49 protein-coding genes and 2 riboswitches (1 of these 51 running past the window's edge) are annotated in these 51,955 nt (G+C 59.2%); of the genes, 6 read left to right on the forward strand and 43 right to left on the reverse strand.

Going from position 1 to position 51,955, the window contains the following annotated elements; genetic code table 11:
• The 10 genes from DWX75_RS01780 to DWX75_RS01825 form a co-directional block, all read right to left on the reverse strand.
• A protein-coding gene (locus DWX75_RS01780) for a bifunctional (p)ppGpp synthetase/guanosine-3',5'-bis(diphosphate) 3'-pyrophosphohydrolase (protein WP_118014341.1) crosses the window boundary here: on the reverse strand, positions 1 to 1,739 show its 5' portion. The gene continues 484 nt to the left of window position 1, outside the view; 1,739 of the gene's 2,223 nt are visible here — the first part of the coding sequence; the start codon lies at positions 1,737 to 1,739; its stop codon lies beyond the left edge, outside the window.
• Between the two features lie 36 nt (positions 1,740 to 1,775).
• Positions 1,776 to 3,767, reverse strand: coding sequence for a single-stranded-DNA-specific exonuclease RecJ (gene recJ, locus DWX75_RS01785; RefSeq protein ID WP_118014343.1), 1,992 nt, complete (start codon positions 3,765 to 3,767; stop codon positions 1,776 to 1,778).
• A 160-nt stretch (positions 3,768 to 3,927) separates the two neighbouring features.
• Entirely contained in the window at positions 3,928 to 4,845 is a 918-nt protein-coding gene (secF, locus tag DWX75_RS01790) for a protein translocase subunit SecF (protein WP_118014345.1), read from the reverse strand.
• Positions 4,838 to 6,094 carry a protein translocase subunit SecD gene (gene secD, locus DWX75_RS01795; RefSeq protein ID WP_369974324.1) on the reverse strand — a complete coding sequence of 419 codons (1,257 nt, stop codon included), beginning with the start codon at positions 6,092 to 6,094 and terminating at the stop codon, positions 4,838 to 4,840. The genes secF and secD overlap by 8 nt, the downstream gene beginning before the upstream one ends.
• 30 nt (positions 6,095 to 6,124) lie before the next feature.
• On the reverse strand, positions 6,125 to 6,724 hold the full coding sequence (locus DWX75_RS01800; RefSeq protein WP_233519429.1) for a 5-formyltetrahydrofolate cyclo-ligase: 600 nt from the start codon (positions 6,722 to 6,724) through the stop codon (positions 6,125 to 6,127).
• Positions 6,721 to 7,002 carry a preprotein translocase subunit YajC gene (yajC, locus tag DWX75_RS01805; protein ID WP_118014347.1) on the reverse strand — a complete coding sequence of 94 codons (282 nt, stop codon included), beginning with the start codon at positions 7,000 to 7,002 and terminating at the stop codon, positions 6,721 to 6,723. The genes DWX75_RS01800 and yajC overlap by 4 nt, the downstream gene beginning before the upstream one ends.
• 71 nt (positions 7,003 to 7,073) lie before the next feature.
• A complete protein-coding gene (tgt, locus tag DWX75_RS01810; RefSeq protein WP_118014349.1) occupies positions 7,074 to 8,201 on the reverse strand; it encodes a tRNA guanosine(34) transglycosylase Tgt in 1,128 nt (375 codons plus the stop codon).
• 44 nt (positions 8,202 to 8,245) lie between these two features.
• Positions 8,246 to 9,118, reverse strand: a complete 873-nt coding sequence (locus DWX75_RS01815) for a shikimate dehydrogenase (RefSeq protein WP_118014351.1) — start codon at positions 9,116 to 9,118, stop codon at positions 8,246 to 8,248.
• 17 nt (positions 9,119 to 9,135) lie between these two features.
• Positions 9,136 to 10,593 (reverse strand): nicotinate phosphoribosyltransferase, encoded by a 1,458-nt coding sequence (locus DWX75_RS01820; protein WP_118014353.1) that lies wholly within the window; start codon positions 10,591 to 10,593, stop codon positions 9,136 to 9,138.
• 262 nt (positions 10,594 to 10,855) lie between these two features.
• On the reverse strand, positions 10,856 to 11,833 hold the full coding sequence (locus DWX75_RS01825) for a D-2-hydroxyacid dehydrogenase (protein ID WP_118014355.1): 978 nt from the start codon (positions 11,831 to 11,833) through the stop codon (positions 10,856 to 10,858).
• Positions 11,834 to 12,033: 200 nt separating this feature from the next.
• A riboswitch (THF riboswitch) is annotated at positions 12,034 to 12,133 on the forward strand.
• A 94-nt stretch (positions 12,134 to 12,227) separates the two neighbouring features.
• Here DWX75_RS01825 and DWX75_RS01830 point away from each other — a divergent pair.
• Together DWX75_RS01830 and DWX75_RS01835 are read left to right on the forward strand one after the other, a co-directional pair.
• Positions 12,228 to 12,776 carry a folate family ECF transporter S component gene (locus DWX75_RS01830; RefSeq protein ID WP_118014357.1) on the forward strand — a complete coding sequence of 183 codons (549 nt, stop codon included), beginning with the start codon at positions 12,228 to 12,230 and terminating at the stop codon, positions 12,774 to 12,776.
• 295 nt (positions 12,777 to 13,071) lie between these two features.
• Positions 13,072 to 14,289: an MFS transporter gene (locus tag DWX75_RS01835; RefSeq protein ID WP_118014359.1), complete on the forward strand. Its 1,218-nt coding sequence runs from the start codon at positions 13,072 to 13,074 to the stop codon at positions 14,287 to 14,289.
• A 76-nt stretch (positions 14,290 to 14,365) separates the two neighbouring features.
• On the opposite strand, the gene DWX75_RS01840 is transcribed toward DWX75_RS01835, so the two are convergent.
• The 4 genes from DWX75_RS01840 to DWX75_RS01855 form a co-directional block, all read right to left on the reverse strand.
• Complete coding sequence (locus tag DWX75_RS01840) at positions 14,366 to 15,154, reverse strand: ADP-ribosylglycohydrolase family protein (RefSeq protein ID WP_118014361.1); 789 nt, start codon at positions 15,152 to 15,154, stop codon at positions 14,366 to 14,368.
• 71 nt (positions 15,155 to 15,225) lie between these two features.
• Positions 15,226 to 15,498 carry a GNAT family N-acetyltransferase gene (locus DWX75_RS01845; RefSeq protein ID WP_199497492.1) on the reverse strand — a complete coding sequence of 91 codons (273 nt, stop codon included), beginning with the start codon at positions 15,496 to 15,498 and terminating at the stop codon, positions 15,226 to 15,228.
• A 110-nt stretch (positions 15,499 to 15,608) separates the two neighbouring features.
• Positions 15,609 to 16,964 carry a C4-dicarboxylate transporter DcuC gene (gene dcuC / locus DWX75_RS01850; protein ID WP_118014363.1) on the reverse strand — a complete coding sequence of 452 codons (1,356 nt, stop codon included), beginning with the start codon at positions 16,962 to 16,964 and terminating at the stop codon, positions 15,609 to 15,611.
• Positions 16,965 to 17,020: 56 nt separating this feature from the next.
• Positions 17,021 to 18,178, reverse strand: a complete 1,158-nt coding sequence (locus DWX75_RS01855) for a M20 family metallopeptidase (protein WP_118014365.1) — start codon at positions 18,176 to 18,178, stop codon at positions 17,021 to 17,023.
• 216 nt (positions 18,179 to 18,394) lie between these two features.
• Here DWX75_RS01855 and DWX75_RS01860 point away from each other — a divergent pair, with 216 nt between their 5' ends.
• Positions 18,395 to 19,279, forward strand: a complete 885-nt coding sequence (locus DWX75_RS01860) for a LysR family transcriptional regulator (RefSeq protein ID WP_118014367.1) — start codon at positions 18,395 to 18,397, stop codon at positions 19,277 to 19,279.
• A 316-nt stretch (positions 19,280 to 19,595) separates the two neighbouring features.
• Here the strand turns inward: DWX75_RS01860 and DWX75_RS01865 are convergent, their stop codons facing one another.
• The 11 genes from DWX75_RS01865 to mnmA form a co-directional block, all read right to left on the reverse strand.
• The gene (locus DWX75_RS01865) at positions 19,596 to 20,243 is read right to left on the reverse strand and encodes a hypothetical protein (RefSeq protein WP_147671507.1); all 648 of its coding nucleotides are present in this window, start codon (positions 20,241 to 20,243) and stop codon (positions 19,596 to 19,598) included.
• 143 nt (positions 20,244 to 20,386) lie between these two features.
• Positions 20,387 to 22,273: a glutamine synthetase gene (locus DWX75_RS01870; protein WP_118014371.1), complete on the reverse strand. Its 1,887-nt coding sequence runs from the start codon at positions 22,271 to 22,273 to the stop codon at positions 20,387 to 20,389.
• 180 nt (positions 22,274 to 22,453) lie between these two features.
• The gene (locus DWX75_RS01875) at positions 22,454 to 24,127 is read right to left on the reverse strand and encodes a hypothetical protein (RefSeq protein WP_118014373.1); all 1,674 of its coding nucleotides are present in this window, start codon (positions 24,125 to 24,127) and stop codon (positions 22,454 to 22,456) included.
• A 15-nt stretch (positions 24,128 to 24,142) separates the two neighbouring features.
• The gene (locus tag DWX75_RS01880; RefSeq protein WP_118014376.1) at positions 24,143 to 24,901 is read right to left on the reverse strand and encodes an ABC transporter permease; all 759 of its coding nucleotides are present in this window, start codon (positions 24,899 to 24,901) and stop codon (positions 24,143 to 24,145) included.
• Complete coding sequence (locus DWX75_RS01885; protein WP_118014378.1) at positions 24,898 to 25,662, reverse strand: ABC transporter ATP-binding protein; 765 nt, start codon at positions 25,660 to 25,662, stop codon at positions 24,898 to 24,900. Before DWX75_RS01885 ends, DWX75_RS01880 begins: the two co-directional genes overlap by 4 nt.
• Complete coding sequence (locus tag DWX75_RS01890; RefSeq protein ID WP_118014380.1) at positions 25,659 to 26,582, reverse strand: ABC transporter substrate-binding protein; 924 nt, start codon at positions 26,580 to 26,582, stop codon at positions 25,659 to 25,661. The genes DWX75_RS01885 and DWX75_RS01890 overlap by 4 nt, the downstream gene beginning before the upstream one ends.
• A 115-nt stretch (positions 26,583 to 26,697) precedes the next feature.
• Entirely contained in the window at positions 26,698 to 27,672 is a 975-nt protein-coding gene (locus tag DWX75_RS01895; protein WP_118014382.1) for a hypothetical protein, read from the reverse strand.
• Positions 27,669 to 28,085 (reverse strand): DUF3783 domain-containing protein, encoded by a 417-nt coding sequence (locus tag DWX75_RS01900; RefSeq protein ID WP_118014384.1) that lies wholly within the window; start codon positions 28,083 to 28,085, stop codon positions 27,669 to 27,671. Before DWX75_RS01900 ends, DWX75_RS01895 begins: the two co-directional genes overlap by 4 nt.
• A 25-nt stretch (positions 28,086 to 28,110) precedes the next feature.
• Positions 28,111 to 29,169 (reverse strand): NYN domain-containing protein, encoded by a 1,059-nt coding sequence (locus tag DWX75_RS01905; protein ID WP_118014385.1) that lies wholly within the window; start codon positions 29,167 to 29,169, stop codon positions 28,111 to 28,113.
• A gap of 35 nt (positions 29,170 to 29,204) precedes the next feature.
• Positions 29,205 to 30,242, reverse strand: coding sequence for a DUF2939 domain-containing protein (locus DWX75_RS01910; protein WP_118014387.1), 1,038 nt, complete (start codon positions 30,240 to 30,242; stop codon positions 29,205 to 29,207).
• A gap of 23 nt (positions 30,243 to 30,265) precedes the next feature.
• Entirely contained in the window at positions 30,266 to 31,360 is a 1,095-nt protein-coding gene (gene mnmA, locus DWX75_RS01915; RefSeq protein WP_118014472.1) for a tRNA 2-thiouridine(34) synthase MnmA, read from the reverse strand.
• A gap of 220 nt (positions 31,361 to 31,580) precedes the next feature.
• On the opposite strand from mnmA, the gene DWX75_RS01920 reads away from it, so the two are divergent.
• A complete protein-coding gene (locus tag DWX75_RS01920; RefSeq protein WP_118014389.1) occupies positions 31,581 to 32,810 on the forward strand; it encodes a nucleotidyltransferase family protein in 1,230 nt (409 codons plus the stop codon).
• 147 nt (positions 32,811 to 32,957) lie between these two features.
• A complete protein-coding gene (locus DWX75_RS01925) occupies positions 32,958 to 34,205 on the forward strand; it encodes an ATP-binding protein (RefSeq protein ID WP_118014391.1) in 1,248 nt (415 codons plus the stop codon).
• Between the two features lie 102 nt (positions 34,206 to 34,307).
• On the opposite strand, the gene DWX75_RS01930 is transcribed toward DWX75_RS01925, so the two are convergent.
• Together DWX75_RS01930 and DWX75_RS01935 are read right to left on the reverse strand one after the other, a co-directional pair.
• A complete protein-coding gene (locus DWX75_RS01930; RefSeq protein WP_118014474.1) occupies positions 34,308 to 35,186 on the reverse strand; it encodes a diacylglycerol kinase family protein in 879 nt (292 codons plus the stop codon).
• Between the two features lie 38 nt (positions 35,187 to 35,224).
• Positions 35,225 to 36,841, reverse strand: coding sequence for a polysaccharide biosynthesis protein (locus DWX75_RS01935; RefSeq protein ID WP_118014476.1), 1,617 nt, complete (start codon positions 36,839 to 36,841; stop codon positions 35,225 to 35,227).
• Between the two features lie 277 nt (positions 36,842 to 37,118).
• On the opposite strand from DWX75_RS01935, the gene DWX75_RS01940 reads away from it, so the two are divergent.
• Complete coding sequence (locus DWX75_RS01940) at positions 37,119 to 37,892, forward strand: DUF4931 domain-containing protein (RefSeq protein WP_118014393.1); 774 nt, start codon at positions 37,119 to 37,121, stop codon at positions 37,890 to 37,892.
• Positions 37,893 to 38,195: 303 nt separating this feature from the next.
• Here the strand turns inward: DWX75_RS01940 and DWX75_RS12040 are convergent, their stop codons facing one another.
• From DWX75_RS12040 to DWX75_RS02015, 16 genes are all read right to left on the reverse strand, one after another.
• The gene (locus DWX75_RS12040; RefSeq protein ID WP_158558748.1) at positions 38,196 to 38,360 is read right to left on the reverse strand and encodes a hypothetical protein; all 165 of its coding nucleotides are present in this window, start codon (positions 38,358 to 38,360) and stop codon (positions 38,196 to 38,198) included.
• A 46-nt stretch (positions 38,361 to 38,406) separates the two neighbouring features.
• Positions 38,407 to 39,132, reverse strand: coding sequence for a M48 family metallopeptidase (locus DWX75_RS01945; protein WP_158558749.1), 726 nt, complete (start codon positions 39,130 to 39,132; stop codon positions 38,407 to 38,409).
• 1 nt (position 39,133) lies between these two features.
• The gene (hslO, locus tag DWX75_RS01950) at positions 39,134 to 40,036 is read right to left on the reverse strand and encodes an Hsp33 family molecular chaperone HslO (protein WP_118014398.1); all 903 of its coding nucleotides are present in this window, start codon (positions 40,034 to 40,036) and stop codon (positions 39,134 to 39,136) included.
• 30 nt (positions 40,037 to 40,066) lie between these two features.
• Positions 40,067 to 40,636, reverse strand: a complete 570-nt coding sequence (gene yfcE / locus DWX75_RS01955; protein ID WP_118014400.1) for a phosphodiesterase — start codon at positions 40,634 to 40,636, stop codon at positions 40,067 to 40,069.
• A gap of 115 nt (positions 40,637 to 40,751) precedes the next feature.
• Positions 40,752 to 41,219 (reverse strand): 6,7-dimethyl-8-ribityllumazine synthase, encoded by a 468-nt coding sequence (gene ribE, locus DWX75_RS01960; RefSeq protein ID WP_118014402.1) that lies wholly within the window; start codon positions 41,217 to 41,219, stop codon positions 40,752 to 40,754.
• Between the two features lie 73 nt (positions 41,220 to 41,292).
• On the reverse strand, positions 41,293 to 42,504 hold the full coding sequence (locus tag DWX75_RS01965) for a bifunctional 3,4-dihydroxy-2-butanone-4-phosphate synthase/GTP cyclohydrolase II (RefSeq protein ID WP_118014404.1): 1,212 nt from the start codon (positions 42,502 to 42,504) through the stop codon (positions 41,293 to 41,295).
• Positions 42,505 to 42,553: 49 nt separating this feature from the next.
• Positions 42,554 to 43,207: a riboflavin synthase gene (locus tag DWX75_RS01970; RefSeq protein ID WP_118014406.1), complete on the reverse strand. Its 654-nt coding sequence runs from the start codon at positions 43,205 to 43,207 to the stop codon at positions 42,554 to 42,556.
• A 16-nt stretch (positions 43,208 to 43,223) separates the two neighbouring features.
• Positions 43,224 to 44,312 (reverse strand): bifunctional diaminohydroxyphosphoribosylaminopyrimidine deaminase/5-amino-6-(5-phosphoribosylamino)uracil reductase RibD, encoded by a 1,089-nt coding sequence (ribD, locus tag DWX75_RS01975; protein WP_118014408.1) that lies wholly within the window; start codon positions 44,310 to 44,312, stop codon positions 43,224 to 43,226.
• A 124-nt stretch (positions 44,313 to 44,436) separates the two neighbouring features.
• A riboswitch (FMN riboswitch) is annotated at positions 44,437 to 44,556 on the reverse strand.
• 188 nt (positions 44,557 to 44,744) lie between these two features.
• Positions 44,745 to 44,909 carry a FeoB-associated Cys-rich membrane protein gene (locus DWX75_RS01980; protein WP_118014410.1) on the reverse strand — a complete coding sequence of 55 codons (165 nt, stop codon included), beginning with the start codon at positions 44,907 to 44,909 and terminating at the stop codon, positions 44,745 to 44,747.
• 117 nt (positions 44,910 to 45,026) lie between these two features.
• Positions 45,027 to 46,928 carry a ferrous iron transport protein B gene (feoB, locus tag DWX75_RS01985; protein ID WP_118014412.1) on the reverse strand — a complete coding sequence of 634 codons (1,902 nt, stop codon included), beginning with the start codon at positions 46,926 to 46,928 and terminating at the stop codon, positions 45,027 to 45,029.
• Between the two features lie 26 nt (positions 46,929 to 46,954).
• Positions 46,955 to 47,179, reverse strand: a complete 225-nt coding sequence (locus tag DWX75_RS01990) for a ferrous iron transport protein A (protein WP_118014414.1) — start codon at positions 47,177 to 47,179, stop codon at positions 46,955 to 46,957.
• A gap of 196 nt (positions 47,180 to 47,375) precedes the next feature.
• Entirely contained in the window at positions 47,376 to 48,164 is a 789-nt protein-coding gene (locus DWX75_RS01995) for an ABC transporter ATP-binding protein (RefSeq protein ID WP_118014416.1), read from the reverse strand.
• A gap of 4 nt (positions 48,165 to 48,168) precedes the next feature.
• The gene (locus DWX75_RS02000) at positions 48,169 to 49,170 is read right to left on the reverse strand and encodes an iron ABC transporter permease (RefSeq protein WP_118014418.1); all 1,002 of its coding nucleotides are present in this window, start codon (positions 49,168 to 49,170) and stop codon (positions 48,169 to 48,171) included.
• Positions 49,167 to 50,120 carry an ABC transporter substrate-binding protein gene (locus tag DWX75_RS02005; RefSeq protein WP_118014420.1) on the reverse strand — a complete coding sequence of 318 codons (954 nt, stop codon included), beginning with the start codon at positions 50,118 to 50,120 and terminating at the stop codon, positions 49,167 to 49,169. The genes DWX75_RS02000 and DWX75_RS02005 overlap by 4 nt, the downstream gene beginning before the upstream one ends.
• Positions 50,121 to 50,133: 13 nt before the next feature.
• A complete protein-coding gene (gene cobI, locus DWX75_RS02010) occupies positions 50,134 to 50,832 on the reverse strand; it encodes a precorrin-2 C(20)-methyltransferase (RefSeq protein ID WP_118014422.1) in 699 nt (232 codons plus the stop codon).
• Positions 50,833 to 51,717: 885 nt separating this feature from the next.
• Positions 51,718 to 51,955: autotransporter outer membrane beta-barrel domain-containing protein (locus DWX75_RS02015; protein WP_158558750.1), on the reverse strand; the 238-nt coding region annotated here is incomplete at its 5' end.

Here is a 51,955-nt window from a genome sequence, read left to right on the forward strand (position 1 = left end):
TGCTGCGGGGTCTTGAGCTCCGAGAGCATCTTCGAGACATCGGGCGGCGTCGCTTCCTTGAGATCCTTTTTGTAGAGCTCAATGAGCTTCGTCATGACGCTGCGCACCGTCAGCCCGCCGAAGCCGAGCGCGGCCAAAAGGTCATCCTCACTCTGGATGTTGAGCTTGTCGGCCACCTGCTGCAGGCGGCCTTCCTTCAGGAGCTGCTTCGGCGCATAGCCGAGATGCTTGGCCTCCTCCTTGATGAGCTCGAAGCCGCGCTCAATGTTCTCCTCGCGCTTCTCCTTCTTGAACCACGAGCGGATCTTGCTGCGCGTCTCCGAGGAAGCGACGATGTTGAGCCAGTCGCGGCTCGGGCCGTTGTTGGCCTTGTTCGTGATGACCGAGACAATATCGCCGTTCTTGAGCTTGTACTCAAGCGGCACGAGCTTGCCGTTGACCTTGGCGCCGACGCAGTGATGGCCGACTTCCGTGTGGATGCGGTAGGCAAAGTCAATCGGGATGGAGCCCTTCGGCAGATCGACGACATCGCCCTTCGGCGTGAAGACGAAGACCTCGTCGGAGAAGATATCGACCTTGAGGGCCTCGAAGTATTCCTTCGGGTCGCTGAGCTCCTGCTGCAGGCTGACCATCTGGCGCAGCCAGCTCATCTTCTGGTCGACGGCGCCCGTCGCCTTGGCGCCCTTGCCGGCTTCCTTGTACTTCCAGTGCGCCGCGACACCGTACTCCGACACCTGATGCATCGCGAACGTGCGGATCTGGATCTCAAGCGGATAGCCGCGCGTCATGACCGTCGTGTGCAGCGACTGATAGCCGTTCGATTTCGGCATGGCGATGTAATCCTTGAAGCGGCCCGGGATCGGCTTCCACATCGCATGGATGACGCCGAGCACGCCGTAGCAGTCCTTGACGGAATCGACGAGCACGCGCACGGCTGAAAGATCGTAGATCTCGCTGAGGTCCTTGTTGTCGCGCTTCATCTTCTTGTAGATGCTGTAGAAATGCTTGGCGCGGCCGCTGATGTCGGCCTTAATGTGCGCTTCCTCGAGCTTTTCCTGGATCTGCCGGATGGACGTCTCGATGAAGGACTGGCGCTCCTTGCGCTTCTGCTTGACGTTCTCGACAAGGTCGTAGTAGATCTCCGGCTCAAGGTAGCGCAGGCAGAGGTCCTCGAGCTCCCACTTGATGCTTGAGATGCCAAGGCGGTTCGCGAGCGGCGCGTAGATCTCAATCGTCTCGCGCGCGATGCGCTTCTGCTTGTCCTCGCGCATGTACTTGAGCGTGCGCATGTTGTGCAGGCGGTCCGCCAGCTTGATCATGATGACGCGGATGTCCTTGGCCATCGCGAGAAACATCTTGCGGTAGCTCTCGAGCTGGGCCTCTTCCTTCGATTTGTACTGCAGGCGGCCGAGCTTGGTCACGCCGTCGATGAGCATGGCCACTTCCTCGCCGAAGAGCTCCTTCATCTGGTCGAGCGTGTACGTCGTATCCTCGACGACATCGTGCAGGAGTGCCGCGCTGATGGTCACATCGTCGAGATGCAGCTCCGTCAGGATTTCCGCGACATGCAGCGGATGGATGATATAGGCTTCGCCCGAAACGCGCGTCTGCCCCTGATGGGCCTTCTGCGCGATCTCATAGGCCCTGCGGATGAGATCGAGATTGGCCTTCGGCGAATACGCCCTGACGTTATCGATGATGGTGTCGATCGTCACCGGTTCTTTATCTTTATCGTTCATACGTCCCAACTCCTCATTGACGTGATGCTTCTTCTCTCAGCGATCCTCAAGGCCCCGCCCCTCCGCATAGCGGCGGAACGTCGGCGAGGCGGCAAGATCCATTTTCCCGGACGGCGGCGGCAGGTAGTAGCCCGTCTCCTCGAGGTTCTCGCGCACAAGCCCGAGTTCCTGGAAGACGCGCAGGCCCATCGCCATGGTGAAATACGCCATGGGCCGCATGAGGCGGTTGCAGGCCTCCGTGAGACCGGCCGCCGTAAACGGGATGCTGCCCCTCTGCTGCTGGATGCCATACAGGAAGCGGTAGATATCCCGCAGCGTCTCCTTCCCCGGGAAGACCCTGCCGGACGCAGCGGGGCTGAGCTCCTCCACGAAGCACTGCACGCTGCGATTGCCGTTCCATTCATTGATGGCGGGCGCATAGACGAGGTCGCAGGGCTCCGCATTGACGACGCCCGCGAGCTCCGCCCGGTTCCACATGAGCCCCGTCACGCGGTGCTCGCGCGTGCCGAGCTGGAAGCGCAGGTGATTGCGCTCCCGCCCGATGGCCACGGCCTCTTCCGCGCGCACATCGCGGCAGCCGAAGAGCGGCTTCGGGTTGCCCATGCCGTATGGCTCGAGCTTCTCGAGCTCCTCCACCATCGGGATCGTGATGGCCTCAGGCGCCAGTTCAAATTCGACGGCGACCTTCGGCTGGTAATCGTCGGCCGTGAGATGCGCAGCCGCATAGGCACCAAAGGCCTCGCGGAAGGCCGGCAGTTCGCTTTCCTTGAGGGAAAGCCCCGCCGCCATCTCGTGGCCGCCGAACTGCAGCAGGTGCTCCCGGCAGGCGCGCAGGGCCTCAACCATGTGCAGCCCCTTGATGCTGCGGCACGAGCCCTTGCAGACGCCATCGCCCTGGATGGTCAGCACGATGGCGGGCTTGTAGTACTTGTCGACGAGGCGCGAGGCCGCGATGCCGATGACGCCGGGGTTCCACCCCCTGCCCGCCACGACGAGGGCCGGCAGTGAGAAGGGCTCCTCCGGCGCAAGCTTCTCCTCCGCCTTCTGCACGATGCCGCGCTCAAGCTCCTGGCGTTCCCGGTTCAGAAGATCGAGTTCTTCTGCGATTGGCGCCGCTTCCTCGCGGCTCCCGGCTGTCAGGAGTTTCACGCCCTGGCGGGCCGAGCGGATGCGCCCGGCTGCGTTGAGGCGCGGTGCGAGCATGAAGCCGACATGGCCGGCGTTCAGGTGCTTGCCCGTGAGATTCGCAACCTCGAGCAGCGCGGCAAGCCCCGGCAGCGGCTCCTCCTCCATGCGGCGGAGGCCCTCCTTGACAATGCGGCGGTTCTCGCCGCGCAGGGAGACGAGATCGGCGACCGTGCCGAGCGCCGCGAGCTCGATGCCCCTCGCATCGCCATGCCCCCCGCGTCTCTGCCAGAGAGCCTGGCAGAGCTTGAAGGCCACGCCGACGCCCGCGAGCTCCTTGTCGGGATACGGACAGTCCGCACGGTGCGGGTTGAGGACAGCCACGGCCGGCGGGAGCTGCGCCCCCGGCAGATGATGATCCGTCACGATGATGTCGAGCCTGCCCTGCATGGCCCCGACATCTTCGACCGAGGCGATGCCGCAGTCCACCGTCACCAGAAGATCCGTCTTCCCCGCGAGCGCTTCGAGTGCCTGCCGGTTGAGGCCGTAGCCCTCCGTCAGGCGGTCCGGTATGTAAAAGTCGACCCGCGCACCCATGGCACGCAGATTCAGCAGCATCAGCGACGTCGCCGTCATGCCGTCGACATCGTAATCGCCGTATACCGTGATGTGCTGCCCTTTATCCATTGCCTGCGTGAGGCGGGCGACGGCGCTCTCCATATCCTTCATGAGGAACGGATCTTCAAAGGGCTGCGCCTCAGGGTGCAGGAAAGCCTCCGCCTCCTTCGCATCCCGTATGCCGCGATGCCAGAGGATCGTCGCCATCATCTCATCCTGCCCGATGGCCCTGGCGAACGAACCGAGATCCGGTATCGGCTCGTACATGTTCCACTGCTTGATCATAAAAACTCCCGTTACGATACATTCTTTATCTTTATGGTATTCGCTGTATCCATGTAAAATCCTATCAGTCCCATCAATATTAGCACAAAAAAAGAAGCCTGTCTAACAGAACAGGCTTCCAGGTGACAATCTTATCGCCTCAGGCATCTTCGCCAGGCATTTATTTGGCCGGTGCGGCCTTCGGCTGATGGCGTTTGCCCTCCGACCAGTTGCGGAACACGATCCAGAGCGGGCTCGCGATGAAGATCGACGAGTAGCAGCCAACGCTGAAGCCGACGAGCAGCGCGAAGGCAAAATCCTTCGTCGTATCGCCACCGAAGAAGTAGAGCGCAGCCGTCGTGAAGAGGACCGTGAAGACCGTGTAGAGAGAACGCGTCAACGTCTGATAGATACTGCGGTTGACGAGTTCGTTGACATCGCCGCCGCGGCGGAAATGCAGCTTGAGATTCTCGCGGATACGGTCGAAGATGACGATTGTATCGTTGATGGAATAACCGACAATCGTCAGGAGGGCCGCGATGAACGACGAATCAATCTGGCGCTGCGTCAGCGAGAACACCGCGAGCACGATGAGAATATCGTGGATGAGGGCGAGCACGGCCGCAATGCCGAAGCGCAGCTCAAAGCGGTACGCCACGTAGAGGATGATGAGTACCCACGAGACGAGCAGGGCCAGCAGCGCATTCGTGATGAGCTCACCGCCGATCGTCGCGCCGACCTTCTCCTCGCGCAGCACCTGGTAGTCGCCGACATCGCTCTTGAGCGTCGCCATGACTTCCTTGCGCTGATCCTCCTCGAGGTCCTTCGTGCGGATCATGACATTCTCCGACTCGTGGACATCGGACTGCGCACCCGAGAGCTGGATGGTCGCATCGTCGAGATCGTACTTGCCAAGGCTCGTGCGGATGTCGGAGATGGCGACCGGCTGGTTGAACTTGAGATCGATGATGGTACCGCCCGTGAAGTCGATACCGAAATTGAAGCCGCGGACTGCCATGCAGATGAGTCCGGGGATGATGATCAGGGCGGAAATCAGGAACCAGATTTTCCGATGACCTGCTATATCGAATTTAGGCATCCTTCTTCACATCCTCCTTCTTCCAGAGCATGAAGCCCGTGACGCCGTAAGCGCCCGGCTTCTCAAAGATCTTGGAATCGACCATGAGGCGCAGCATGTAATGCGTCAGCGTGATGGCCGTGAACATCGAGAGCACGGTGCCGAGGCCCAGCGTGATGGCAAAGCCGCGGATTGTGCCCGTGCCGAGGAAGAACAGCACGACAGCCGCGATGATCGTCGTGATATTCGAGTCGAAAATCGTCGTGAAGGCGCGCTTGAAGCCCGATTCCATCGACATGCGCAGCGTCTTGCCCTGAATCTGGTACTCCTCCTTGAAGTGCTCGAAGATCAGGACGTTCGCATCGACGGCCATACCGATGGTCAGGATGATACCGGCGACGCCCGGCAGCGTCAGCGTTGCATCGAGCAGATACAAGAGGCCGAGCAGCATGATCGTGTAGGCCATCAGCGCGACGTCGGCGATGAAGCCCGACATGCGATAGAAGAAAATCATGAACAGGAGGACGGCGCCGAGGCCGACGGCAAAGGCGAATTCCGACTTATCCTTGGAATCCTGGCCGAGCGTCGGGCCGACCGTGCGCGTCTCGATGATGTTGACCTTTACCGGCAGAGCACCGCTCCTGAGTACGACGGCGAGGTTCTGAGCCTCTTCGAGCGTCTTCTGGCCCGTGATCTCAGCCTTGCCGCCGAGGATCGGCTCGCGGACGTTCGGAGCCGTCAGCACTTCGCCATCGAGCAGGATGGAAATCGTGCGGCCGACGTTCTTCGTCGTGAGGTCAGCGAATTTCTTCGCGCCTTCATCGGTGAATTCGAGGTTGACGACATTCTGGCCATTCTGCTGATTCGTCGCAGCCTGAGCATCCTTGAGGTCGGTACCCGTGAGCACCGTATTGCCGTCTTCATCCTTGAATTCGAGCATGGCCGTCTTGCCGATGGTCTTGATGGCCGCATCCGGGTCCTTGACGCCCGGCAGCTCGATGATGACGCGGCGCTCGCCCTCACGCTGGATGATTGGCTCGGTGAGGCCCAGCGCGTTGACGCGCTTCTCCATGATCGTAACGACGCGGTTCATCGCGTCATCGTTGACTTTTGCTACATCTGTGTCCTCGGCCTCGAGCACGACGTGCGTGCCGCCCTGCAGGTCAAGGCCCTGGCGGATGGAATTCGCCAGCGGCTTCACCGCAACCAGGAAAATACCGATGATGGCCACGATGCAGATGATGAGTTTGATGAGACTGTTCTTTCTCAACGTTTCACAACCCTTTCCTTGTGGTCTTTTTTATGTATGAATCAAGATCCGGCGTGTTTCCGTCAGGATCAAATTGACCGTGGCATCATGCGCCTCCATGGGCACATCTGCCGTGACCTGGCCATCAAAGGTCAGCGCCGCCCGGAAAGCCTGCGGTGCCTTCTCCATGAGATAGCGGTCGTAATAGCCGCCGCCGAGGCCGAGCCGGTCCCCCTCAGGCGAGAAGGCCGCGCCGGGCACGACGACAAAGTCGATCTCGCCGGCGGGGATGATCTCCTGCCGGTCGGGCCGGACGGTCAGGATGCCGAACTTGCCCGGCACGAGGTCAGAAAGCTCCGGCAGGTTCACGGCCTCCATGAGGCCTTTGCCCGTAATGAGCGGCAGCGCCACGCGCTTGCCGTGGGAAAGGCAGTATGCGAGCAGCGCGCCGAGCTGCACCTCGTCCGGCATCGAAGCGTAGGCAAAAACGGTCTTCGCCTGCTGGAACGACGGCTCCTCATAAAGGCGCGCGAGGATGACGGCGCTCTTTTCGGCCCGCGTGGCCGGCGCGAGCTGCCGGCGGAACGCCAGCATCTTTTGGCGCAGATCTTTCTTCAGGGACAGCATGGCCTCATGCGACAGCCCGTTCATTTCGCTTCCGTTTCCTCCGTGAGCACAGCGTTGATGCTCGCACGCGCCACTTCAATGACGACGCGGTCCGCAACCTTGAGCTTCAGCGACTTGTCCGACAGGGCCTCGATCGTGCCGTAGATGCCGCCGATCGTGACGACCTTGTCGCCCTTCTTGAGGCTGTCGAGCATACTCATGCGCTGCTTCTGCTGCTTCTTCTGCGGACGGTACAGCAGGAAGTAGAAGATTGCGATCATGACCACGATAGGGCCGACGGTTCCAAGCATTTCTGGACTCATGAAAAACACTCCTTTACATATATATGGAATACACTTCCAACGGATACAGGTTCAACGGTGCACGGGCAGGCTCACTGCTTGCCATGCATGACGTAATGGGCGAAGAATTCCTCGCGGAAGGCGCCGAAGCGGTCTTCGAGGATGGCCTGGCGCATGCGGCGCATGAATTCCTGCAGGAACCAGAGGTTGTGCAGCGACAGCAGGCGCAGGCCGAAGATCTCACCGGCACGCACGAGGTGACGGATGTAGGCGCGCGTGTAGCCGTTGCGGCACGCATAGCAGCCGCAGCCCTCCTCGAGCACGTGATGGTCGTGCGTGAACTGGGCATTCTTCATCACGAGGCGGCCCGTCCACGTCATCGCCATACCGTTGCGCGCGACACGCGTCGGGTAGACGCAGTCGAACATATCGATGCCGCGCTGTACGCCCTCGACGAGACAGTCCGGCGTGCCGACGCCCATGAGATAGCGCGGCTTGTTCTCCGGCAGAAGCGACGTGGAATACTCGAGCATCTCGTACATGAGCTCCTTGGGCTCGCCGACGGAGAGGCCGCCGACTGCATAGCCCGGCAGGTCGAGTGCCACCGTCTCACGGGCACTCCACTCGCGCAGCTCCTTGTGCATGCCGCCCTGCACGATGCCGAAGAGGCCCTGATTCGGAGCCGTCATCGCCTGCTTGCAGCGCTTGAGCCAGCGCAGCGTGCGCTCCGTCGACTGCTTGGCATACTGAAAATCCGCCGGATACGGCACGCATTCGTCAAAGGCCATGACGATATCGGAGCCGAGTGCCATCTGGACGTCCATCGAGACTTCCGGCGACAGGAATTTCTTCGAGCCGTCGATATGCGAGCGGAACGTCACGCCCTCCTCCGTGATCTTGCGCAAATCACCGAGGCTGAACACCTGGAAGCCGCCGCTGTCCGTCAGGATGGCGCGGTCCCAGTGCATGAACTTGTGCAGGCCGCCGGCCTCACGCACGAGGTCCATGCCCGGACGCAGGAAGAGATGATACGTATTCGACAGGATGATGCCCGCGCCGAGATCCTTGAGCTCATCGGGCGAGACTCCCTTGACCGAGGCCTGTGTGCCCACGGGCATGAAGATTGGCGTGGGGAAGCTGCCGTGCGGCGTATGGATGATGCCGGCACGGGCTCCCGTGGCGGCATCTTTCTTGACTAATTCATAAGTGATCGCAGTCAAACAAAACCCTCAACTTTCTTGTTTTTTGGCGACTGTGCTGATTGTCACGGCTGGCGGCGGGAGGAAAGCTCCCGGCGCAGGGCGTCGAGCATGCACGCAAGGTCGGGCTCCTGCCCGGTCCAGCGTGCAAAGGCAGCCGCGCCCTGCCCGACGAGCATTTCCTCGCCGTTCAGGATGGTGTGGCCGTGCGCCGCGGCCTCCCGCAGGAAGCGCGTGTGCGCCGGCGTGTAGATGATGTCATAAACGAAGGCCGAGGCCTTGAGATCCTGCCAGACGACAGGCGGCATGCCATCGGTGTGCGGCGTCATGCCGAGCGGCGTCGTATTGACGAGCAGATCCGTCTCGCCGAGCTCCGCGCGGAATGCCTCATCCTCCCAGTGATAGACGCGCAGGACTCCGTACGGCGCAAACTCGTGGACGAGGGGTTCCGCCTTGTGCGGATTGCGCACGCCGATGGCAATCGACGAAACGCCCTCGCGCAGGAGGCCCCAGATGACGGCGCGCGCAGCGCCGCCCGCACCCAAAAGAGCCGCCTTCTTCCCGCGCAGGACGACATGCCTGCGCTGAAGCGGCATGAGGAAGCCTGTGACATCGGTATTATAGCCGAGCAGCCGCCCGTCCTTCCGGACCACGGTATTCACGGCCCCGATGATGCGCGCGTCCTCGTCGAGCTCGTCGAGCAGCGGCATGATGGCCTGCTTGTGCGGAATCGTCACATTCCAGCCGGCAAAGCCCATCGCCCGTAGTCCCTCGACAGCCGTCCGGAGCTTTTCCGGCGGCACGGGCAGTGCCACATAGACGTAGTCGAGGCCCGCCCTCTCAAGGGCTGCATTCTGCAGCACCGGCGACAGGGAATGGCGGATCGGCCAGCCCATGACACCGAGATTCTGCGTCGTTCCCGTAAGCTTCTGGCTCATGCTTTCACCTCAGTTCCTCACGCATGCTCGCGGCGCGTCTTCGTCAGAAGATCCATCTTGAGCTCGTAGTAATCCGGCGTCATGTCGAGATAATGGCGGTGCGGATTCTCAAAGCGCTGCTCTTCTTCCCAGATCTCGTTTTCGAGCTGCTGTTCGACGTAGTCGCGGATGGCATCGAGGCCCGGCAGCTCTTCCGTGCGCTTGCCCTGACGGACGTAGCACTTGCGCAGGTTCTTGAACGTACAGTTCTCGAACGAACGGTTCTTCCACGGCTTCTGCGGGTCGACGTAGCGCACGGGCTGCTTCGTATCGAAGAGCTCGCCACAGATGGCCAAAAGATCGGCCACGGCATGTCCGTTTTCATCGTAGACGCGGTAGAGGTCCTTGAGGCCCGGGTTCGTGATTTTCCCGACATTCTCCGAAACCTTGATGCGCGGCGCGAACTCCCCGTTCTCGCCGACGGCCGCCAGCTTGTAGACGGCGCCGAAGACCGGCTCGGACTTCGCCGTGATCAGGCGCTCGCCGATGCCGAACGCATCGATGCAGGCCCCCTGCGAGAGCAGCGACGATACCGTGAATTCATCGAGGCTGTTCGACACGACGATCTTGCAGTCGGGAAGCCCCGCCGCATCGAGCATCTTGCGCACGCGCTTCGAGAGGTACGCGAGGTCGCCCGAATCGATGCGGATGCCCATGAGACGCTTGCCCATCGGCTCGAGCACCTCATGTGCCACGCGGATGGCGTTGGGAATGCCGGAATGGATGACATCATACGTATCGACGAGCAGAACCGTCGCATCCGGATACGTCTCGGCGTACTTCTTGAAGGCTTCGTACTCATCGCCGTAGAACATGACCCAGCTGTGCGCCATCGTGCCCGAGATGGGGATGCCGAACATCTGGCCGGCCGAGCACGTTGCCGTGCCGACGACGCCGCCGATATAGGCAGCGCGGGCGCCGTACGTCGCCGCATCCATATTGTGCGCGCGGCGTGCGCCGAAATCCGAGACGGCGCGGCCGTCAGCGGCCCGGCAGATGCGGCGGGCCTTCGTCGCGATCAGCGACTGATGGTTGATCTGTGCCAGGATGGCCGTCTCGACGAGCTGCGCATCGATGAGCGGTGCGACAACTGTCAGGATTGGCTCATTCGGGTACATGACCGTGCCCTCGGGCAGCGCGTAGATATCGCCCTTGAAGCGGAAATCCGCCAGATAGGCGAGAAACTCCTCGGAGAAGATTCCCTGCTGACGGAAGTACTCCACATCCTCCTTCGTGAACTCCATGTTTTCCACATACTCGATGACCTGCTCGAGGCCGGCAAAGATGGCAAAGCCGCCCTCATCCGGATTTGCCCGGTAGAAGACATCGAAAGCCACCTGCACGTCCTTGTCATGGTCTTTGAAATAACCATTGGCCATGGTCATCTCATAAAAGTCCATCATCATCGTGATATTGCGCTTGTCAAACTGCGTCATGACGCCAACCCCTTCATCCTGCGGTTTCCCGCAACAACATAGCTTTATCGCTTTCTATAAATTATGCATACACTCGATTATAACACATATCCGGGTATCTTGACACTCCCCGCCTCCAAATACGGCCAGATTCTTGTGATATCCCACAAGAACCTCCTGCAAAAGCACAGGTATCCGGCCCGAAAACAGGACATCCATAAAAAAACGGCGCGATGCCGCTGCACCGTGCCGTTCCCTGCTTCAGTTTTCCTGCCGGCATGCATCAATAGCCGAGCTCGCGCTTGACCTCATGTGCCAGCGGCTCATGCTTGATGAAATGAACGAAGTCCTCGCAGAACATCGCCACGCTCTTGTCGCGCGTGTAGGCCAGCGTCATCTTGCCCGAGCAGTGCGGCGTCAGGATGACGTTCTTGGCCGTCCAGAGCGGATCGCCCTCGGGGATGGGTTCCTTGGCCATGACATCGAGCGCCGCGCCAGCGAGCTCGTCGCGATTGAGCGCTTCGACGAGCGCCGCCTGATCGATGGAGTTGCCACGGCCCACGTTGATGACGAAGGCATCCTTCGGCAGCATGGCCAGGCGCTCCCGGGAGAGGAGGTTCGTCGTCTCGCGCGTGCCCGGCAGGCAGAGCACGAGGATATCCGTTGCCGGCAGGTACTCCGTGAGATGCGACTGGTCGGCCACCTCGTCGTAGACGGCGCTGCGCTTGTGCCCGCTGCGGTTGATGCCGACAATGCGTGCGGGCTGGAAGGACTGGATGCGCTCGGCATAGCGCGTGCCGATATCGCCCGTCCCGACGATCGTCACGCGGCTGTCCTTGATGGAACGCAGCGGCAGGTTGTTCTGCCACTCGTGGCGGCGGATGATTTCCGCATACTCCGGATACCGGCGCACGAGCATCAGCGTCACCATGACGAGATGCTCCGCGATTGTCACGCCGTAGGCACCGGAGGAATTCGAGAGCAGGCAGCCCTCCGGCAAAACACCCGGGCGCAGCACGGGGTCGACGCCCGCCGACACGCTGCAGAACCACTTGAGATGCGGCGCGGCCTGCGCGAGCTTATGCCCGCCGCCCGTCGCCGCCGCATACAGGATATCGACATCCGCCATCTGCGGCAGGGCTTCGTCCTGCGACGTGAAGAATTTCACCTTCGCATCGTGCTCCGCCGCCAGTGCGGCAATCTGCTCGCGATGCGCTTCATTCATGAACGAATTGACTACAGCAATCGTAAACTGTTCCATATGAAGGGGCCCCCTATCGTTTTTGCGTCAAACATCAAGATTCGAAAAGCCGGATTGGTTTTTCCAGATAGATATTTCGTCGAACCACCGCCAGAAGCCTTTTTTGAACGAAAAAATATGTTACAGATTTACACACGGCTCCGGGCCATTGCCAAATAAAACATTCCGCGCTATACTAAGGACATCGATGCAAAAATATGAGCAGAGTAAGTGCCTGCGCGTCAAGTGCCGGATGTACGGGGAGTTGACATCCGGACGAAAGCCCCAAAGGCTGCGGTGCAGGCATTGCATCCCGCTGCTGCAGGCACGGAAGGCTTTCCTTGTTGCAGCAACGCTGCAACCCATTGCTACTTGTCACACACTCGTCACACAATGGAAAGGAAGGTCTTTTTTCATGTCCAGATTCTCCGTCAAGCCCCTCGTTTACGCCGGCGTCTCCGTAGCGCTGGCCGTGCTTCTCTCCTACGTCTTCGCGGTCCAGACCGTCTTCGTGCGCATCACCTTCGGCTTCCTGCCGATCGCGATCTACGGCGCGATGTACGGCCCCATGAAGGCGGGGCTCGTCGCAGCGGCCGCCGACTTCATCGGCACGGCCCTGCTCGGCACGAGCATTTTCTTCCCGGGCTTCCTTGTCTCAGGATTTCTCACGGGCTACATCTACGGCTGGTTCTTCTACCGCAGGCGTGTCACGCTGCTGCGCGCCTGCATCCCCTTCTTCCTCGTCATGGTCTTCATCCACCTGGGCCTCAACACGCTCTGGCTGACCATCTTCTACCATAAGGCAGCCTCCGCCATCTTTCTGAGCCGCCTCATCAAGAACCTCCTCTGCTATCCCATGGAGGTCGGTCTCTTCCTCATGGTCTACCGTCCCCTGCTGCGCTTCCTGCCCGAGCAGTTCCCGCAACCGCAGGCTGAAACATCCTCGACCTCCGCGGCAGCCTGACAACAGCAAACAGCAAACTCTCGCTGCACAATCCGGAACTTCTCCGAAAACCGGCATCGCCCGGACAGCCACGCCCTTTCCCGCTGAAAAGCCAGTACATGGAGAGGGCGTTTTTTATTGCTCTCTATATGTTTTCATCGTACTTTTCCGAGATTTTTCGCGATATGTCTCTTGTATAAAAATTTATGTATTTTATTCCCGTTCAATGTTTACATTTAAAGTGTAAGTGCTATAATACAAAACAATCTTTCCTATTTTTCATCATGCATTTATTTTTAGAAGGGACGTATGTATTATGGAGCAAAAGAACCCGCTCAAGATACCCAAAATCCTTTGGTTCCAGCTGTTCCTGCTGGCACTCGGCTATGCCTTCTACTCGGCCAACCGCCTTTCCTTCGGCGTCGGCCTCAAGGCAGTCGCAGCCTCGCTTTCTCTGACCGCCGTACAGCTCGGAACGATTGGCACCATCTTTACGCTCGGCCAGGCACTCATCGATATTCCGGCCGGTTATCTCGCTGACCGCTTCGGCCGCAAGCGCATGCTGATTTTCGGCATGGTCGGCCTCGGCTGCATGACCGCCTGCGTCACGACCTCCGCAAGCTTCGCCGGCGCAGCCTTCTGGCGCGTCTGCTTCGGCATTTTTGAAGGCTGCTGGAACATCGTCATGTACTCTGTCGCCGGCTCCATTTTCCCAGCGGCACGCGCCATGCTCAACGGCCTCATGATGACCTTCTACTCCATCGGCGCCTACGTCGGCCCGACGTATTACGGCTGGAGCCTTGAGCGCACGGGCGACTGGAGCATCGGCCTGACGCACATGGGCCTCGTCACCGTCATCTTCGGCCTGCTGCTGATCTTCGGCTTCAAGAAGAAATACACGGATACCTCGACGGACATCAAGCGCATCCATCTCATCGAAGCCATCCGCACCGTCGGCTTCAACAAAGTCGTCTGGCTCGGCGTCCTCATCCAGATTCTCAACATCATCCCGTACTGGGGCTTTGCCTCGATGGGCCCGTACCTCTTCATGACGTACAAGGGGTTCAGCCCGACGGAAGCTGGCTCCTTCTTCGGCGCCATCTACGGCATCGGCGGACTCAGCGGCGTCATCCTCGGCTTCTTCGCCGACCGCTTCGGCCGCAAGCCGACCATCATCTTCCTCTCGGGACTCAACGCCCTCTGCGCCTTCCTGATTTTCCACGTCATCCCGCAGACCTCCGCCGTCCTCTACATCGTCGGCGGCCTCATGGGCATCGGCCTGCACGCCATCTACGTGCTTGGCTACACGATCGCCCAGGACGGCGTCAGCACGAGCCAGATTGGCCTCGCGACCGGCATCGTCGGCGCCTCGAGCTACTTCCTCTCGTTCTTCTCGGGCCCGCTCATGGGCTTCCTGACGACGACGCTCGGCCATGTCGCCGCCCTCGACATCATCGTCGTGGCCTTTGAATTCTGCCTCTTCATCGTTGCCCTGCTCATGAAGGAAACGCAGAATCATCACACCGAGGCATAAACAAACAAACGCAGATTGGTGCACAAAAGCCCGTTCCATTCACTGCTCCGTGGCAGCCGGATGGAACGGGCTTTTTTTACTGCGGATAGACCTGCTCGAAATCCGTCACAATCTGCTGCAGCGGAGCTGGCAGCCGCTGCATGGCCGCTTCGCGCAGCGCCTGCGGAATCCCGTAGTACGCTTCGGCGATGCTGCCGGCAATGGCCGCGATCGTATCGCTGTCGCCGCCAATCGAAATGGCATTGCGGATTGCATCTTCGAAATCCTGCGAAGAAAAGAACGCCACGAGCGCCTGCGGCACCGACTTCTGGCAGGCCGAGCTGAATTCGTAAGTCGGCCGGATCTCATCGAGCGTAAAATCCAGCCTATAATAGCGCGCTTCCGCGAGCTCGCGCAACTCGTCCATCTTCATGCCCTGACGCGCATGGTAGATGAGAACGGCCACGGCCTCCGCACCCTTGAGGCCCTCCGGATGGTTGTGCGTGACGGCCGTCACCGCGTGCGCGAGCGACTTCGCCTCTTCCTCCGAACACGCCGCAAAGCCCGCCGGACTCACGCGCATGGCCGAGCCGTTGCCAAAGCTGTGATAAGGCTCCGGATGCTCCGCTGCCAGCCACTGCCGAAAGCCCCGGCCATAGCCCGCATGCGGATACCTGCGCCCGAGCTCCTGCATCGCTCGCACCGCCTGTTCCGGCAGGTCCTCATACCCCGGCCGCGCCGCAAGGATGGCCTTCGCCACCGCCAGCGTCATGATGCTGTCATCCGTCGGCCGGCACTTCTCATCAAAGAGCGCAAACTCCTTCGACCGGCAATTGTGCCACTCAAACCGCGACCCGATGATATCGCCAACAATCGCACCGAACATAAGAGATTCCCCCTTTGCTGAGTATCCAGACTTCATCTTCCAATTCCATGACGAAACAGCCGCCATGCTTCTCAACGCTTGGCTTCTCTCCTGGACAGCCACTTTACCGCATAGGAGCAGGAAGCCGTCACCGTCTTTCCGTTCCGCTCGATGGCAGCCACGGCCAGTGTCATCAACTTCCCCGCAATGCCCTGCCCGCGCAGACGGTCATCGACATACGTATGCGTAATCTCACAAACGCCGGGACGAATCTCAGGAAATACAACTTCTGCCACCACTTTGCCGCCTTCATCCTCTGCGTAAATCCGCCCGGATTCCTCGCGGAACAACATGTTTGCTGCCATTTCGCCACCATCCTTTTCTGAAGCTCTATTTTCTTGTCTAATGATACTACAAAAATCTGCAAAGGGAAAGGATGCCCAAACTGCCTGATTCTGAAAAATCAGATTCCAGCTTAAAGAATTACTGCCATGAGGAATGAAACCAGCAATGCGATTCCCATGGGTATAGCCGTACGCTTGACAATGTCTACAGGCGATACATCAGCCACACCAGCTACGGCAACAACAGCAGCTGTGATTGGTGATGCACTGCGAGCAATACTGGATGCCATCTGCATCGGTGTAATCATGGTCGCAGGAAGCATGGAAAGTCCCTTGGCAATATCTGGAACCAACGCACCAAAAGAATAAAACGGTGCATTACCGGAGCCCATAATAATAGCAGCAACAGCTACAATTATCGTCATGATCAGGGTGACGCCAACTGCACCAAAACCGGAACTCTGCGCTCCCTGTATAATCAAGTCTATTGCACCAATCTTTGTCAAGCCAAATGCAAACGTTTCACCGGCCACAATCAAAGTAATAACTGTTGCAAAAAGATGGCCCATACCATCAAAAAACACCTGAATGCTCTTGCATACTTCTTTGGGATGGCGCGTCCGAATCAATTCCATCAGCATAGCCAAAAACACACTGATAATCATAGCCGTCACGACCGGCATCTTGATACTGGTAATGCAAAGTTTGCTGAACATTAAAACCAGAATGATTGGCACCATCGGCAACAGTGCATAAATCGAAGGCGGAAGCTGCTCTCCTTCTTGCACAGGAGCAGCTTGCAGGACTTTCGCCTCAACGCCTTCTTTGCGATCGAAATAACGTTGAATGAAATAATGGGAAATTGAAATAGCAGCCATCGTCACGACAGCAATCGGGATCTGCTCTCCGACAAAATAATCAGCGACATCCAGATCCGCTGTCTTTGCGGCAAAAACCGCCGTACCCGAAGCAGGGCCGAGATCCAGACATGGTGTAGTAGCAACCACTGCAGCTGCTGACAAGCGGCTGACGCCCAGGCTGACAAGAACAGGATACATCGTAGCCATAAGCAGTACACAAAGTCCTGCCGCACTAGGAATGACAATGTTGAGCAGCTGACCTATAATATAGCTGACAGCCAGCAGAAGATAGGGCGAACGAATCAGACTCAAGGGCTTAGAAGCCAAATGCACCAGGCTCCGGCTGGCACCAATGTAGTCCATGTATTTAGCAAAACCGCCTACTGTCATAATCATCAAACCAATTCCTGCCGCACGTGTACTAAACGTATCTTCTACAAATTTAAAAATGTCAAACCATACCAGGCCAGTAGATTTTTTTGCATCCAACAATGGAACCCCCATCAAGATTGCTACAGCCAAAAGGAAAAATCCCCCGGCAAAAAGCACAGCCTGCGGCTTCATTCGTTTGACGATTAGCCAAGCAACAACAATCGTTGTCAGCAAGGCAATGCCTAAAGACAACATTCGAGCTCCCTCCTAACATCTGAAACAGTGCAATGATTCTAAACGCTGCTGACAGATTAAATATTATCTTGTGATAATACGGCTTTAATCACAGCAGCCAGTAAATGCGCTCTGGGTTCTACCGAATCAATTTCCAAATATTCACGTTCCGTATGCGCACCTCCACCAACTGGTCCCATTCCATCGATTGTCGGAGTTCCCGCATCGGCCGCAAAACTGCCGTCAGAGCCACCGCCGCTAGCGGTCCAGCCAAAAGCAATTCCCAGACGTTCACCTTGCTTTTCTATAAGCTGCATCAGCTTACGCGTTTTCTCCGTAGGCAGCATGGGTGGCCTGGTAATCCCGCCGGCAATGTTCACAGATGTATCTTTTACATGTGGATGATGCTGCAGTTCCTGCATCAATTGTTCAATGCGAACGATTTCCTGCGGATCGTAATACCGCACATCCACAGCAGCCTTCGCTTCACCAGGTACAGCATTGATAGCAGTGCCGCCTTTTACCAGTCCTACATTTACTGTTGTTTCTTTAGTAAGATCTGTCGCTTCCTGCAGGGCGATAATCCAGTGAGCCAGTTCCTCTATGGCATTACGACCATTCTGATAGTCCACGCCGGCATGCGCACTGCGTCCTGTGACAGTCAAATGATAGCGTGCAATCCCCTTTCTCTTATAAACCAGATTCCCATTGGCTCGCCCACATTCCAGCACCAATACGCATGTGCTTTTCTTGGCTAACTCTTGATTGACCGTTTTGGAATAGCAGGAACTGATTCCCTCATGATCGGAATTCAAAAATACACAGATATGCTTATTACGAAGCAGGTCATGTTCCTGCAAAGTTCGTAAAACATAAAGGCCAGACAAGGCACCTCCCTTGCAGTCAATTACACCTGGCCCCATGGCTCGATTACCATGTCGGCTGAACGGACGTTTTGCCGCTGTTCCCAAAGGAAAAACCGTATCCAGATGAGCCAGCAATAAAAGGTCATAATGTGCTGCCGGTCCGTTCGTAATCTTCAAACAGGGTCCGATTGATGGCGCGAGCTGCAACGGCTCCACTTGCCATCCTAATTGTTCATACTGTTCTTGAAAAAAAGCAGCCACCTTTCCAGCTCCGACCGGCTCAGAAGAAGAACTGTCTATATTGACAAGGTATGCCAGCTCTTCTTGATAACGAGCAGCATCAATAATCGTTTCATTCCAACGTTTCATGCTATATCCTCCTTTGCCTGCATGATCCATTCTCAAGTTGTCCACAAGTGAATCTTTCATTCACTGTATAGGCATAGTTTAAAGGATTGGAAGGACGAAGTACAATTCGCTGTTCTACTGTAATCATTAGCAAAACGAATTGCTGTTATTTTAGCAGAATGATAAAATATATTTATACTAATAATTAGTCTTAGATATAAAGAAGGTTGAATATGCATGCTTCTGAAACAGATTCAATATTTTCTCGCGGTAGCAGAATGTCGTCATTTTACACGGGCTGCCGAACGTCTCTTTTTATCTCAGTCTGCACTTTCTCAACAAATTACAAAATTAGAAAACGACTTAAATATCAAGCTCATCAATCGTGACTGCCATCCCATTGAACTGACACCAGCAGGAGAAGATTTTTATCACTATGCAGAATATATTCTTCATGATGTCAACCAACTACACGAAGGTATGAAAAAATGGCAAAAGCCCCATAAGCATACCATTCACATTGGTATGATCATGGGGCTGGGAGGTCTGCCACTATCTGATTTTCTTGCGGCCTTCAATACCCGATATCCAGAAGCTCGTTTCACATTAGAGCATCACCTAAGCAAAGAACTCTGTCATATGCTGACAGAAGGACAATTGGATTTCGCTATCTTTGCAGCACCACAAAATATCCATTCTTACCCTTTTGAAATCCTGCCCATACAACAGGAACCATTTTTGGCTTTATTGCCACCTCTGCATCCATCCGCTTCAACGGATTATTTCGATCTGACATTGGCTGAAAAGGAAAAATTCATTTTTCCCACACCAGAAAACGTTTCTTATGATATCCTGCTCAAGGCCTGTGAAGATGCAGGATTTAAGCCCGACATTGTCAGTTATTGCAGTGGAGCTGCCAATCGCATTGACTTAGTTAAAGCAGGTCTTGGTATCTCTATCGTTTCAGAAAGTGCCTTACGATATCATCGAACAGAAGATCTTGTCATACGACCATTAAAGAATCCTGTCTACAAGCACACCATCATGGCACGTCTGCAAACGACGATGCCGTCTTCTTACAAGGAAGCCTTTTGGAAACACATCCAACAGGAATTGAGCTGATTTCCTTGCACGTTTCACAATATATGCTATAATTGATTATGTTCAAAGGTTGTTAAAGCTGAAGCAATGAACAAGTCCTCTTGGAGTAGCTACCAAGGGGATTTTTCTTATGTCTTTTCTACACACAGAGTATCGTTATCTTTTCTTACGTTCACCAAGCAGCAAAGCAAACGCCCGCAGATTCCCCTATCGGCCCTGCAGTCTACGTCCGGGGATGCTACTGGCATCTCGCACCTTTGGAGCAGCCTCCGGAGGGGGAAGCTTGCTGCAAAGCCTGGTTGTGCGATACACCAGGGAGAATGTGTGCCGCGTCGATTCACGATGCCTGCAGCTCACTCAGCCGGTGCCAGTCGAGTTCCAGTATCCGCGACGTCGGCATCATCGCACGGATCTTTTCTACGCCTATATACGTCTTGTGCCAGATGGGAAGGCCATCCTCCTCGTACTCACCGCAAAAGTAGCGGATCAGGCCCGTTTCAAGCTCCTGTGTATAAGCGGCCACGAAACTCAGAGCCGTTGCGTGCGGGTATTTATCCGACCAGCCGCAATAGCCCCAGGATAGCGTCGCAATCTCCAGATAGAGCTTCTTGTCCTCGGTCACCCACATTGCACCGTTCGGGTCGCCCTCCGGATAGAGATTGTAAATCTTGCCCTTCGACCAGGTGTAGGCCTGCCAGACATGCCAGGAATCCGGATTGCCGATCAGGAGCATTGGCACATCGTCCCCGTCTATCCAGACGAAGGCATAGCCGGTCCCATCGATGCCGGCGACCTTGGCTGCAGCATTCACCTGCCAATAGCGTATCGTGTCACGATCCTCGACAAGGGCTTCGCCGTACTCGCGCAGGAATGCCTGATAATCCGCCAGGTAAGCCGGAGTCCCTTCCTCACAAGCCATTGCGGTTGGCGCATACAGCAGGCAGCCCCAAACGAACAGCATCAGCAGCAAACATCGCTTCCACATAGAATCACCTCCATATCCTAGAAACTTCTCTCTAGCAATAGTATACGACAAGCGGCTGTCGCGCCGTCCTGTCCAAAACAACAGGCAAAACAAAAAAGCACCGCCGAAGCGGTGCTTTCTATGAAAGGGGTTAAAACAGGGGATCAAATCATGTTCTTGACGTAAGAATCGTAGAGGCCCTTGAGCTCTTCGATCTTGTCGTACATCTCGACCTGGAGGCCGGAAGCCGTGGCGAAGTCGCCTTCGTTGAGGGCGTTGATGAGCAGCGTGAACAGGGACTTTTCATCGATGCTATCCTTGGCGAGGTAGCTGCGGATGCCGTTGATCTTGTTCCAGTTGTAGGAATCGAGATCCGTGACGAAATCGGATTTGATTTCCTTGGCTGCGCGGACGATGTCGCGGTTCTCCGGGATGATGCGGGCGACGAGCTCCGTCTTCCAGCGCGTCAGGGCACCGGCGCGGAAGGCGCTGATGATCTGGTCACGCAGAGCGCCACCGGCCGTGATGACGGCGAGCTTCTCCGGATAGTTCTCGAAGTTCTGCATGTTCTCCCAAACCGTAGCCGGCGGAGCACCGAAGAGACGCGTGCGCTCTTCTTCCGTGTAGTCTTCGAAGACATCATCCTCACTGCGGTATGCACGATCTTTCTCGAGGTAGAAGCCTTCTTCGCCGGCTTCCTTGGAGATCTCGGCGAGGCATTCTGCCGTCGTGTGCGTGATCGTGGCCTTGATGCCGTCGAGGCAGCTGGAATAGATGGCAGCGAGTACGAGGTACGTATTCGTGTACGGGTTGCAGGCGCGCAGCTCAAAGCGCGTTGCATACGGGTTCGTGAGGTCGCGGATCAGGCCGGCGAGGATCGTGCGGTTGCGGGACGGAATCTCCGGCGTATGACCGAGGGACGTGACGACGCAGACCGGAGCCTCGAAGCCCGGTTTCAGACGGTTCAGGGAGTCGTTCGTAGCGGAGACGAACGGGTTGATGACTTCATAGTTCTTGAGCAGGCCCATGAGTGCGCCGTAGCCGATGGAGCTCATGAAGTCTTTCTTCTGGTCATCTGCCGTGAAGAGGTTGTGGAGCTTGCCGTCTTTCGTGATGGCAGCCATGCCGATGTGCGTGTGCTCGCCGTTGCCGGCCAGGCCGATCATTGGTTTTGCCTTGAAGTTGACTTCGAGGCCCATCGCACGGAATACCTCGCGGACAATCGTGCGGACGAAGAGCTCATTGTCGGCAGCCTGCAGGGCATCGGCAAAGCGCCAGTCAATCTCGAGCTGTTCGCAGACATGCGTCATATGGCCGTTCTCATCGATCTGTGCCTTGAGGCCGCCGACCTCTTTATGGCCCATCTCAACCTTGAAGCCGTATTTGTCGAGGACTTCGAGGCACTGCTCCATCGCCGTGCGGACAGCGCCGTGCGTGCGCTCCCAGTACTGCTCCTGCAGAACCTGCGAAGCGGACATCTCTTCGATGGCTGCTTCCTCGAGCGGCGTCTTGACCCAGAACTCCAGCTCCGTTGCGGACGTGAACTGGATGTCCGTGACTTCGTTGCCGTTGATGCTCTCGAGGCCGGAAGCCTGCGGATGTGCCTTGAAGAGAGCCAGCAGCTCTTTCTTGACGTAAGCGAGCGTATCGGCGAGGACGGCGCGGGAATCGACGCGCTTGCCTTCATGGATCAGGAAGGACGGGATGCGCAGCGTGCCGACCGGCTTGCCCGTCTCCTCGTCGTAGTTCTCCATGTTGTAATCAACGAACCAGTTGACGGAAGGATCGACCGGCATATCGACCTTCGCGTTGTTCAGGGTGGCGATACCCGTCAGTACAACGGAAGAACCATCGGTCTGGACTGCCGTGCCGGCATAGAATTCATCGATGTCCTTGAGGAAAATGCGAACCGGGATTTTTTCATCCGTATCGTTACCGGCCATGTCGACGCCGACGAGGGATACGAATTTGATTTCCGGATGGTCCTTCACCGCTTTGAGGACCTCTTCTTTGCTGGAGTTTGCAGGAATCACATACAGTAACTCGTCCATGTTTTACCACCCTTTTTGTGAATTATGACAACCAAAAAGCCATGTGGAAAATACCCTTCCCTGCATGCTCACGCATTTTATACGCAAGGAACGGAGCGAACCACATGGCGACGTTGCCAGATTGACTATTTGCTTGAACAGGTCCTATATTAGCACAGCTGAAGAACTTTGTAAAGTGTTTCAGCGTGTATACATTTCATGAGACAGCTGCACACGGAGCGAATCAGCAAAGGCGGCCGTGTCCTGGCCGTAAACGGCGCGGAATGCGTCGCGACCCGCCTGAGCCTCCTCACCAGTCTCCTCCCTGGCGCCGACGGCGCGCATCCAGCGATAGAAGCCGCTCCAGCCACGGCGGTCGAGCAGACTGGCCGCAGCAAGCTCCGTCACGGCCGACACGCGCTCGGATCCCAGGGACGAGGACGCCTCCTCAAAGCCCTGTTTCGTTTCAAGTTGCACGAGATTGGGGACGCCCCCGCCCTGGCGGAGCTTCTCGAGCCAGGCGCGGCGATAGTCCGGCAGCGTGCCGTAGCCGGCTTCTTCCAGGCGGCCCGTACCCGCGAGGTAGGCGATGCCGCGCGAGAGCCAAGCCATTTCCTTGGATTCCGCCCCCATGTTCTGCGCCTCAAAGACGCGGGCCGTCATGACGGCGAGGTTGAAGATGCGCTGACGCTCATCCGTGAGATTGGCGACATTCAGGAGGATCGTGCTGCCGCTCTCCACCCAGAGGCTGTCGCCCGAGAAGTCATTTGCCTCCTCCTCGCTCATGCCGGTCAGAGTGGCAGCAGCCTGCACCATATCGTCCCGGCTGTTCGTCAGGATGATCGTATAGGCACCGCCGAGCGCGCGGCCGAAACGCTTTGTGAGGAACTCCTGCGAATTCCTGACCTCTTCCTTGACGGCGGCCGCCATCTCCGGCATCACGCCTGCGCGCACTTCATAGTGGATCTCGGCCGGCTGCTGCCTCTGCTGCTGCCACCAGGCCGAGAATTCCTGCAAATAATCAGCCGAGCTCATGTCGAAGGCGCTGGCAAATGCTGCCTCCCCATCCTTTTCCTCGCCTAGCGCATAGAAGTACTTCTTCAGCCGTTCATTGGCCTCTTCGCGCGGATAGCGCTGCAGGAGGTACCAGGTCATGAGATCGGCCATCTGATAGGCGTGATTTTCCCTGGCCATGACGGCTTTGCGCTGCTCGAAGTCAAGGTGCATGAGGCTCTCCGGACGGATGACCTTCGGTGCGGCCAGCAGGGCGTCAAGCACATCCATCTGCCATTTTGCAAACGGACGCCCACCGTACTGGTCGGCCAGCAGTGCGCCGATGTAGTCGGCCGAGCCCTCCGACAGCCAGAACAGCGCCTGTTCGTCGGTATCGTTGCCGTGACTCAGCTCGTACTGCACCTGATGGAAGAGCTCGTGGCCGGTCGTCGCTATGCGCTCGCCGCTCGTGTCCATGACGCCGGCCGTGCCGTTGATGGCCGTCGTGCGGATGCGCCCTCCCGACCAGCCGCCCGAGACAGCCGCGACCTCGCGCGCATCGTCTGCTGAGAGGTCGAACTGCTTGCGCAGGACCGCGGCGTAATCGTCTTCCGAAGCCGCGATGTAGACGTCGACCGAATGGCGAAGGCCCGTCCCCATCTCGCGGTGCAGGAGAAGCGGAAATTTCTCCGTGGCCAGCTCGACATCGCGGCGCGCGGCGGCAGAGACGTCTCCTGCTTCGTGGATGCGGATGGCGGGATTCGTCTCCCGATTCTCGAGATACGCGGCAAACGTCGGCCAGAGATCGCTCATGTGGAAGCCGGCCCAGCCCGCACCGCCGAGCAGCAGCAGGAATATAAGGACGGCAAGAATTTTTTTCATGACAAACCTCCTCCGTCAGCGGCGCTGCCAGCGGCAGGTCGTGTACTCCAGAAGATCGATGAGACCGAAGAGCAAAAGGCCCATGCCGCTCAGGACGAGGATGCCCGCATACATCTCGAGGTAGTTGACGCGCAGCCAGGCATCCATGATGTAGTAGCCCATGCCGTACTGCGTGCCAAACGTCTCGGTGAAGAACAGCACGGAAACGGCCGTCGCCATGGCCACGCGGATGGCCGTGACGGATTTGGGCCACGAGGCCGGCAGGATGACATAGCAGAAGACCTGGAGGAACGAAGCGCCAAGCGAATACAGCGGGTAGTACGTCTCCTCCGGGATGGCGCGTATGCCGTCACGCACGGCCACGACGACCTGAAAGACAATGATGAGGAAGATCATGAGGATCTTCGAGAGTTCCCCGACGCCGGCCAGCAGCATGAGGATTGGCAGCAGGGCGATCTTGGGGATGGGATACGTCAGATAGACGACGGGTGACAAGAGCCGGTCAGCCCGCCGGAAATATCCCATGAGGACGCCCAGCGGGTACCCGATGCCCACGGCGAGCGCGAGTCCGGCAAAGATGCGCCAGAGACTGTAGGCCCCGTGTATGGCGATGTCGGAGACAAAGACGCGGCCAAGCCGCGCAAAGACGCGCCAGGGCGACGGCACGATGGGCAGCTGCAGGAGCTCGGATGCCCCCCACCAGGCGGCGAGCAGGAAAATTGCCGCACCAAGATACGATAGGAAGATATGGCGCGTGGCCTTGAAATGATTCATGCCTCCACCTCCAGCTTCCGGATGGCTTCGCGCAGGGCCTGGCCCTGCCGGAAGAACTCCGTCGTATTGCGCAGCTCCCGATGGCCGCCCAGGGGATTGTCGATGACCTTGGCGACGCGTCCCGGCTGCGCGGCCATCAGGACGATTTTCTGACCGAGGCATAGCGCTTCCTCCACGTAATGCGTCACGAGCAGCGTCGTCACGGACTGCTGCTGCCAGAGCGTGAGGAAGACATCTTGCATCGTCTCGCGCGTGATGGCGTCGAGCGCCGAAAACGGCTCATCCATCAGCAGGAGGTCGGGCTGCAGCAAAAAGGCGCGCGCGAGGCCGACGCGCTGCTGCTGGCCGCCGCTGAGCTCATGCGGATAGCGGTCCAAAAGCTCCGCGATATGGAGCTTTGCCGCCAGTTCCTGCATGCCCTGCCCGCGCGTATCCTTCCGGCTGCCGCGGATCTCGCAGCCCAGGAGGATGTTCTGCCGCACGGTCTTCCAGGGCAAAAGCCCATAGTTCTGCGGCATGAAGCCGATGCACGTCTGCCTGGGATTGACGGGGCAGCCGTCGATGGTGACGCTTCCCTCCGCCGGGCGGATGAGGCCGGCGATGACCTTCAGCAGGGTGGACTTGCCGCAGCCGGAAGGTCCGATGATAGCACAAACCGTTCCTTGCGGAACGGTGAGGCTGACACCTGAAAGTGCCGTGATTATCCGGTTGTGCGGGCGCGCTGCCCGGTAACGGACGGTCAGGTTCTCAATCGCGATCATGATGATGCCTTGCCCAGAAGATCCGTGACGATATCCTGGTAGCCATACGTATCCTTGATGAGATCTTTGCTGCGGAGCCACTGGATGCAGTCCGTCACATCCTGCTCCTTCGGCAGCGCGGCCTTATGGTACTCCGGCAGTTTTAGGGCCTCCTTGGCTGCCGGCGGGAAGCCGCCCTTATCCACCACGAGGTCGATGTATTCGTCGCGCGGCGTGTTGTTGAGGTAGTCGACGGCCCGGTTGTAGGCGCGGTACATGGCGGCGATTTCCGCCTTCTTGTCCGCAACGGCCTTGGACGTGAAGAGGATGACGCCGGGGTTGATGCCGAGCTCATCCGAGCCTGTCACGAAATGGCAGCCATTGTGTACGGCGATGCTGGCCATCGGCTCGGGCAGCGTGGCAGCCGCGAGCTTGCCGTTCTGCAGCATCTCGAGGCGCGTCGGGATCTGCGGGATGATGACCTTGTTGATATCGCCCTCCTGCATGCCGTTGTGCATGAGGATCTGATCCGTCACGTACTCGATAATCGTATTGCGCGAGACGCTGACATCCTTGCCTTTGAGGTCCGCCACCGACTGTACGCCGGCCTCTTTGCCCGCGACGAGCTTGTAGCTGCCGTCCGTCATAGACGTGACCTTCACGTCGAAGCCGCCGTCTTTCGCAAACGCCACGGCCAGCATATCCGAGACGGCACCATCGAGATTGCCGCTCTGCAGGGCTGAATCGCGGTCCATCGCGCTCTTGAACTGCTGGATGTCCACCTTGAGCCCTTCATCGGCAAAATAGCCTTTCTCCTGGGCGATGATGAACGGCAGCGAATCCGTATCGGGCATGAGGCCCACGGCCAGCGGCTGCAGATCCTTTTGGGACTTGGCCGCCTGATCATCCTGCGAGCCGCAGCCTCCCATCGCCAAAAGCATGGCGACGGCCGTACCCGCACATAAGAATTTCTTCCATTTTGAACTCAGATTCAATAAATTCAACGCACACACTTCTCTCATTTAAATTTTTATTTTGGGGAATCCAGGCAGAAACTCAATGCAGGAGCATGTCGAGCGCCATCGAGGCTCCTGCCTTGACGTAGTAGAGGGCCGTATCGATGACATCCTTGTTCTCGTCATACGCATTCGCGGCTTTTTCCTTCATCTTGCCGGCCTCGTTTTTCATAGCTTCGACGTCGCTGAGCTTGGCATTGACATCGTCAAGCATGGACTGCGCGTCTGCCAGGGACTGGTTCACAGCATCGGTGCTGCTCGTATTCTGAGACTGCTGCTGCTGCGCGGACTGCGCCGCTTTCTGGCGGTCCGCCTCCTTGCCCGTCACCTTGTCGAGGATCTTCTGCACGGTCGAGGACGAGGCATCATCGGCGGCCATCTGCTCCTGGCGGCCGGCCAGGCGGTCCGAATCCTGCTGCAGGCTGCGCTTCTGCTGCTCGAGCTCCTTCTTCTGCTGTTCGAGCTGCTGGCGTTTCTGCTGCAGGTCCTTTTCCTGCTGGTCGAGCTTCTGCTGGCGGTCCTTCATCTCCTGCGCCTGATACTGGCGCTCATTGGCCGCCAGATCCGCCTGATCCTGCCGGTAGCCGGCGATTGCGAACCCCGCGAACAGGGCGATGAGAAAGCCCGCGCAGAGCAGGATGGCCTTCTTGCGCCCCGGCGTCAGCCAGCCGCCCTTCCCATCCTGCCGGTCCACCACGGGCTGCAGCTGGCGCACATCATCGTTTTGCTGCGGGAAGGGCTGCTGGATGGACTCCGCCTGCTCCGCCGCATCGGTCAGCGGCGGCAGCGACTGGGTATCGTCAAGCTTCGGCGCCGTTTTGCCGGCATTGCCTGCCGCACCTTTGCCCGCGGCCTGCTGCAGGCGCGCCTGTTCGTCGGGCGTCAGGCAGCGCGTCGCTTCCTCATCAGGGATGCCTCCGCGCAGCTGCTGTCCTGGCCGCACAGGCGTCAATGGCTCCTGCGCATCTGTCTTTTTGATCTGGTCATTCCGGCCAGCGTTGTCATTGTTGTTCATTGTGCACTGCCTTCGGCTTTTCTCGTTTCCAGTTCAATCATCGCGGCATGCTCCTTCTGCATCGTCTCGCAGAGGCGGCGCAGCGTCCAGAGCGTATTGAAGGGCGTGACGACCGATTTATAGTGGACCTGCGGCACGCCAGCTTCCTTGAGGGCCAAAAGAACCTGGTCGAGCCGCTTGTTGCGGATGTTCTGGAGGATCATGACCTCATGCGGGAACACGAAGTCATCATTTTCCTCGTGCTTCGTCTGCCGGAAGCCCTTGAGCCCCAGCAGGAAGCCGACTTTCTCGCGCCAGGCCTCCTCCGGCAGCAGACGGGTCTTGATGCCCATGCGGTGCAGGGTCTTCTGTGCGAGTTCGAGCTTCGCATCATCGTGGAATTGATAAAACAGGACTTGTTCTTCTCGCTTCATGGGTTTTCCTTTCTCACATTCTGTCTCACTTGGAGAGGCCGCGCATCAAAAGATACGTGATGAGTTCATCCATCGTGACCTCTTCATGCTGCATGCGCTCCTCGAGGCTCTGGCGGAGCGTCTTTGGCAGGCGCACGGTCAGCAGGCCCGCCGTCTCCTGGGGTACTGCCGGCTGCTGGGGTACTGTCGGCTGCTCCTTGGCCGCCTTCTTCCTGGCTTTCTTGCCCTGCGGCTCAGACGGCTGCATTTCTGCCGGCTGCGGCTTCTTCACCGCCTCGGCAGCTTCTGTCCGGGCTGACTGCTCCGCCTGTTCGAGACTCTCGGTCTTCTGGGCTTTGCCCGGCTTTACGCGCAGATCAGCCTTGTCGGCCTTCGCATGCTTGGCATTCTTGCCGCTCTTGACCACCTTGGCCGCTTTCGTTTCCTTTGCGTCCTTTGCAGACTTGGCATCCTTTGCTTCTTTTGCGTCTTTGACGTTCTTCGGCTCCTTGGCCTCCTTGCGGTCCTTGGACTCATTCAGGACTTCCTGTAAGTCCTTCTGCTCTTTCTTGCGCTTGACGCGCTTCTTCTCCGCCTCCGGCTTCTCCTCCGGCTGATTCTGGACCTTGGCGGCTTTCTTGCCGGCCTTTGCGGCCTTCGGCTTTTCCTCCGGCGGGTAGACGATGAACTCGTCATAGGCGCTGCGCAGCGTTTCGCTGGCCTGCTTCGTACCCACGCCGATGATGTAGGATTTTTCCCGGGAATTGAGCATCTCGGCGATGCGCACGAAATCGGAATCCGTCGTAATGACGAAGTAGCGGCGCACGCCCTCCTCGTAGAGCAGCTTCGCCGAATCGTAAAGGGCCGAGTCAAGCGAGTTCTTGCCGAGGAACGTGCGGCTGATCTGACGGAACGTGAAGCCCGGGCGGCGCAGGAGCTTGTCCCAGCGCTTCTGCTCAGGGCGCGCGTCCCAGTCGGAAATCACGATGGTGCGGCAGGGCTGGAACCGCCTTGCCTTGCCGAGCGTGTAATTCAGCATCTCAAAGGGGGCATTCTCGATATCGTAGAGGATCCCCACGGTCGTATTGTTTGAAACCAATGTCATATACTATTCTTCCTATTCATGATTGCCCGACGCCGTCACTGGGCGCGGTCGCCCACGCGGCGGGCCAGGAATTTCTCTTCTTGTTCGAGGGTGCGGGCCTGCGCGAGCTGACGCTCGGCATCGCGCAGCGTAGCCGCCTTCTTGTCGGTCATCCAGTCCGCATAGCCCTGTGCGTATGCGATGTGCAGATCGCAGATCTTGAGGCGCAGCTTCTGCAGCGACTGGGCCGCAGCAGGCACGTCAATGGCAGAGAGCTCCTCCCTGCGCTGCTGCCAGTCCGGCACAACCGTATCCTGCATCAGCGCCTTGAGTGCCTCGCGCGTCTGCTGGTTGCCGAGGCTGCCGGCCGCCAGCGTCGTCGTGAAGTCCTCCTGGGCCTTCATCATCGTCTCATTGTGTCTGGCGATGACGGCATTGGCCGCGTCGGCATAGGCTTTGAGCTTCGCCTGGCGTGCCCTGGCGAGGAAGGAGGCGAAATCCCCGACGTTCGTCACGCGTGTCACGCGCCAATCGCCATCCTCCTGTTTCGTGAGCTCAACATCAAAGACGAATTCCTCGTCGGCTTCCTTCTGGAAGACGCGGATTTTCGCCGTAGCCTGCCCCTTCTCCTCATCCTGCGTCAGGCTGTCGAGTCCGCGGTATTCCATCTCGAAAAGGCCGCTTTTCTCAAGGAACTGGCTGGCGTCAAGCGCCGTGCCGCTGCCAGAGGACGCGCCCGGCCAGCTGCCCGTGGCGACGTACTGCTCCACGGCGGATTTGAGGCTCGTGAGCAGCGGGGCCTTGAGCATCTGCGTGAAATCCCCGATGGCGGCCTTCTCCTCCTCGCTGCCCGCCGTGTCGGCGAGCACGAGGCCCGCCATGAAATCATCGTACGATGTGTCGAGCAGCGCGTCGAGGTCGACGTAGCGCTCAAAACGGTCTGTCTCGTGCTTCGTCAGAGCCGTCTCGATCTGCTGCAGCGCATACTCAGGCGTTTTCGTATGGACGTGGAAATACCACCAGGCACCGCCAAAGAGCATGGCGATGACCAGCAAAAGGACAACGATCAACTTGAATTTCAGCATCTTGCTCATACGCTTATCCTCCAGCGAAACTGTCAGCTCTTATGATGGTTGGCCGCTTCGATGATGCCGCCGCCCACGACGGTATCGCCGTCGTAGAAGACCACGGACTGCCCCGGCGTCACGGCGCGCTGCGGCTCCGCAAAGGTCACGCGGACTTTGCCTGCGGCAAGGGGCTCGACGCGGGCCCTGCCCTCGCGCTTGCCGTAGCGGACCTTGGCTGTAACCGCGATGGGCTCAGCTAGTGCATCGATGGCGATCCAGTTGAGATCGCCTGCGACCAGGCTGTCGGCATAGACATCATCGGCGCCGCCGACGACCACGCGGTTGTGTGCCATGTCGAGATCGACGACGTAGAGCGGATGCGCAGCGGCAATGCCGAGTCCCTTGCGCTGGCCGATTGTATAGAGCGGCACGCCCTCATGATGGCCGAGCACATGGCCAGCAGTGTCGACGATGTCGCCCGGGTGCAGGCACGCCGGGTTGTGCGCGCGCAGATACGCCTTGTAGTCGTCGTGCGGCACGAAGCAGATCTCCTGGCTGTCCGGCTTGTGCGCGACCGGCAGGCTGTACTTCTCGGCGAGCTCGCGCGTCTCCACCTTCGTGTACTCGCCGAGCGGCATGAGGAAATGCGCGAGCGACGACTGATTGAGATGGTAGAGCGCATACGACTGGTCCTTCTTCTCGTCGATGCCCTTCTTGAGGAGATACCGTCCCGTCTCGTTCTGGCCGATGCGGGCGTAATGGCCCGTCGCCACATAGGAGGCGCCGAGCTCCATGGCCTTCTGCAGCAGCCCTTCGAATTTGACGTAGCGGTTGCAGGCGATGCAGGGGTTTGGCGTCCAGCCCTTCGCATAGTCCGCGAGGAAATAGTCGATGACCTTCTCCTTGAACATGTCCTTGAAGTTCATGACGTAATGCGGAATGCCGACGATCTCCGCGACGCGGCGGGCATCGTCCACACTGCTGAGGCTGCAGCAGCCCCGGTCGTTCTCCTCAAAATCACGGCTCTCCTCCGACAGGCGCATGGTGACGCCGATGACATCATAGCCGCGCTCGACGAGCAGCGCCGCCGTCAGCGAGCTGTCCACGCCGCCGCTCATCGCGACGACGACTTTCTTCTTCTCCATATCGATGTGCAAGTCCTTTCTGTGACAAATCCTGCGCCGGCACGCACCTGCGCCCGGCCGCTCTGCCGGCATCTCCGGCAGGGCTCCGCAAGGACAGGAACTTATCTTCTAGTATATCATATCACGAGCCGAAAGCTCAACCGTCACCCGGCAGCGACAGGCGTCATTGGACGGACGGCGTTCCTTCTGCTAGACTGGAAGAAAGAACAGGAGGGTTTACATGCACGTCACAGGAATCATCGCCGAATACAATCCATTCCACAACGGCCATGCGTATCAGCTGCGCCGCATCCGCGAGAAGCGGCCCGATACCATCATCGCCGTCGCCATGAGCGGCAGCATTGTGCAGCGCGGGACGCCGGCCGTGCTCGACAAATGGCAGCGGGCCGAGCTTGCCATCGCAGGAGGCTGCGACCTCGTATGCGAGCTGCCCTTCCTCTTCGCGTGCCGCAGTGCGCAGGACTTCGCGCGCGGCGGCGTGCGGCTGCTCACGTCACTCGGCATCAATGCGCTGGCCTTCGGCGCCGAAAGCGATGACCTCGGCCATCTGCGCGCCCTCGCCGCCGCCATCGATGCGCCGGAGACGCAGGAGCGCACGGGCCGGCTCATACGCGAGGGGAAGTCCTACGCGCAGGCACTCACGGCCGCACTGCAAGGCCTTGGCTTTGCCCACGGGCCCGAGCTCCACAAAGCCAACAACATCCTCGCCGTCGAATACCTGCGGGCCCTGCGCGGCACAGCCGTCACCCCCTTTCTCATCCAGCGCCGCGGGGCCGGCTACCATGAAGCGGATCTGCAGGAACTCGCAAGCGCTACGGCCATACGGCAGGCCCTGCGCACGAAAACGCCCGACTGGACCGCCCTCGCCGCCGCCATGCCGCCTGGGACGCTGCGTGTCCTGCAGGAGGCCTTCCCCGGGGCCATCCCGGAGCCCGATGCCCTGCTGCGCGCCCTGAAGCTCCGGCTGCTGACGCTCAGCCGCGATGACCTCATGGCGCAGTACGGCCTGCCCGCGGGCGAAGGCATAGAGAACCGCCTGCAGGAGGCGGCCGGGCGCGCCAAATCCACCGGGGACTTTCTCCAGGGCGTCGTCACGAGCCGCTATGCAAAAAGCCGTGTCCAGCGTCTCATCCCCCACCTGCTGCTCCAGACGCCGCGCACCCTCGTGGCCGCTGCCGATGAAAAAGGCCCCTGCTACCTGCGCGTGCTTGCCTGCAGTGCACGCGGCTGCCTGCTGCTGCGCCGGGTCAAGTGCGAATCCCCCCTGCCCCTCATTACAAAGGTCGGCCCCTTCCTCCACTCCCGCGACCGCCTGCGCCTGCCGGAGCTGCCGCGTGAGCGCCAGATGCTCGCCTTTGACACCTTTGCCACGGAACTTCGCACGCTGACGCTGCCAAGCCTCTCGGCTCCCGACGACTTCACGCGCTCGCCGCGCTTCTTCAAGCCATGAAGGTTGGAAGATTACAACTTTACATATTTTTATTTACAAACAGCGTCAGTTGTTCTATAGTAGAGGAATATCCTTATCACGAACATAGATGGACACACAAAACGAACAGGACCATGAAACCATGACCATATGAAAGGAAGGATTTCCATGTCTCAACGTCCTCATATCAAAGAGCTCCTGATCTGCCGCAGCCTGCTCTCCGACCCCGCCTGCCAGGCTCTCGCCGATGTCCTCTCGGGCCAGGAGGAGAAGGCCGGCACCTGTGCGGCGCTGCTCATTGAGACGGCCGAAGAGGTCGGCCTTTCCGGCAATCTGCTGCGCTCCTATCTGCTCTACCGCCTCGTCCATGACGCCAACCTCGCCGCGCAGACCACCGAGGTCAGCCGCGGCCCCATCGGCGAAAGCCTGCATCAGGCCTTCGTGCAGGACATCGCCCTGCTGCTGCCTTTCCTGACGCAGCCCGCCAGCGACTTCCTCGGCCTCGAGCTCCTCGACGACTACCAGCCGACCACGCCGCTCGCCACCGAGGCCTTCACGGCTCTGCAGGACTTCCTGGCAGGAGCTGAGACGGCCGAGGACTACGCCAAAGGCCTCCTCACGTATTACAGCCGCTACGGCTACGGCGACATTGCCTCCTACAAGGCCTTCCGCTGGGATGAAAAGAACCAGGTCCTCGTCGGCATCCGCCATTTCGAAGCCATGCAGATGGACGATATCATCGGCTATGCCCACCAGAAGGAACAGCTCATCGACAACACGGAAGCCTTCGTCCAGTGCAAGCCTGCGAACAACGTCCTGCTCGTCGGCGCGCGCGGCACGGGCAAGTCCTCTGCCGTCAAGGCGCTCGCCAACGTCTACTACCAGCGCGGCCTGCGCCTCCTGCAGCTCACCAAGCCCCAGCTCCAGAACCTGCCGGCCATCATGGAGAATTTGCGCTACTTCGCCAGCAAGCGCTTCATCATCTTCCTCGACGACCTCTCCTTTGAAGAGGCCGAGGCCGAATACAAATACCTCAAGTCCGCCATCGAAGGCGGTGTCGAGTCGCGCCCCGAGAACGTGCTCATCTACGCCACGTCCAACCGCCGCCACCTGATCCGCGAGCACTGGCGTGACCGCGCGGAGGGACAGGACGAGGTCTACCGCGACGACAGCATCAATGAGACGATCTCGCTCTCCGACCGCTTCGGCCTCATCATCCAGTATTACGCGCCCGACCAGAAGGAATACCTCGCCATCATCGATCACCGCCTGCGCAAGGCCGGCATCGAGCTCTCGCCCGAGGAACTCCGCATCGCCGGCACACGCTGGGAAATGACGCACAGCGGCCGCAGCGGCCGCACGGCCCAGCAGTTCGTCGCACATTACCTCGGCCAGCTCGACGGCTCCAACAACTGAAGCCTTTCCCACATAAGCAGCAAAAAGGAACCTGCCGCTCGAAGCAACTCGCTTCATGCGGCAGGTTCCTTTTCTATATCTGCGTTTCTGCGCTGTGATGATTCAGCAATAGATGGCCACGGCCTGCGGCATCGTATCGATCGTCAGCGGCAGCATCGGGCCGCACTCCCCGTCGATATCGCTCTCCACGGGAATGCCCGACTCGATGTGGAAATGCTTTGCCTGCACGTGCAGCACATCCTCGCGCTCCGACACGGGCTTGCCCGCGATGAGATCTGCCGACAGGGCCATGAGCTTCGGAATGCTGCACTTGCCGATGGACAGGAGGTCGAGCTTGCCGTCATCGACCTCGACGTGCTCGGCCACATTCTTCATGCTGCCGACCACGGCACTGTTGATGACGACAAACAGGAACGTCTCGAGCTCATACAGCCGGCCGTCCGCTTCCACTTTCAGCGGGAAATAGCGGAACTTCGGCAGATCGCCGATACCCTTTAAATAATAGGCCATCTTGCCGAGGGAATTCTTGAACCGCGCGTTGACCTCATGCGCGATGCAGGCCATGGCCCCGCCACTGGCCACATTGATGAAATACGTATCGTCGACGAGCCCGAGATCCACACGGCGGCTGCGCCCTGCGGCAATGATGTCGATATAGGCCTCGAGATCCTCATTGACGCCGAGATACGTGGCGAAATCATTCGACGTGCCGCTGCCAATGATGCCGAGCGGCAGATCGAGCCCGCCCTTCATCATGAGATTGACGATTTCGTGGACCGTGCCGTCGCCGCCCGCCACGAGCAGTCCATCAGGCTGCATCTCCTGCACGAAGGGGATGAACTCCTCATTGCCCTCGCGGCGCGTGCGATACAGGATGACTGCGATATGGCGACGCTGGAACGCCTCAATGATCCAGTCCAGCTTATTCTTGAACGCTGCATGGCCAGAAACCGGATTATAGAAGAGAACCAATTTTTTCAACGATACTTCCTCCATTTCCTCTACTTTCTTGACAAGACTCATTTAAACACGCCGATGCGGCGCAGGGCGCGGATGCCGATGCGGCCGATCAGCGGGATGCGCACGAGATCCTCCTCGAGCAGGCCGCCGATGAGCAGCATGACGGCGATGTAGACAAAGCAGCCGAAGAACACCGCGCCGAACGTCGAAATGGCGCCGATGGCCCACCAGGCGTACGTCCACTCATAGAAGAAGTAGACGGCAGCTGCCATGACCGCAGCTGAAAAAATCGTCTTGAGGAGCTGCGGGATCTCCATGCGGTAGCCGATGAACTTGTAGATGAAGAACAAATTGATGATGGCTGCGACGCCCATGTCGGCAGCCGTTGCCCAGGCCGCACCCATGATGCCGAGCCAGGGGATGGCCGTGAGTTCCCAGTTCAGGATGACCTTGGCCGCCGCTGCGAGAATCATGTTGACCATCGGGATGGTCGGATGGCCGAGGCCCTGCAGGATGCCCGTCGAGACCTGATGCAGGCCGAGCAGCACGATGCTGACGGCCGAGATCATGACGGCAGGGCCGGCGCCCGGCGCATTGTAGATGAGGGATGCGATCGGCGTCGCGAGCACGAAGACGATGACAAAGGCCGGGAAGCAAACGAAATTCGAGATGCGCACCGAGGCCGCCGTCTGATTGTAGACGCGCTTCATGTCGCGCAGCGCGCGCGCTTCCGAAATGGCCGGCACGATGCTCATCGCCATCGAGGCCGTGATGATGCACGAGAGGTTGACGAGCGGCACTGCCATGCCCGTCAGGTAACCGAAGAGCTCCGTCGCCTCATTGACGCTGTAGCCGGCTACTTCCAGGCGCTGCGGCACGATCATGAGATCGAGGTTCGAGACGACCGGCAGCATGATGCTCGCCGCCGACACCGGCAGCGACAGCGTGAAGATGCGCCGCACGATGCGGAAGACCGATTCATGCTCGGTCCCCGGCAGCGGCTGGATGTCCTTGCCGTAATCGCGCTCGATGTCGCGGTCGAGCTTCCACTGGTAATAGACGAGCACGATGAGGCCCGTCACCGCGCCGGCAAGCGCGCCGAGAGAAGCGCCGGCCGCCGCGTAGTCGAGGCCCCAGGGCAGGAAGAGCTGCGCCAGGAGGATCATCGTGATGACGCGGAAAATCTGCTCGACAATCTGCGAAACGGCCGTCGGCGTCATGCGCTGCCAGCCCTGCAGATAGCCGCGCGAGCTCGCGAGCAGCGTCACGAAGAAAACGGTCGGCGCGAGCACGACCATCGACATATAGGCGCGCGGATCACGGATGAAATGCCATTCGATGAGCCAGTCTGCCGCAAAGTACGTCAACACCGAGAAGAAGAGGCCCGTCACGACCATCAGCGCCATCGAAATGTGGAAGACACGCTTGGCCCCGAAAATATCCTTGAGCGCCACGCGCTCCGCCGTGATGATGGAGATGGCCACCGGCACGCCGGCCTGGGATACCGTCATGGCAAAGAAGTAAATCGGGAAAGCCATCTGATAGAGGCCGATGCCCTCGCCGCCGAGGATACGCGATACGAAGATCCAGTTCAACGAACCGATGACCTTGACGACAAAGCCGGCAATCGTCAGGATGAAGGTGCCCTTGAGGAACGATTCGCCCTTGGACTTCATTTCCTCCGCTGGTTCCGTTCCGAGCGCGGAAGCCTCCATCTCTACTTTTTTTTCTACATCTTGCTTGCTAATTGAAAACACCGCCTACGTGCGCAGATACACTGCCAGGATTAAAATAGAAATAAGAGAGGCAGGTTCCCCCGCCTCGTTCTCTTTTGCAAAAAGAATAAAATGTCGTTATAATGGTACTCAACATTGAGATTATATCATCATTGCGCCAATCAATCCAGTATTTCTTTGCAGGAACTGCCTGCAAAAACCAGAAAGGAGTCCCGGCATGGACATCAACCTCATGGGCTTCGATATCAGCATCGGACGCCAGAAACCAGAAACCATCCGTCATCAGGAAAATGACTGCCCCTTCTGTGACCGCAGCCAGCTCACGGACATCCTTGCCACCGAAGGCGACATGATCTTCCTGCGCAATAAATACAACGTCATTGAGGGAGCCGACCAGTTCGTCCTCATCGAGGGCAGCGCCTGCCACAGCGATATGCCCGACTACACGAAAGAGCACATGCACGCGCTCATCCGCTTCGGCCTGCGCATGTGGCAGGACCTGCTCACGAGCGGCCGTTACGAAGCCGTGCTCTTCTTCAAGAACTACGGGCCGTTCTCGGGCGGCACCATCCGCCATCCGCACATGCAGCTCATCGGCCTGCCTCACGTCAAGCGCGAGCTGCTCTGCCAGCCTGAGGAATTCGAAGGCCCCGCCATCGCCAGGCGGCATGGCGTGACGCTCAACGTCTCCACCGTGCCGCGCATCGGCTTCTGGGAATTCAACATCGTGCCCGAATCGCTCACAGATGAAGCCGTCGCGACGCTCGCCGACTTCATCCAGCTCACCGTCGATTACCTCATGCACCGCTTTGCCGCGCAGACCAGGAGCTACAACATCTTCTTCTACGAAAACGACGGCCGCATCGCCGTCAAGATCCTGCCGCGCTTCGCCACGCCGCCTATCTACGTCGGCTACGGCATCCACTTCCGCCCGAGCAGCCTGACTTCCGTCATCGACGAGATGCAAAAGCTCTACTTCGCGGAAGAATGATAAAACACCTCATCCGTCAGCCTGCGGCTGCCACCTTCCCCAGAGGGGAAGGCACGCGCTTTGTGACGCTCGTATGTTCTGCCGAAGGGCGCGGTGGAAGAGGTCCATGTTCTGCCGAAGAGCAAGAGCCTAAGCGGAGGGATGTATTCCGCCTGGAGGCGCGCAGCGATTGCCCGCGATAATACCTGAGGGAACGAGGGCGCATAAGCGGAGCGTTGGCGCCTGGCGTTAAGAAGGGATTTTTTCCTTGCCAGCTTCCTGGCGAACGAGCGTCGTTCAAGCAGCGCGCGTTTCGCACGTTCGTCAGGCTTCGTTAAAAAGGAAAAAAACCTTTAGCCAGCCGACTTCGCACAGCGTTGCGCCCTCGTCCCCGTCTTTCACATTCAGCTGCGCGCTGAAGCCGGAATACATCCCGCAGCGCCGTCTCTTCGCCCGCATCTGCCAGCAGTAAAAGACGTCCATGAACAAAAAGTCACATTCTGACAATCAGGTCAAGAATGTGACTTTTTCATTCCTATATCTCGTAAGCCGGGCCGTCGTCGAGCTCCTGTTTGAGCATGCGCCAGTCCGGGCAGAAGCGGTCCATGCGGGCGTGGAAGGCTGGACCGTGATTGTGCACCCAGAGATGCGTGAGCTCGTGGAGCATGATGTAGCGCAGGATGGCCGGCCGGTACTGGGCGAGCTTGAGATTGAGCCAGATGCGGCCCGCCGCGGTGTTGCAGGTCCCCCAGCGCGTCTTCATCTTCTTGATGCGGTACTCCCGCGGGCGGCGGCCGACGATGGCCTCGGCCTCGCCCTGCAGCGCCTCGATGCCCTGTGCGAGCCGCGCGCGGTACCACTCTTCAATGGCCTTCTGACGCTCCTCAGCCCCCAGCGAAGCCTCCGCGTGGAGCAGAAGCCTGCCCGCCCGGACGCAGACGACAGGCCGCCGCGCAGGGCTTTCCCGCACGGTCAGCACATAGGGCCTGCCCCAGAGATAGAAGACCTCGCCCGTCTCATAGCGGTGCTCGGGCAGATGCGGCCGCAAAGCAGCTCTTGCCCGCTGTTTCTCAACCCAGGGCCAGTCGCGCCGCAGCAGCCGCCCGATCTCGTCATCGCTCAAACGCCGCGGCGCCGTGACGCGCACCTCGCCCGTCTCGCGGTCCACGCGCACATAGAAATTCTTGATGGCCTTGCGCGTGACGGCGACAGCCGTACCGGAAACCATCAGCTGCGAAACGGCCCCTGCTCTCCTTTTCATCTCAGTCCTGCGGCTTCTGGCGGTCTGCCATGGCGTGATCGTAGATGGCCTGCAGCTCCTCGCCCGTGAACTGGTAGCGCTCGCCGCAGAACGGGCAGCATGCCTCCGCATGGCCGTCCTCCACGAGGGACTTGAGGTCCTTCTCGCCGAGGCTCAGGAGCACCTCGCTGACGCGCTGCTTCGAGCAGTGGCAGCGGAAGGCCAGTTCCGTTTCCGTCAGGTAGTGGATATCGAAGCCCTTGAGCACGGCCGCGATGATGCCTTTGGCATCGTAGCCCTCATCCACCATGTGCGAGACGGAGTTCACCTCACGCAGATTCGCTTCGAGGCGGTCGAGGACCTCGTCACTGACATCGGGCAGCGGCTGCAGGATGAAGCCGCCCGCACCGATGCAGGCAATGCGGTCGCCGGCATGGCCGACGAGCACGCCGAGGCCGACGCTCGACGGCGTCTGCTCGGAGACGTAGAGGTATTTCGTCAGGTCGTCGGCGATCTCACCGTCCGTCAGCGGCGCGCTGCCCGTCACGGGGTTGCGCAGTCCCGTGAAGCGCGTGACCGTTACCGTGCCGTCCGTGCCGACACCGCCGCCGACATCGATCTTGCCCTTGTCATTCTGCGGCAATTCAACATGCGGATTGACGACATAGCCGCGCACGAAGCCCTCGGGCGTGGCATCGGCCGTGACCCGGCCGAGCGGCCCGTGGCCATCGAACGTCACGGTCAGGGCTTCCTGATTCTTGAGATTGGCCGCGAGCAAAAGCGCGCCCGTCATCGTGCGGCCGAGCGCCGCCGCGGCGACGGCGTGGCAGTCATGGCGGCGAATGGCCTCATTGACGAGATTCGTCGTGACGGCAGCGTAGATGCGCACACCCTCTGCCGTCGCTTTTACAAGATGATCTTTCATATATGAATAATTAACTCCTTTTTGTGAGATTCATGCCTTGGGAGGCAGCGTGAGCTCGGCGAGCACCTCATCCGTATCGATGTCATGGATGCGGATCGTCTCGTCCTGCCAGACGGCGATGGTGTTGCGGCCGTCCGGACGCTTGGAAAGGGCGGCCGAGCCAGGATTCACGAAAACGGTATTGCCGCGCTGCTCGAGCACCGTCACATGGACATGGCCGCTGATGAAGACATCCGCCTTCAGGTGCGCCGCCATCGCCTCCTTTTCCGCATCCGTCATGACAGCATCGCCGTGCGTGATGATGATGCGGCGCCCCTCCCAGACGACGTAGGCATACGGCGCGAGGATGGGCGTCTCGAGGCAGCTCGCATCGACGGAGGAGTCACAGTTGCCGCGCGCAATGACGACGGGGACTTCCGAATGATTGATGCGTTCCACGAGGCCGGCCGGATTGTAATCCGCCTTCATCGGATTGCGCGGGCCGTGATAGAGTACATCCCCGGCATGCAGGATGAGGTCCGCATCGTGGAAATGCTTGTCGTAAGCCTTGGCCCAGGCCATCTCATGGCCGTGCGTATCGCTGATGATACCGATTTTCATAAAAATGCTCTCCTTTCGGCAAGATAGCAAGATACGCCTGGCAGCAGACCGTCTTACGGACAGCGCCGCCAAGCGCATAAAGATCGATGGATTGTTGCAGATAAACGGGCTGAAATCAGCCGATGTTCTTGAGCAGGTTGGCCATCTCCATGGCAGCCATGGCGCCATCGACGCCCTTGTTGCCGGCTTTCGTGCCCGCACGCTCAATGGCCTGCTCGATGTTCTCCGTCGTCACGACGCTGAAGATCGTCGGCACGCCCGTCTGCAGGCCGACCTGGGCGACGCCCTTGGAAACCTCATTGCAGACGTAATCGTAATGCGTCGTCGAACCGCGGATGACGGCGCCGAGGCAGATGACGGCATCGTATTTGCCCGACTCCGCCATCTTCTTGGCGACGATGGGGATCTCAAAGGCGCCCGGGACCCAGGCGACATCGATATCCTCGTCCTTCGCCTCGTGACGGTGCAGCGTATCGAGTGCGCCGCTTAAAAGCTTGCTCGTGATGAACTCATTGAAACGTGCGACGACGAGGCCGAACTTGAGGCCCTTGCCCGTCACAAAACCTTCCATTACATTTGCCATGTTTTTTCCTCCATTCCGCTGGAACCAGGCTGCCCGCTTCGGTCCGGCAGCCTGGACACTTGTGTTGAATCGCTTATTTCAGGGTATCGTCACTGAAGATATGGCCCATCTTGACCTTCTTGACCGTGAGATAGCGCTTGTCAAACTTGTTGGCATGCACCTGCAGCGGCACGCGGCCCGTGATCTCGAGGCCGTAGCCCTCGAGGCCCGCGCGCTTCGCCGGATTGTTCGTCATCAGGCGGATGCTCGTGAGGCCGAGGTCCGCGAGGATCTGCGCGCCGATGCCATAGTCGCGCAGATCCGGCGCAAAGCCGAGCTCAACGTTGGCTTCCACCGTGTCGCGGCCCTTGTCCTGCAGCTCATAGGCGCGCATCTTGTTCGCGAGGCCGATGCCGCGGCCCTCCTGGCGCATGTAGAGCACGACGCCCGCGCCCTCTGCCTCGATCTTCTTGAGCGCGAGTGCGAGCTGGTCGCCGCAGTCGCAGCGCAGCGAGCCGAGTGCATCGCCCGTCAGGCATTCGGAATGGACGCGCACGAGCACATCCTTCTTGCCGCGCACATCTCCCTTGACGATGGCGATGTCGCATTTGTTGTTGAGCTCGTTCTCATACGCATGGATGCGGAAATGGCCGTACTTACTCGGGAAATCAACATCAGCGACCTCGTGCACGAAATTCTCCGTGCGTTTGCGGTATTCGATGAGTGCCTTGACCGTGATGATGTGCAGGCCGTGCTCCTTGGCGAATTCCTTGAGGCGCGGCGTACGCATCATGTGGCCGTCGTCATCCATAATCTCGCAGCAGAGACCGGCCGGATAGAAGCCGGCGAGGCGCGCAAGATCCGTCGTCGTCTCCGTATGGCCGGCACGGCGCAGCACGCCGCCCTCGACGGAGCGCAGCGGGAAAACGTGGCCCGGACGGCGGAACGTTGCAGGCTTGGACTTCGGGTCGAGCAGCTTCTTGATGGTATCGCAGCGCTCAAAGGCCGAGATGCCCGTCTCCGTATCGTAGGCATCGATGGAGACCGTGAAGGCCGTCTCGTGGTTGTCCGTGTTGTTGACGACCATCTGGCCGATGGCGAGTTCATCGAGGCGCTTGCCGTCAATCGGCGTGCAGATGAGGCCCTTGGCATACGTCGCCATGAAGTTGATATCCTGCGGCGTCACCGTCTCAGCGGCGACGATGAGGTCGCCCTCGTTCTCGCGGTCCTCATCATCGACGACGACGACCATCTTGCCATTCCGGATATCCTCGATGGCCTGTTCTACAGTTGCAAAATCTGACATGTATCTTCACTCCTGATTCGTTTTTGATCTTTGCGGATTATCTTGCGGATTAAATAAAGAAGCCGTTCCGGACGAGGAAATCCTTCGAAAGGCCCCCCGCATGCTCCGGTCCTTCTGCCGTTCCATAGGCACTGCCGAGGATCTTCGCGACGTATTTGCCGATGACATCGTTCTCGATGTTGATGGCGTCTCCCTGCCTGCGGCTGCCGAGGTTCGTGACCTCGCGCGTGTGCGGGATGAGGCTCACCGTGAAATCGCGATCCGTGACCTCCGCCACCGTCAGGCTGATGCCGTCAAGGGCGACCGAGCCCTTCTCGACGATACCCTGCAGGATGGAGGGCTCCACCTCCACCGTCATGAGGATGGCATTCTTCTCGTCGCGGAATGCGCGGATCGTGCCCGTGCCGTCGATATGGCCCGAGACGATATGGCCGCCGAGGCGGCCGCCGAGCTGCAGTGCGCGCTCGAGGTTCACGGGGCTGCCCTGCCGCAGGCCGTCAAGCGACGTGCGGCGCACCGTTTCCGGCATGACATCGGCTGTGAAATGGCGGGCATCAAACGAGGTCACCGTCAGACAGATGCCGTTGACGGCGATGCTGTCGCCCACATGTACATCCTTGAGGACCTCCCTGGCGGCAATGGTAAGCGAGCCGCCGCCGAGCCGCTGGATGCGGCCGACCTCTTCAATGATTCCTGTAAACATAAGCGTCCCTCATTCATCATTTCGTATAAGCGGTGACGAGGATGTCTCCTCCAAGCCGCTCGACCTCCATATCCCGGAGCTCTACGGCATCCTTGAGCTCCGCAAAGCCCTCGCCCTCCACCGGGGTCAGAGCCGTGCGCCCGCCGATGAGCTTCGGTGCGATAAAGGCGTGTACCTTGTCGACAAGGCCGGCCTGCAGGAACGAGAACCCGATGCTGCCGCCGCCTTCGACGAAGATGGAGCAGATTTCCTGCTGACCGAGCTCCTGGCAGAGAAGCTTCAGATCGACCTTGGGGCCTGGCCCTGCCGTCATCACTTCGATACCGGCCCTGCGCAGGGCCTCGACGCGTGCAGGAGGTGCCGCCTCCGTCACGGCGATGATCGTGCGCGCGGCCTTGTCCGTGACGACTCTCGACTCAAGCGGCGTGCGCGCGCAGCTGTCCACGATGATGCGGACGGGATTCTGGCCCGTGCCATCCGGCAGGCGGGCCGTGAGGCTCGGGTTGTCCGCGAGCACCGTGCCGATGCCCGCGAGGATGGCGTCATAGCGGTCGCGGTACGCATGTACACGCAGCCTTGCGGCCTCACCCGTGATCCACTTGGAAGCTCCCGTGCGCGTCGCAATCTTGCCGTCAAGCGACATGGCCGTCTTGAGCACGACAAACGGCATCTTCTGCGGAATCCACTTGAGGAAGACCTCGTTGAGCTTCCTCGCTTCCTCCTCGAGCACGCCGCAGACGACCTCGACGCCCGCCTCGCGGAGAATGCGGATGCCTTTGCCCGCCACGAGCGGGTTCGGGTCCTGCATCGCGATGACGACGCGGCGGATGCCGGCTTCTGCGACGGCCCTGGCGCACGGGCCCGTGCGGCCGTAATGCGCACAGGGCTCAAGCGTCACATAGAGCGTCGCGCCCCTGGCAAGCTCCCCCGCCATGCGCAGCGCATGGACCTCCGCATGAGGCGTACCGGCTTTCCGGTGCCAGCCGGCAGCCACGATGCGGCCGCCGCGTACAATCACCGCACCCACCATGGGATTTGGCGAGGTCCGCCCCTCGGCATTGCGGGCAAGCTGCAGGGCTTCCCGCATGAATTCTTCATCCTGCATGCAATCACCTCAGACTCTCATGATTCACCAAAGGAACATGGATCTGTGTATGAGACATTGAGAAAACAAAAAGCCGCTGGAAGATCTCTTCCCAGCGGCTGCTTTTACATGTGAAAAAACACGTGCCTGCCTTTTCTCATCCCGACTATACGGTCGGCTCCGGAATCACACCGGATCGTGCCTGCCAGGCAGGCTCGCGGGCTATACCGCCGGTGGGGAAACGCTCCCCGCCTCAAAGACAAATCTCTGCCTTTTATATTACCACATCTGTGCGTATCTGAAAAGACAGTCCACAAAATTTTTGACATTCTGGCCAGAATCCGGGCACAAACAAAAAAATGCCGCACCAGGAGGCAGGATACCTGATGGTGCGACCATCGCCAAAAGCAGGCGATGCACATCGTGTGGATTATGTGTAAGGATAGAGAATCGTCACTTTTTTACCGGAAGGGAATGGCCTCCCATGCAGTGACCGCTGCACGCCGAGCAGTTGCCACCGCAGCAGTCCTCGCGCCCAAGGCGGAAATTCCGGTAAACATGGCGCAGAGCGTAATAGAGCCCCACCGCCACCAAAGCGCCTACGATAAAGGTTGCCATAAAAATCCCTCCAATCCATCCGGGCACCGGGCGCACGAAGCGCCTGCCCGGAAATCTTTCTTAAAGCGTATCACAGAAGACAACGAGGTGCAAGGCACCGGGCCTTCTTCTCCATCATCAGCCGGCAAAGCCCAGCAGACTGCCGATCTGATAGACGAGCAGCGAGACGAGCCAAGCGATGGCGAACATGTAGAATGCGGAGAACGCGACCCACTTCCAGCCGCCGGCTTCCTTCTTGATCGTGCCGAGTGCCGTCACGCAAGGCGTGTAGAGCTGCGAGAAGACCATGAAGGAGAAGGCCGAAAGGCTCGTGAAGGCCGTGGCCATGCCCGTCTGCATCATCGTGGAAGCCGTATCGGCGGCATCCTCAGCCTCCGTCGAGACATCGCCGGCGCCGTAGAGGATACCGATCGTCGCGACAACCGTCTCCTTGGCCATGATGCCGGAGAGAACGGCTGCGCCGGCCTCCCAGGTGTCGAAGCCCTGGAAGACGAAGAGATGCGACATCCAGTCGCCGATCGTGGCGAGAATGGAATCCTCAATCTCGCACGGGCCGCTGAAATTGTAGTTCGACATGACCCAGAGCAGGACGGACGCGGCAAAGATGATCGTACCGGCTTTGATGAGGTAGCCCTTGCCCTTGTCCCATGTCTCGAGGAGAACCGTCTTCATATCCGGCATGCGGTACGGCGGCAGCTCCAGGAGGAACGTCGAGCCCTCCGACTTGAAGATCGTGGAGCCAAGGCCCTTGGCGACGATGATGGCCATGAGCATGCCGATGATGTACATGGCAAAGACGACATTGGCGGCATTATCGGGGAAGAACATCGCGGCGAACAGTGCCATGATCGGCAGTTTTGCACCGCACGTAAGGAACGGCGTGACGAGAATGGAGACCATGCGGTCCTTCTCAGAATCGAGTGCGCGCGCACCCATGATGGCCGGGACGCCGCAGCCGAAGCCCATCATCAGCGGCATGACGCCTTTGCCCGTCAGGCCGCAGCGGCGCATGATCGGGTCCATGATGAAGGCGATGCGGGCCATGTAGCCCGTGCCGTCGAGGAAGGAGAGGCAGAAGAACAGGACGAAGATCAGCGGCACGAACGTCAGCACCGCGCCGACGCCCGAGATGATACCGTCACAGACGAGCGAAACCATCCAGTCCGCAACGCCGGCATCCGTCAGGAAATCCGTCATGAAATCGACGAAGTCCGTGTTGATGAGGTCGTCGAGGAAATCCGCAATCGGCTGGCCGATCCAGGTGAACGTGATTTGGAAGACCGCGTAGAGGATGACGAGGAAGATTGGCAGTGCGAGCACGCCGTTGGCGAGATAGCGGTCAATCTTCTCGGATTTCGACTGGCCGACATTGCTCATGTCGACAGACTGCGCCATAATCTTGTCGATGAGGGCATAGCGGGCCTCGATGATGGCCTCCTCTTTCTCCTCTTCGGATTTGCTGCTGGCCTTGATGGCATTGACCGTATCGATGTGCGCCTGCACCTGCGGGCTGACCTCGTAGTTGGCCATGACCGTATTCGTAAAGACATCGAGGAGCTTTTTCGTACTCTTGCTGTCACGGCCGACCGTCTCGACCACTGGCATGCCGATGGCTTCTTCGAGGCGCTTCGTATCGATCTTGATGCCGCGGCGCGCCGCATCGTCCTGCATGTTGAGGTCGATGAGCAGCGGGATGCCGGCTTCGAGCAGCTGTACCGTAAGGAACAGGTTGCGCTCGATATTGGAGCTGTCGACAACGTCCATGACGAGGTCGAGCTTGTTGTTCATGAGGTAATCGATGACGATCTTTTCCTCCGGGCTGCGCGCGTTGACGCTGTACGTGCCCGGCAGGTCGACGATCGAGATGGCGCGGTTGTTGTAACGCGTATAGCCGACTTTCTTATCGACCGTGACGCCCGGCCAGTTGCCGATCTTCTGGCGTGCACCAGTCAGTTCGTTGAAAATGGTGGACTTGCCGGTATTCGGATTGCCGGTAAGTGCTACTCCTAATGTTGACATAAAAGCTTGCGTCTCCTTTCCTCCACTCAGTTGACCTGCTGAACCTGTACCTTCTCCGCATCCGCGCGGCGCAGTGCCAGGTTGTAGGAACGAACGCCAATGGCAATGGGATCGCCGAGCGGCGCCGAGCGCAGGATCTTGACTTTCGTGCCTGGGATCAGGCCCATCGTCATCATGCGCTGTTTGAGGTTGGACTCATCAATCTTCAGGATTTTGAGCGTCATGCCGGTCTTGCCGTCTTTCAATGTCAAATCAGAACGCCTCCTAATCGTATATGATAATGATAATGAGATTATTTCTTCATTGACTATGATAGCCCATCTCATTAAAATCTGTCAAGCATTCTCAGCATTTATTTGAAAGATATTTTCATTTGTAAAGAAAGTCGTCTCGATCAAGAATAAATTCCATAAAAAAAGAACCGTACGCATACGGTTCTTTCTTGTTTTACGGCCGAGGCACCAGAGCCACCGGCGAAAGCACGGCCGCCCCGGTCCGGTTCGTAAAGATATCCGCGCGGACGCCGAAGACCTCCGCGAGCATCGAGACGGTCACGACCTCGCGCGGCGGCCCCTGCCGCACGATGTGCCTGTCCTTGAGCACGGCGATCTCGTCGGCATACTGCAGCGCATGGTTGATGTCGTGCAGCACCATGATCACCGTCATGCCGTAGCGCCGGTTGACCTCGCAGACGATCTGCATGACCTCGAGCTGATGCGCGATGTCAAGGTACGTCGTCGGCTCATCGAGCAGCAGGATATCGGGCTGCTGCGCGAGCACCATCGCGAGGAACGCCCGCTGGCGCTCGCCGCCTGAGAGCGTCTGCACCTGACGCTGGCGGAACTTCTCCACATGCGTCACCTGCATGGCCCAGGCCACCGCCTCCCGGTCAGCCCTGGGATTGCCGGCGCGGAACCAGCTGCGGTACGGGAAACGCCCGTAATCCACGAGCCTTTCTACCGTCGTATCCGGCGGGGCCTGCGCGCCCTGCGGCAGGATGGCGAGATGGCGCGCGAGCCTCTGCCTCCCGAGATGGCGGATATCCTCTCCGTCGAGTGTGACCTGCCCGCGATAATCCTCGTTGAGGCCCGTGAGGACCTTCAGGAGCGTCGACTTGCCCGCGCCGTTCGGCCCGATGATGGCCGTGCGCCTGCCTGCGGCAAACGTGACGGACAGATCCTTTAAGATGGTGTGTCCTGCGATGGACACCTGCAGATTTTTTGCCGTAAGTTCCATCGTATCAGAGCTCCCTTCTCAAGAGGAACAGGAAGAACGGAGCGCCGAGCACCGCCATGATGATGCCGACCGGCAGCTCCACGGGCGCAAAGGCCACGCGCGCAAAGGTATCGCTGTACATGACGACGGCCGCGCCGAGCACGGCCGAAGCCGGCAGCAGATACCGGTAGTCCGAGCCGATCATGAGGCGCGCCGCATGCGGCACGATGAGACCGACGAAACCCAGGAGCCCGACGACTGAGACGGCGCTGGCCGCAAGCAGGGCGGCGACGGCCGTCAGCAGCAGGCGCGTGAGCTCCACGCGCAGCCCGAGGCCCTTCGCGAGCTCATCGCCGAGCTGCAGGATGTTGAGATGGCGTGCGGCCAGGAAGGCCAGCACGCTGCCAACGAGCGTATAAGGCCAGAGCATCGCCACGTGCGGCCAGCTCCTAGCGGAAAGTCCGCCGACCATCCACATGAGTGCGCTGTGCACGCGGTCGCTGTAGAGGATCATGAGCGCGGAAATACCCGCCCCCAGGAATGCCGAGACAGCCACACCGGCCAGAATGATCCGGATGGGCCGGATGCCGTTCTTCCAGGCCAGAATGTAGATGAGGATGGCCGCCCCCATCGCGCCGACAAAAGCCGCCGGCGTCACGAGATACGCGTACTCCGGCAGCAGCAGCATGACGAGGATGCCCATGAGGCCCGCGCCCGACGAAATGCCGATGATGTGCGGGTCTGCGAGCGGATTCTTCATGACCGCCTGCAGAATGGCACCCGAAAGCGCCAGATTGATGCCGACGAGCGCCGCCACAAGCGTGCGCGGCAGCCGGATGTTCATGAGGATCTGCCCGTGCGTGCCCGCGCCGCCGCCCGTGAGCGCCGACCAGATCTCCTGCACGGGGATCTCGACGGACCCCAGCATGATGCTGACGATACCGCCCGTCACGGCCAGCACGGCAAAGACGAGGAACAGGACGCTGCGCGTCAGGAGGCTGCGGCCTTGCTTCTTCCCTTCACTCATTTAGCAAAGGCCTCCGGATAGACACACTTTGCCATCGTCTCGACGGCCTCCGGGTAATGGATGCCCGGGCTCAGCAGGAAAAGGTCCTGCGGCAGATAATAGACGCGGCCGTTCTTGACGGCATCGACCGTCTGCCAGGCCGGATTCTCCGCCATAGTCTTCTCCATGCCAGCCTTGGCCTCCTCAATTTTTCCCATGCTCGTGATGAACAGGATTTCCGGATTCTGCTCGACGAGCGTCTCGAGGCTGTATGGCGCTGCATCGGGATTCTTCTCGAGCGGCGTCATGCCGGCAGCCACATTGTCCCAGCCGAGCAGGCGGGCCGTGCAGCCGGCGATGCTGCCCTCGAGCTGCACCGAGAGCCCCTGATTCGTCGTATGGATGATGGATACGCGATGCGTGTCCTGCGGAATCTTATCTTTTATGGCTTGGATCTTGGCGTCCATGTCGTTGATGAGCTGTTCGCCCTTCTGCTGCTCACCCGTGATCTGCGCGAGCACCTGCACCTCATTCTTGACATCGTCGTAACTCTTCATATCGAGCACGACCGTCTGAATGCCATTGTTCTCGAGCGTATCGACGAGCTTCTCGTTCATGCCCTTGTTGACGATGACGAGATCCGGCTCACAGGACAGCACCTTCTCGACGTCGATCTGGTAGACCTTGCCGACACTCGCCTTGTTCTTGGCGTAATCCGGCATCTTCGTCTTCGAATCCGGGCGGCCGACGACATCGCCGCCGACCTCATGCAGCGGCTCGAGGAACGAAGCCGACGTCACGACGATGCGCTCCGGTTTCTTCGAAAGCGTCACCTCGCGGCCCATGGCATCGTGGATGACGGCAAACGCCTTGTCGCCGGAAGAAGAGGACGGCGCACTCGCCTGTGAGCCGCAGCCTGCCGCCACGAGCAGGGCCAGGAGGGCAAAGCACAAAATAACGAATCGTTTCATGAAACACCCCTCCTCACTGCTTGCGCGTCAGGATGGTCGACAAGTAATTGACATGCTCATCCTTGTGCGCCTCGATATCCCGGATGATGCGCTCCTCCGAAAGCCCCGCGCGGCTGACCATCACGGCCTGCTTGGAAAGATGCTTCTTCTTGAGCAGCTCCGCCATCTCGGAGAAATTCTTGTAGACCTTCATCAGGACGACATTGTCGGCCGCATCCATAGCCTTCTCGATCTTGTCCTCCGGCGCCGTAGCCGGGATGATCGTCAGGATATCGTTGCCCTCGACAATCGGGTAACCGACATAGCTGCCGATGGCCGCAAATGCCGGCACGCCCGGGATCGTCTCAATCGTCACATCCTCGTGCTCCAGCAGCCGGTATATATATATGTAGGTACTGAAGAACATCGGATCACCGAGTGTCAAAAACGCCACATTCTTGCCGGCCTTCAAAAGATCCAGGATCTCCGCCTTGTTGGCCTCCCAGGCCGCCGTATCCGTCTCGAAGCCCTTGACCATCGGGAACACCTGATAGACAATCTCAATGTCCGGCTTGAAATACGGCTTCGCAATCGACAGCGCCACGCTGCCATCCTTCTTCTCCGTCTTGGGCGCAATCAGCACATCAGCTTTCTGGATGGCATGAATTGCCTTCATCGTCAAGAGCTCCGGGTCGCCGGGACCGACACCAATACCATAAAAGATTCCACTCATCGCAAATATCCTCCTAACATAATAAACCATCCTTTCCTTCACCGTTTCGCCGCAAGATGCAGCCATCGGTGAGAAATGAAATCAGGAAACTGCTTACCCCTTAATGTTACACGCTTGAAAAATACCTGTCAAATCCTTAGGTGCGCGGGGAAGGCCGCGCTTCGAGGCACAATGCATCCCGCAGCATCATCGGTCGTACGCATATCCTCGCCCATGAACCCCTTTCGGCCCCACGGGCTACACCCGGGGATGCCACCGGCATCCCGCGCTTCGCGCCCCCGTGCGCAGGGACGGCTGCGCGACTTGCTGCGCTCGTTGTCCTGCCGAGGAAAATGAGCCCGAGCGGAGGGTGTATTCCGCCTGGAGGCGCGTGGCGATTGCCCGTAATCGCATGGAGGGGACGAGGGAGCATAAGCGGAGCGTTGGCGCCTGGCGTTAAGAAGGGATTTTTTCCTCTCTAGCTTCCTGACGAATGTGCGTCGTTCAAGCAGCGCGCGTTTCGTACATTCGTCGGGCTGCATTAAAAAGGAAAAAATCCCTTTAGCCAGCCGACTTCGCGCAGCGTTGCTCCCTCGTCCCCTCCTTTTCGCATTCAGCCACGCGCCGAAGCCGGAATGCATCCCGCAGCGTCATCGGTCGTACGCATATCCTCGCCCATGGACCCTTTCGGCCCTGCGGGCCACACCCGGGGATGCCACCGGCATCCCGCGCTTCGCGCCCCTGCGGGGCTGCAACGCTTGTGAGAACTTGCTGTCGGGGATTGTTCTTACACCCGTCCGTTCATGGACCTCTTCCACCGCTTCGCGGTCCCCCTTCCCCGTGCGCGGGGAAGGCTAAAAACAAAAATGGCGCGGCAAGCGTGATGCCTGCGGCGTCATTTTTCTATCAGAATTGCCAGTTGATGCCGATGTTGCCCTGCCATTTCTTGTGCCAGTCACTGCCGAACGAGCGCTGGACGTCGCCGTAAAGGGTCGTGCGGTCGTTCAGGCGGTACGTGCCGCCGAGGCTGGCTTCGTACCAGGTGCTGCCGTAATCGCGTGACCAGTCCATTGTCTCGCCATCGCTGGCGGAGAGATGCATGCCACGGCGGCCGCCGAACTCGTGCAGCGCGGAGAGGCGCAGG

The sequence above is a fragment of the Mitsuokella sp. AF21-1AC genome, assembly GCF_003458855.1.
Classification (GTDB): domain Bacteria; phylum Bacillota; class Negativicutes; order Selenomonadales; family Selenomonadaceae; genus Mitsuokella.

Excerpts from the sequence above, each read along its gene's own strand:
- recJ (WP_118014343.1), bottom strand. The coding sequence starts at position 3,767 with ATGATCAAGCAGTGGAACATGTACGAGCCGATACCGGATCTCGGTTCG.
- secF (WP_118014345.1), bottom strand. The coding sequence starts at position 4,845 with ATGCCTAAATTCGATATAGCAGGTCATCGGAAAATCTGGTTCCTGATT.
- DWX75_RS01800 (WP_233519429.1), bottom strand. The coding sequence starts at position 6,724 with ATGAACGGGCTGTCGCATGAGGCCATGCTGTCCCTGAAGAAAGATCTG.
- yajC (WP_118014347.1), bottom strand. The coding sequence starts at position 7,002 with ATGAGTCCAGAAATGCTTGGAACCGTCGGCCCTATCGTGGTCATGATC.
- DWX75_RS01815 (WP_118014351.1), bottom strand. The coding sequence starts at position 9,118 with ATGAGCCAGAAGCTTACGGGAACGACGCAGAATCTCGGTGTCATGGGC.
- DWX75_RS01820 (WP_118014353.1), bottom strand. The coding sequence starts at position 10,593 with ATGACGCAGTTTGACAAGCGCAATATCACGATGATGATGGACTTTTAT.
- DWX75_RS01825 (WP_118014355.1), bottom strand. The coding sequence starts at position 11,833 with ATGGAACAGTTTACGATTGCTGTAGTCAATTCGTTCATGAATGAAGCG.
- DWX75_RS01830 (WP_118014357.1), top strand. The coding sequence starts at position 12,228 with ATGTCCAGATTCTCCGTCAAGCCCCTCGTTTACGCCGGCGTCTCCGTA.
- DWX75_RS01835 (WP_118014359.1), top strand. The coding sequence starts at position 13,072 with ATGGAGCAAAAGAACCCGCTCAAGATACCCAAAATCCTTTGGTTCCAG.
- DWX75_RS01840 (WP_118014361.1), bottom strand. The coding sequence starts at position 15,154 with ATGTTCGGTGCGATTGTTGGCGATATCATCGGGTCGCGGTTTGAGTGG.
- DWX75_RS01845 (WP_199497492.1), bottom strand. The coding sequence starts at position 15,498 with ATGGCAGCAAACATGTTGTTCCGCGAGGAATCCGGGCGGATTTACGCA.
- dcuC (WP_118014363.1), bottom strand. The coding sequence starts at position 16,964 with ATGTTGTCTTTAGGCATTGCCTTGCTGACAACGATTGTTGTTGCTTGG.
- DWX75_RS01855 (WP_118014365.1), bottom strand. The coding sequence starts at position 18,178 with ATGAAACGTTGGAATGAAACGATTATTGATGCTGCTCGTTATCAAGAA.
- DWX75_RS01860 (WP_118014367.1), top strand. The coding sequence starts at position 18,395 with ATGCTTCTGAAACAGATTCAATATTTTCTCGCGGTAGCAGAATGTCGT.
- DWX75_RS01865 (WP_147671507.1), bottom strand. The coding sequence starts at position 20,243 with ATGTGGAAGCGATGTTTGCTGCTGATGCTGTTCGTTTGGGGCTGCCTG.
- DWX75_RS01870 (WP_118014371.1), bottom strand. The coding sequence starts at position 22,273 with ATGGACGAGTTACTGTATGTGATTCCTGCAAACTCCAGCAAAGAAGAG.
- DWX75_RS01875 (WP_118014373.1), bottom strand. The coding sequence starts at position 24,127 with ATGAAAAAAATTCTTGCCGTCCTTATATTCCTGCTGCTGCTCGGCGGT.
- DWX75_RS01880 (WP_118014376.1), bottom strand. The coding sequence starts at position 24,901 with ATGAATCATTTCAAGGCCACGCGCCATATCTTCCTATCGTATCTTGGT.
- DWX75_RS01885 (WP_118014378.1), bottom strand. The coding sequence starts at position 25,662 with ATGATCGCGATTGAGAACCTGACCGTCCGTTACCGGGCAGCGCGCCCG.
- DWX75_RS01890 (WP_118014380.1), bottom strand. The coding sequence starts at position 26,582 with ATGCTTTTGGCGATGGGAGGCTGCGGCTCGCAGGATGATCAGGCGGCC.
- DWX75_RS01895 (WP_118014382.1), bottom strand. The coding sequence starts at position 27,672 with ATGAACAACAATGACAACGCTGGCCGGAATGACCAGATCAAAAAGACA.
- DWX75_RS01900 (WP_118014384.1), bottom strand. The coding sequence starts at position 28,085 with ATGAAGCGAGAAGAACAAGTCCTGTTTTATCAATTCCACGATGATGCG.
- DWX75_RS01905 (WP_118014385.1), bottom strand. The coding sequence starts at position 29,169 with ATGACATTGGTTTCAAACAATACGACCGTGGGGATCCTCTACGATATC.
- DWX75_RS01910 (WP_118014387.1), bottom strand. The coding sequence starts at position 30,242 with ATGAGCAAGATGCTGAAATTCAAGTTGATCGTTGTCCTTTTGCTGGTC.
- mnmA (WP_118014472.1), bottom strand. The coding sequence starts at position 31,360 with ATGGAGAAGAAGAAAGTCGTCGTCGCGATGAGCGGCGGCGTGGACAGC.
- DWX75_RS01920 (WP_118014389.1), top strand. The coding sequence starts at position 31,581 with ATGCACGTCACAGGAATCATCGCCGAATACAATCCATTCCACAACGGC.
- DWX75_RS01925 (WP_118014391.1), top strand. The coding sequence starts at position 32,958 with ATGTCTCAACGTCCTCATATCAAAGAGCTCCTGATCTGCCGCAGCCTG.
- DWX75_RS01935 (WP_118014476.1), bottom strand. The coding sequence starts at position 36,841 with ATGAAGTCCAAGGGCGAATCGTTCCTCAAGGGCACCTTCATCCTGACG.
- DWX75_RS01940 (WP_118014393.1), top strand. The coding sequence starts at position 37,119 with ATGGACATCAACCTCATGGGCTTCGATATCAGCATCGGACGCCAGAAA.
- DWX75_RS01945 (WP_158558749.1), bottom strand. The coding sequence starts at position 39,132 with ATGAAAAGGAGAGCAGGGGCCGTTTCGCAGCTGATGGTTTCCGGTACG.
- hslO (WP_118014398.1), bottom strand. The coding sequence starts at position 40,036 with ATGAAAGATCATCTTGTAAAAGCGACGGCAGAGGGTGTGCGCATCTAC.
- yfcE (WP_118014400.1), bottom strand. The coding sequence starts at position 40,636 with ATGAAAATCGGTATCATCAGCGATACGCACGGCCATGAGATGGCCTGG.
- ribE (WP_118014402.1), bottom strand. The coding sequence starts at position 41,219 with ATGGCAAATGTAATGGAAGGTTTTGTGACGGGCAAGGGCCTCAAGTTC.
- DWX75_RS01965 (WP_118014404.1), bottom strand. The coding sequence starts at position 42,504 with ATGTCAGATTTTGCAACTGTAGAACAGGCCATCGAGGATATCCGGAAT.
- DWX75_RS01970 (WP_118014406.1), bottom strand. The coding sequence starts at position 43,207 with ATGTTTACAGGAATCATTGAAGAGGTCGGCCGCATCCAGCGGCTCGGC.
- ribD (WP_118014408.1), bottom strand. The coding sequence starts at position 44,312 with ATGCAGGATGAAGAATTCATGCGGGAAGCCCTGCAGCTTGCCCGCAAT.
- DWX75_RS01980 (WP_118014410.1), bottom strand. The coding sequence starts at position 44,909 with ATGGCAACCTTTATCGTAGGCGCTTTGGTGGCGGTGGGGCTCTATTAC.
- feoB (WP_118014412.1), bottom strand. The coding sequence starts at position 46,928 with ATGTCAACATTAGGAGTAGCACTTACCGGCAATCCGAATACCGGCAAG.
- DWX75_RS01995 (WP_118014416.1), bottom strand. The coding sequence starts at position 48,164 with ATGGAACTTACGGCAAAAAATCTGCAGGTGTCCATCGCAGGACACACC.
- DWX75_RS02000 (WP_118014418.1), bottom strand. The coding sequence starts at position 49,170 with ATGAGTGAAGGGAAGAAGCAAGGCCGCAGCCTCCTGACGCGCAGCGTC.
- DWX75_RS02005 (WP_118014420.1), bottom strand. The coding sequence starts at position 50,120 with ATGAAACGATTCGTTATTTTGTGCTTTGCCCTCCTGGCCCTGCTCGTG.
- cobI (WP_118014422.1), bottom strand. The coding sequence starts at position 50,832 with ATGAGTGGAATCTTTTATGGTATTGGTGTCGGTCCCGGCGACCCGGAG.